Annotated in this window: 54 protein-coding genes; 26 read left to right on the top strand and 28 right to left on the bottom strand. The window is 65.0% G+C overall.

The window, feature by feature from the left end:
- The 9 genes from C1I89_RS35785 to C1I89_RS31590 all read right to left on the bottom strand — a co-directional run.
- Positions 1 to 241: DUF4158 domain-containing protein (locus C1I89_RS35785; RefSeq protein ID WP_146196963.1), on the bottom strand; the 241-nt coding region annotated here is incomplete at its 3' end.
- Positions 242 to 631: 390 nt separating this feature from the next.
- Entirely contained in the window at positions 632 to 5,368 is a 4,737-nt protein-coding gene (locus C1I89_RS31555) for a zincin-like metallopeptidase domain-containing protein (RefSeq protein WP_012478234.1), read from the bottom strand.
- A 3-nt stretch (positions 5,369 to 5,371) separates the two neighbouring features.
- Positions 5,372 to 5,764 (bottom strand): hypothetical protein, encoded by a 393-nt coding sequence (locus C1I89_RS31560; protein ID WP_012478235.1) that lies wholly within the window; start codon positions 5,762 to 5,764, stop codon positions 5,372 to 5,374.
- A gap of 24 nt (positions 5,765 to 5,788) precedes the next feature.
- The gene (locus C1I89_RS31565; protein ID WP_011255183.1) at positions 5,789 to 7,849 is read right to left on the bottom strand and encodes a DNA topoisomerase III; all 2,061 of its coding nucleotides are present in this window, start codon (positions 7,847 to 7,849) and stop codon (positions 5,789 to 5,791) included.
- A gap of 14 nt (positions 7,850 to 7,863) precedes the next feature.
- Entirely contained in the window at positions 7,864 to 8,400 is a 537-nt protein-coding gene (traF, locus tag C1I89_RS31570) for a conjugative transfer signal peptidase TraF (protein WP_012478236.1), read from the bottom strand.
- Positions 8,397 to 10,289, bottom strand: a complete 1,893-nt coding sequence (locus C1I89_RS31575) for a type IV secretory system conjugative DNA transfer family protein (RefSeq protein ID WP_014386464.1) — start codon at positions 10,287 to 10,289, stop codon at positions 8,397 to 8,399. The genes traF and C1I89_RS31575 overlap by 4 nt, the downstream gene beginning before the upstream one ends.
- Positions 10,290 to 10,297: 8 nt before the next feature.
- The gene (gene traI / locus C1I89_RS31580) at positions 10,298 to 12,556 is read right to left on the bottom strand and encodes a TraI/MobA(P) family conjugative relaxase (protein WP_012478238.1); all 2,259 of its coding nucleotides are present in this window, start codon (positions 12,554 to 12,556) and stop codon (positions 10,298 to 10,300) included.
- Between the two features lie 34 nt (positions 12,557 to 12,590).
- Positions 12,591 to 12,962 carry a conjugal transfer transcriptional regulator TraJ gene (gene traJ / locus C1I89_RS31585; RefSeq protein WP_011255188.1) on the bottom strand — a complete coding sequence of 124 codons (372 nt, stop codon included), beginning with the start codon at positions 12,960 to 12,962 and terminating at the stop codon, positions 12,591 to 12,593.
- Between the two features lie 4 nt (positions 12,963 to 12,966).
- On the bottom strand, positions 12,967 to 13,188 hold the full coding sequence (locus tag C1I89_RS31590; protein WP_011798730.1) for a hypothetical protein: 222 nt from the start codon (positions 13,186 to 13,188) through the stop codon (positions 12,967 to 12,969).
- A gap of 363 nt (positions 13,189 to 13,551) precedes the next feature.
- On the opposite strand from C1I89_RS31590, the gene C1I89_RS31595 reads away from it, so the two are divergent.
- The 3 genes from C1I89_RS31595 to C1I89_RS31605 are packed head-to-tail and all read left to right on the top strand — an operon-like array spanning position 13,552 to position 15,136.
- On the top strand, positions 13,552 to 13,971 hold the full coding sequence (locus C1I89_RS31595; protein ID WP_012478175.1) for a TraK family protein: 420 nt from the start codon (positions 13,552 to 13,554) through the stop codon (positions 13,969 to 13,971).
- Complete coding sequence (locus tag C1I89_RS31600; RefSeq protein ID WP_012478176.1) at positions 13,971 to 14,696, top strand: nucleotide-binding protein; 726 nt, start codon at positions 13,971 to 13,973, stop codon at positions 14,694 to 14,696. Before C1I89_RS31595 ends, C1I89_RS31600 begins: the two co-directional genes overlap by 1 nt.
- Positions 14,696 to 15,136, top strand: coding sequence for a conjugal transfer protein TraM (locus C1I89_RS31605; RefSeq protein WP_012478177.1), 441 nt, complete (start codon positions 14,696 to 14,698; stop codon positions 15,134 to 15,136). Before C1I89_RS31600 ends, C1I89_RS31605 begins: the two co-directional genes overlap by 1 nt.
- A 193-nt stretch (positions 15,137 to 15,329) precedes the next feature.
- Here C1I89_RS31605 and C1I89_RS31610 read toward each other — a convergent pair whose 3' ends face one another.
- The 13 genes from C1I89_RS31610 to C1I89_RS31670 all read right to left on the bottom strand — a co-directional run bounded on the left by C1I89_RS31610 (position 15,330) and on the right by C1I89_RS31670 (position 23,428).
- The gene (locus C1I89_RS31610; RefSeq protein ID WP_012478178.1) at positions 15,330 to 15,965 is read right to left on the bottom strand and encodes an IncP plasmid survival protein KfrC family protein; all 636 of its coding nucleotides are present in this window, start codon (positions 15,963 to 15,965) and stop codon (positions 15,330 to 15,332) included.
- Between the two features lie 29 nt (positions 15,966 to 15,994).
- Complete coding sequence (gene kfrB, locus C1I89_RS31615; RefSeq protein WP_011255193.1) at positions 15,995 to 16,342, bottom strand: IncP plasmid survival protein KfrB; 348 nt, start codon at positions 16,340 to 16,342, stop codon at positions 15,995 to 15,997.
- A 173-nt stretch (positions 16,343 to 16,515) separates the two neighbouring features.
- Positions 16,516 to 17,538, bottom strand: coding sequence for a DNA-binding protein (locus tag C1I89_RS31620; RefSeq protein WP_015060630.1), 1,023 nt, complete (start codon positions 17,536 to 17,538; stop codon positions 16,516 to 16,518).
- Between the two features lie 203 nt (positions 17,539 to 17,741).
- Positions 17,742 to 18,809 carry a transcriptional repressor gene korB gene (locus C1I89_RS31625; RefSeq protein WP_015060631.1) on the bottom strand — a complete coding sequence of 356 codons (1,068 nt, stop codon included), beginning with the start codon at positions 18,807 to 18,809 and terminating at the stop codon, positions 17,742 to 17,744.
- Positions 18,806 to 19,570: a ParA family protein gene (locus tag C1I89_RS31630; RefSeq protein ID WP_015060632.1), complete on the bottom strand. Its 765-nt coding sequence runs from the start codon at positions 19,568 to 19,570 to the stop codon at positions 18,806 to 18,808. The genes C1I89_RS31625 and C1I89_RS31630 overlap by 4 nt, the downstream gene beginning before the upstream one ends.
- On the bottom strand, positions 19,567 to 19,875 hold the full coding sequence (locus C1I89_RS31635; RefSeq protein WP_011304105.1) for a transcriptional regulator KorA: 309 nt from the start codon (positions 19,873 to 19,875) through the stop codon (positions 19,567 to 19,569). The genes C1I89_RS31630 and C1I89_RS31635 overlap by 4 nt, the downstream gene beginning before the upstream one ends.
- A gap of 106 nt (positions 19,876 to 19,981) precedes the next feature.
- A complete protein-coding gene (locus tag C1I89_RS31640; RefSeq protein WP_015060634.1) occupies positions 19,982 to 20,311 on the bottom strand; it encodes a DUF2761 domain-containing protein in 330 nt (109 codons plus the stop codon).
- 1 nt (position 20,312) lies between these two features.
- A complete protein-coding gene (gene kleE / locus C1I89_RS31645; RefSeq protein WP_015060635.1) occupies positions 20,313 to 20,639 on the bottom strand; it encodes a KleE stable inheritance protein in 327 nt (108 codons plus the stop codon).
- Positions 20,640 to 20,847: 208 nt separating this feature from the next.
- Positions 20,848 to 21,084, bottom strand: coding sequence for a stable inheritance protein KleA (gene kleA / locus C1I89_RS31650; protein WP_015060636.1), 237 nt, complete (start codon positions 21,082 to 21,084; stop codon positions 20,848 to 20,850).
- Between the two features lie 157 nt (positions 21,085 to 21,241).
- Positions 21,242 to 21,499, bottom strand: coding sequence for a transcriptional repressor KorC (gene korC, locus C1I89_RS31655; protein ID WP_015060637.1), 258 nt, complete (start codon positions 21,497 to 21,499; stop codon positions 21,242 to 21,244).
- A 16-nt stretch (positions 21,500 to 21,515) separates the two neighbouring features.
- Positions 21,516 to 22,379 (bottom strand): klcB, encoded by an 864-nt coding sequence (locus tag C1I89_RS31660; RefSeq protein WP_258231568.1) that lies wholly within the window; start codon positions 22,377 to 22,379, stop codon positions 21,516 to 21,518.
- Between the two features lie 357 nt (positions 22,380 to 22,736).
- On the bottom strand, positions 22,737 to 22,955 hold the full coding sequence (locus C1I89_RS31665; RefSeq protein WP_012478187.1) for a hypothetical protein: 219 nt from the start codon (positions 22,953 to 22,955) through the stop codon (positions 22,737 to 22,739).
- Between the two features lie 44 nt (positions 22,956 to 22,999).
- Positions 23,000 to 23,428, bottom strand: a complete 429-nt coding sequence (locus C1I89_RS31670; protein ID WP_011114069.1) for an antirestriction protein — start codon at positions 23,426 to 23,428, stop codon at positions 23,000 to 23,002.
- Between the two features lie 172 nt (positions 23,429 to 23,600).
- Here C1I89_RS31670 and C1I89_RS31675 point away from each other — a divergent pair, with 172 nt between their 5' ends.
- On the top strand, positions 23,601 to 23,864 hold the full coding sequence (locus C1I89_RS31675) for a type II toxin-antitoxin system RelB/DinJ family antitoxin (protein WP_011114070.1): 264 nt from the start codon (positions 23,601 to 23,603) through the stop codon (positions 23,862 to 23,864).
- The gene (locus C1I89_RS31680) at positions 23,851 to 24,132 is read left to right on the top strand and encodes a type II toxin-antitoxin system YafQ family toxin (protein WP_011114071.1); all 282 of its coding nucleotides are present in this window, start codon (positions 23,851 to 23,853) and stop codon (positions 24,130 to 24,132) included. Before C1I89_RS31675 ends, C1I89_RS31680 begins: the two co-directional genes overlap by 14 nt.
- A 1,385-nt stretch (positions 24,133 to 25,517) precedes the next feature.
- On the opposite strand, the gene trfA is transcribed toward C1I89_RS31680, so the two are convergent.
- Entirely contained in the window at positions 25,518 to 26,741 is a 1,224-nt protein-coding gene (gene trfA / locus C1I89_RS31700) for a plasmid replication initiator TrfA (RefSeq protein ID WP_011013257.1), read from the bottom strand.
- Between the two features lie 48 nt (positions 26,742 to 26,789).
- The gene (locus C1I89_RS31705; protein WP_011013259.1) at positions 26,790 to 27,128 is read right to left on the bottom strand and encodes a single-stranded DNA-binding protein; all 339 of its coding nucleotides are present in this window, start codon (positions 27,126 to 27,128) and stop codon (positions 26,790 to 26,792) included.
- 109 nt (positions 27,129 to 27,237) lie between these two features.
- Here C1I89_RS31705 and C1I89_RS31710 point away from each other — a divergent pair, with 109 nt between their 5' ends.
- The 19 genes from C1I89_RS31710 (at position 27,238) to C1I89_RS31800 (ending at position 44,872) form a co-directional block, all read left to right on the top strand.
- Positions 27,238 to 27,597 carry a transcriptional regulator gene (locus C1I89_RS31710; protein WP_011013260.1) on the top strand — a complete coding sequence of 120 codons (360 nt, stop codon included), beginning with the start codon at positions 27,238 to 27,240 and terminating at the stop codon, positions 27,595 to 27,597.
- Positions 27,598 to 27,911: 314 nt separating this feature from the next.
- Positions 27,912 to 28,877, top strand: a complete 966-nt coding sequence (gene trbB / locus C1I89_RS31715) for a P-type conjugative transfer ATPase TrbB (RefSeq protein ID WP_011013261.1) — start codon at positions 27,912 to 27,914, stop codon at positions 28,875 to 28,877.
- A gap of 29 nt (positions 28,878 to 28,906) precedes the next feature.
- The gene (gene trbC / locus C1I89_RS31720) at positions 28,907 to 29,371 is read left to right on the top strand and encodes a conjugal transfer system pilin TrbC (protein WP_011013262.1); all 465 of its coding nucleotides are present in this window, start codon (positions 28,907 to 28,909) and stop codon (positions 29,369 to 29,371) included.
- A 3-nt stretch (positions 29,372 to 29,374) separates the two neighbouring features.
- Positions 29,375 to 29,686, top strand: coding sequence for a conjugal transfer protein TrbD (locus C1I89_RS31725; RefSeq protein ID WP_011013263.1), 312 nt, complete (start codon positions 29,375 to 29,377; stop codon positions 29,684 to 29,686).
- Positions 29,683 to 32,241: a VirB4 family type IV secretion/conjugal transfer ATPase gene (locus C1I89_RS31730; RefSeq protein WP_011013264.1), complete on the top strand. Its 2,559-nt coding sequence runs from the start codon at positions 29,683 to 29,685 to the stop codon at positions 32,239 to 32,241. Before C1I89_RS31725 ends, C1I89_RS31730 begins: the two co-directional genes overlap by 4 nt.
- Positions 32,238 to 33,026: a conjugal transfer protein TrbF gene (locus C1I89_RS31735; protein WP_011013265.1), complete on the top strand. Its 789-nt coding sequence runs from the start codon at positions 32,238 to 32,240 to the stop codon at positions 33,024 to 33,026. The genes C1I89_RS31730 and C1I89_RS31735 overlap by 4 nt, the downstream gene beginning before the upstream one ends.
- A 17-nt stretch (positions 33,027 to 33,043) precedes the next feature.
- The gene (gene trbG, locus C1I89_RS31740) at positions 33,044 to 33,937 is read left to right on the top strand and encodes a P-type conjugative transfer protein TrbG (RefSeq protein WP_014386236.1); all 894 of its coding nucleotides are present in this window, start codon (positions 33,044 to 33,046) and stop codon (positions 33,935 to 33,937) included.
- A 2-nt stretch (positions 33,938 to 33,939) separates the two neighbouring features.
- The gene (locus C1I89_RS31745; RefSeq protein ID WP_011013267.1) at positions 33,940 to 34,401 is read left to right on the top strand and encodes a lipoprotein; all 462 of its coding nucleotides are present in this window, start codon (positions 33,940 to 33,942) and stop codon (positions 34,399 to 34,401) included.
- Between the two features lie 3 nt (positions 34,402 to 34,404).
- Positions 34,405 to 35,784 (top strand): TrbI/VirB10 family protein, encoded by a 1,380-nt coding sequence (locus tag C1I89_RS31750; protein ID WP_012478192.1) that lies wholly within the window; start codon positions 34,405 to 34,407, stop codon positions 35,782 to 35,784.
- A gap of 16 nt (positions 35,785 to 35,800) precedes the next feature.
- Positions 35,801 to 36,574: a P-type conjugative transfer protein TrbJ gene (gene trbJ, locus C1I89_RS31755; protein WP_011255135.1), complete on the top strand. Its 774-nt coding sequence runs from the start codon at positions 35,801 to 35,803 to the stop codon at positions 36,572 to 36,574.
- A gap of 9 nt (positions 36,575 to 36,583) precedes the next feature.
- Entirely contained in the window at positions 36,584 to 36,805 is a 222-nt protein-coding gene (gene trbK, locus C1I89_RS31760; protein ID WP_011255136.1) for an entry exclusion lipoprotein TrbK, read from the top strand.
- Positions 36,806 to 36,822: 17 nt separating this feature from the next.
- Positions 36,823 to 38,535, top strand: coding sequence for a P-type conjugative transfer protein TrbL (gene trbL / locus C1I89_RS31765; RefSeq protein WP_015060606.1), 1,713 nt, complete (start codon positions 36,823 to 36,825; stop codon positions 38,533 to 38,535).
- 18 nt (positions 38,536 to 38,553) lie between these two features.
- Positions 38,554 to 39,132: a TrbM/KikA/MpfK family conjugal transfer protein gene (locus tag C1I89_RS31770; protein ID WP_011255138.1), complete on the top strand. Its 579-nt coding sequence runs from the start codon at positions 38,554 to 38,556 to the stop codon at positions 39,130 to 39,132.
- A gap of 1 nt (position 39,133) precedes the next feature.
- Entirely contained in the window at positions 39,134 to 39,769 is a 636-nt protein-coding gene (locus C1I89_RS31775) for a transglycosylase SLT domain-containing protein (RefSeq protein WP_011255139.1), read from the top strand.
- 29 nt (positions 39,770 to 39,798) lie between these two features.
- Entirely contained in the window at positions 39,799 to 40,068 is a 270-nt protein-coding gene (locus C1I89_RS31780) for a hypothetical protein (protein WP_011255140.1), read from the top strand.
- Complete coding sequence (locus tag C1I89_RS31785) at positions 40,065 to 40,763, top strand: TraX family protein (protein ID WP_012478194.1); 699 nt, start codon at positions 40,065 to 40,067, stop codon at positions 40,761 to 40,763. The genes C1I89_RS31780 and C1I89_RS31785 overlap by 4 nt, the downstream gene beginning before the upstream one ends.
- A gap of 15 nt (positions 40,764 to 40,778) precedes the next feature.
- Positions 40,779 to 41,222 carry an OmpA family protein gene (locus C1I89_RS31790; RefSeq protein ID WP_011255142.1) on the top strand — a complete coding sequence of 148 codons (444 nt, stop codon included), beginning with the start codon at positions 40,779 to 40,781 and terminating at the stop codon, positions 41,220 to 41,222.
- Between the two features lie 102 nt (positions 41,223 to 41,324).
- Entirely contained in the window at positions 41,325 to 41,741 is a 417-nt protein-coding gene (locus C1I89_RS31795; protein ID WP_012478195.1) for a hypothetical protein, read from the top strand.
- Positions 41,742 to 41,959: 218 nt separating this feature from the next.
- Entirely contained in the window at positions 41,960 to 44,872 is a 2,913-nt protein-coding gene (locus C1I89_RS31800; protein ID WP_012478196.1) for a Tn3 family transposase, read from the top strand.
- Positions 44,873 to 45,175: 303 nt separating this feature from the next.
- On the opposite strand, the gene tnpC is transcribed toward C1I89_RS31800, so the two are convergent.
- The 4 genes from tnpC to C1I89_RS34730 form a co-directional block, all read right to left on the bottom strand.
- A complete protein-coding gene (tnpC, locus tag C1I89_RS31805) occupies positions 45,176 to 46,693 on the bottom strand; it encodes an IS66 family transposase (protein WP_059153614.1) in 1,518 nt (505 codons plus the stop codon).
- 145 nt (positions 46,694 to 46,838) lie between these two features.
- Complete coding sequence (gene tnpB, locus C1I89_RS31810; RefSeq protein WP_014386445.1) at positions 46,839 to 47,180, bottom strand: IS66 family insertion sequence element accessory protein TnpB; 342 nt, start codon at positions 47,178 to 47,180, stop codon at positions 46,839 to 46,841.
- Positions 47,177 to 47,518, bottom strand: a complete 342-nt coding sequence (gene tnpA / locus C1I89_RS34245) for an IS66 family insertion sequence element accessory protein TnpA (RefSeq protein ID WP_014386446.1) — start codon at positions 47,516 to 47,518, stop codon at positions 47,177 to 47,179. Before tnpA ends, tnpB begins: the two co-directional genes overlap by 4 nt.
- 83 nt (positions 47,519 to 47,601) lie before the next feature.
- Entirely contained in the window at positions 47,602 to 47,745 is a 144-nt protein-coding gene (locus tag C1I89_RS34730; protein ID WP_014386447.1) for a hypothetical protein, read from the bottom strand.
- Positions 47,746 to 48,114: 369 nt separating this feature from the next.
- On the opposite strand from C1I89_RS34730, the gene C1I89_RS31815 reads away from it, so the two are divergent.
- The gene (locus C1I89_RS31815; RefSeq protein ID WP_015060608.1) at positions 48,115 to 49,596 is read left to right on the top strand and encodes a glutamine synthetase family protein; all 1,482 of its coding nucleotides are present in this window, start codon (positions 48,115 to 48,117) and stop codon (positions 49,594 to 49,596) included.
- A 19-nt stretch (positions 49,597 to 49,615) separates the two neighbouring features.
- On the top strand, positions 49,616 to 50,193 hold a 578-nt coding region (locus C1I89_RS31820; protein ID WP_146196962.1), incomplete at its 3' end, for a type 1 glutamine amidotransferase.

Genomic DNA, 50,193 nt, shown 5'->3' on the forward strand with positions numbered 1-50,193 from the left:
GCTCGTTGCCAAGGTGGCGCCACAAGGCTACTGGAATTACCCGAAAGGCACCGAGCAAACGCCCACTCATGCGCAGGAAACCAATATGGAGCGCCAGACCAAGCTTGTGGGAATCACCTCGGCGTGCATTGATTGCGTCGCGCTCGGCACCATCGAAGGTGAAAAATGCCTTCATCTCGAAGTCGCTGATATCGCGGGGGAGCCCACGCATCCCCAAAAACGTTGTGTGCCAACCCTGCATCGTGAACCTCAAAAGTGGGAGGCCACCATACCCGTTTACAAAGCGAACAGGAAAGTCAATGAAATCAACGGTCTACCCAGACCACCCCCGCGCCAGTGCTAGCTTTGCGTACCGTCACTTATTGCACTGAAAACGAGGAGACCCCGAAATGGCGATGCGAGATCCAGGCGGGCAGGGCGGCCGCCATCGTCGGAACTGGCGATGGTCGACCGCGCCGGCGTGCATCGCCGGAAATGGCGATGCTGCAGCTCGACGTGCGCGGGCCTGGTGGCATCGTCGGATGCGGCGATGCTCGAGCAAAAAAAAGCCGCCTCGGGGTGCGAGGCGGCGATGACTGCCGGCGGCCAGGGAGGGAGGAAACCGCGCGTGTGGTTGCAGCCCTCCGGGACTTTAGCCGATGCGTGCCGCGCGGCGCGGGCGTTCCGGCTGCTGCTGTTGCTTCTCCGCACGCTCCTGGCGCTGCTCCTGCTGCTGTCGGCGGCCTTCCTCGATCAGCACCTGGCCCACGGCTGCGCCGACCTGGCGCTTGAGGCCGTCGCGGCCCAGCTCGCTCTTGTTCGCCAGGTCGTTGAAGTCGGTGAAGCCCTTGGGGTTCGCCTGCTGCTCGCCCGGCGCGAAGATCGGGAAGATGGCCTTGCCGCCTACGGCCTTCGCGGCTTCCTCGGCCTTGGCGCGGCCGGGGTTGTGGCCGCGCTCGATCTCCTGGGCCTTGTCGTCGTCGCCGGCGATCACGATGGGCTTGTCGGGGAACTTCTCGCGCAGGGCGCGGGCCACGTGCGGCAGGTTGCCCGAGTCGAACGCGGCCACGGTGGCATGCCCCAGCCCTTCGGCCAGGCTCGCGGCCGTGGCATAGCCCTCGGCGATCACCAGCGCCGGCGCTGCGGCCAGCGCATCCATGCCGCCGACCGGGTGGAAGCATCCTTCCTTCTTGCTGTCCTTGGCGAACCGCTTGGTGCCGTCCTCCTGGATGTACTGCATCGTCCACTGCTTGCCGTCCACGTCGAAGGCGGGGATGTAGGTTTTCTGGCCCTCGCGGTCGGTGAACACGCCGGCGTGGGCCTCGATGCCCTTGGCTTGCAGGTAGGGCGTCGGCTGCTCGACCGGCACCAGGTCGGGCATCTGGCGGCCGACGCGCTGCGCGGTGGCTTCCTGGAGCTTGTCTTGCTCGGCGGCACGCTGGGCCAGCTTCTCGGCCGCCTCGGCCTGGAGCTTGGCCTTCTCCTGGTCGCTCAAGGCGTAGCCCTTGCTCTTCCAGGTAATGTCCGTGCCGGTCTTGTTGTTGATGATCCGGCCGGCCGGGTGGCCGTCCAGGTGGCCGACATAGAAGCCATCGAGCGTGCCCTTCTTGCCGCCCTCGACCGGCACGCGATGCCGCTTGCCGTCCATGATCGGGTGATCGCCCTGGGCGTTGCTGCCGGTGAACAGGCCGGCGCTGCGCATGGCCTCGGCGAACTCTTCCCTTGGCGTCATCGCTGGCCCCTGCTGGGCCTGCACGTTCTCGGGCTTCCACTGTTCCAGCTTCGCCATGTCGGCGCGAGGGCCGGCATACCAGGACTTCGCGGCCTTGTCCCAAAGCGCGCCGGCGGCCTTGGCGGCGTTGCGCTGCTCGTAGGGCACGGCAAGGTACTGCCGGGCCTGCTGGACGGCCTGTGCGGCCTTCTGGCCGCCGTCCTGGGCCTCGGGTGCCTGCTGGGTCGGCTTGGCCTCTACGGCCGGCGTAGCGGCTCCCTGCGACCATTTGGCGAAGGGGGCCGCATCCACTCCCGCCGGCACGTACCAGGACTGTTCCTTGCGATCCCAGCGCGCTCCGAGCTGCTTGGCCTCGTCCTTCTCTTTGAACGGCACGCTGATGTACTGCCGTTCGGTTGCCTGGCTGGCCTGGGCCGGCTGCTGGTCGGCCGCAGCCACGCGCTGTTCCTGCGGTGCCTGGTGCTCCACGGAGTCGCCGCGCTCGTCATCGACCCGCTGGGAGTTCTTGGCTTCCTCGGCCGCGACGAACGCTTTGGCCTCCAGCGCCTTCCGGGCTTCTTTAGCCGCTGAAATGTCCTCGTCGGTGCTGTTCGGGTCGCGGCGGACGCGATCCTCTTGCACGCGGGCAAGCCGGGTCGCCTTCTCGTACTCGTCCGTCTGCGAATTGGCGTCGATCAGCGCCAGGCGGTCGGCCAGCTCGTCGGCCTCGCCCAGCGTGCGGGTGGCGGTGAGGTAGGCAAAGGCATCCTCGCCGAACTGCGCTTCGCCCTTCCGGGCGTACAGGTGGTACGCCTCCGGCGTCTCCGTGGCCAGGTCGGCGGCCCGCGTCTCGCCGTCACGCTCGACCACGCCGACAACCCGCACTTCACCCGTCCAGTCGTGGGGCAGGGGGAAGCCCAGCGCATCGTCGGCCGCCAGGTGGAAGGCTTGGCGGTCGCGCTCGCGTGAATTGGTGTTGCCGGTTGCCAGGTCAAGCCGCGTTGCAGCGACTACGGCATCCGGCCGGCGCTCTTCGACCAGGTGATCTATTGCGTCGTTGATCTTCGCTTCCAGCGGCTCCAGGTCGTAGGGCAGCTCGTGCCGCGTCCAGAACTCGTTTTGCGTGTTCATCGGCTGCATGCGATCCAGCACGTCCAGGGCGCGGTCGATCTGCTCCAGGGTCGCGCCTTCGAGCGCACGGCCCACCGTGCCCAGCTCGACGTGCTTCAACATCCAGGCTTCGGCCTGGTCGGTCTGCTGGGGTACTTGCATCGTGGCCTCCTGACTCGCAACGGTTTGACGGGCATCGCGCACGGCCTCACGCCAGGCGTTCGACGCGGCCACGAAGGCATCGCCGGCCTTCTGCACGGCCTCATCGTCGTGCTGGGTCTTGTAGCGGGCATCGCCGGCGTTGTTCTCGCCATAGGCGCGCACCAGCTCGCGCTGGAAAGCATCGTCGGCAGCCTTCATGGCCTCGTGCTGCTCGGCCGTGCGTTCGGCCACGGACAAGGGCTTTGCCTCTTGCTCCTGGGCCAGCGCCGGCAGGGCCAGCAGTTGATCGGGCGCGTAGCTCTCCAGCTCGGCCAGGCTTCTGACCTGGTGCGGTTGTTCGTCTTGTTCGTGGAAGGCAAAGATGCGCTCGCCATCCGCCCACCGCGATTGCGCGTCCAGGTGAGAAACGATCTCCTGGCCGTGCTCGCGCAGCTCATCATTGAGCTGCTGGGCCTCGGCCTGCTGCGAGGCGATGCTGTAGATCGGCTCCAGGCCGTTCTTGACGCGCCGCTCGTCGGCGTACTGCTCGGCCTTGGCGTTGATCTGGCGGGCGATCTCTTCCGGCTTCTGGTCGCGGCCATCGGCATCGCCGATCACCTGGTCGCCCAGCTTCAACGTGACGTAGCGCCGGCGCTCGGCGTCGTCGTGGTAGCCGGCCGACAAGCGCCGCTCGCCGTTCGGGGTGGTCATGGTGCCCAGCGGCCCGACACCTTCAAAGGTGCGATGGACGGAATCCACACGGCCAGGCTCTTGCAAGCCGCTGTAGGCAACCTCCCAGCCGTGTTTTTCGACCAGGGCCTGGAGCGTCAAATCGGAGTAGTGCTGCTCGGGCTGCTGCACCTGGGCCTGCTCTTGTTCCTGAACCTGCTTCTGCTCGAAGGCCAGCACGTAGTCGTGAATCTTCTCGGCGTCGGCAGCGGCGCGGAACACTTCCAGCGGCTCGTCTTGCAGGGCCTTGATCCAGGAACCGACATAGGCGGCGTGCTGGCCCGGATCGTGGCCGATGCCCAGCTCGTCGCCGACGATCATGGAAGCGATCTCGGCGCGCAGCTCTTCCTTGGCGTACCCCTCGGAACCGAAGGGATGGGCCAGGTCGCGGTCAAGGCGGGACGGGTGGCCCGTCCAGTGGCCCAGCTCATGCAGGGCGGTCGCGTAGTAGTTGTCGGCGGTGGGGAACTGGCCCCGGTCGGGAAGGTGGATGCTGTCGGTCGCGGGCCGGTAGAACGCGCGATCACCAGGCGCGTGCGTGATCGACGCACCGGACGCTTTCAGGATGTGCTCGGCGCGCTCGACGGCGCTCCAGGTCTGTTCCTTCTTCTGGATCGGCGGCAGGCCGTCGATCTGCTCGGCGTTGAACACCGTGGCGAAGAACACGCGCGGGCGTTCGAGCTGCACGGTTTCCTTGACCGGCTCGCCCTTCGCGTTGAGAACGGGCCGGCCGCTCTCATCGACCTTGTTCTGTTCCTCGCTGAACTTCCAGTATTGGACAGGCGTTCCCTTCTCGCCCTTGCGAACCTGCGCGCCCACGGCGGCGGCCTGCTTGTAGGTCATCCAACGGCCATCGCTGCGGCCCTGGGCCATCAAGTGAATGGCGTTGATGCCCTTGTACCGCTTGCCGGTGGTCGGGTTCATCGGCAGGTAGGCGTTCGGCTCGCCAGGCTCCCACGGCCGTTGCCACGGCGCGGTGCCTGCCTTGAGCTGCTCGATCAGTTTTTCGGCAACGACTTCATGAAATGGCTTCTTGGGTTCCATTGCTTCATCCCTTCGGAATAGTTCGTTGATCTGCGGAAAGGTCTGCTGCGTCCTGGAACGGTCGTGAAGGCCATCCGCGACCATGCACACGATGTTGTGCAGGTCGGCGACTTGCATGGGCCGCACGCGGGCGATGCAGGTTTCCATGAATGACTGCTGGCCGCGCTCCAGCACCTGGGCCTGGCCCGCGTGCTGGCCGGGCGCGATGCTTTCGCAATGCAGCGCCCAAACCTCTTCCGCGCGCACGTCCATCGAAGCGCCGGCATAGCGGCGGTTGATGTCCTCCCAGCGTGGTTTCAGGCTCGGTTCCTCGCGGGCGGCGATCAGGCCGTCCAGCAGGGCGCGTTTCTCGGCCGGCTTGAAGGTGTTGGCCCCGTAGTGGCCCAGCACTTCATGCCGCAGCGTCAGCACCAGGTCGGCGGCGTCGTCCATGTTCGCCAGGGGCACGTCCACGCGGCCACGGTAGGCCCGGCCGTTGTGGATCGTCTCCTTCGGGACATAGCCGCCCTTGAGGTCTGCCGGGACTTCTGCTGCCCGGTGGCCGTACAGCTCGCCGGTGTTGTCGCGGAACCGATAGGCCAGCTCCAGCGCGCCGGGATAGTCTCGGACGAACGCCAGGGTGACGGCTTGCGCCTCGGCCTGGTTGATCGGCATGGGTTAGCCCTCCTGCGCCTTCTTGCGCGCGATGGCCTCGTCCAGCGATTCGCCCGGCTTCCAGTCGTACAGCTCGCGGATGTTGGTCGTATTGACGAAGGGCGGAAGGTCGTCGCTCGGGCCGCCTTCGGTGATGAAGGCCGGGGCCTGGTCGTCGCCCTGCGAGGCCAGGGCCGCCAGGTCGTCGCCGCTCTCTGCGGCGTCCTGCTCGCTCAATGCGTCCTCCACGAACGCGCCGGCGCGCTCGGCTTCCTCGGGGTCGAACTCGGCCTGGTAGCCGGGCGTCGCCGCGTCGGCCAGCTTCTCGCGCAGCGCGCCGGCGGCGGCCGCGTTGTCGTCAATGGCGGGCAGCTCGGGCAGCACGTCATCGGCCTGGGTGGTGTTTTGCTGGTTCATGGTCATGCTCCTTCGTCTTGGTGGTTACTCGGCTGGGCCATTGCGGCCCTTGCTGTAGTCGGGCCGGCCTTTCAGGTCGGGATAGGTCTGCTTGCACGTGGGGAAGTTGCTGCATCCCCACCAGAATTGCCCCTTGCGCTTGGCCGGCCTGCGCGACAAGCCATTGCCGCAAGCCATGCACTTGTGCAGGGACGAAACCGGCGTGGCTTCCTTGCCGCCGGCGATGCTCACGGCTCCGCTGTTGGCCTTCGCCACCTGGTCGCGGATGAACGCCTCTTGCTTCGTAATGAAGGCGTCCAGGGCCGCCGTGCCCAGCTCGACGCCCTTCAACATGCGTTCGTAAAGGGCGGTCAGCACCGGGCTTCGCACCACCTCGGGCAGCGCGTCGATGACGCTGCGGCCCAGCGTCGTGCTGACGATCTGCTTGCCCTTGGTTTCCAGGAACTCGCGGCGTTTCAGCTCGGAAATGATGGATGCGCGCGTGGCGGACGTGCCGATGCCATCGCCTTCGCGCAGCATCTTCTTGTGCTCCGGGTCGCTCACGAACTTGTGGATGTTCTCCATCGCGCGAATCAGCGTGCCCTCGGTGAAGCGCGCCGGCGGCTTGGTTTTCGCATCGCGTCGGGTGGCCTCGGTGCAGGTCACACCGTCGCCTTGCTTCATCGGTGGCAGGGTCTGCGCGCCGTTCTCGTCGTCGCCTTCCTTGGCGTCCTCTTCGTCGGCCTGCTCGAACACGTCACGCCAGCCGTTGCGCGTGACCACCTTGCCGGACGCGGCGAAGTTCTCGCCGGCGATCTCCACGCCGACCGTGGTTTGCATGTACTCGTGCAGCGGGTAGAACTGCGCCAGGTAGGCGCGGACGATCAGCTCGTAGATGTTGCGCTCGCGCTCGCTCAAGCCGGCCTTGCTGCCTTTCTGCATGGTCGGCACGATGCCGTGGTGGGCGGTGATCTTCGAGTCGTCCCACGTCTTGGACTTGATGCGCGGGTCGGCAGCATCGACCAGGCCGGCCAGCTCGGGGTTCACGTGCTTGACGGCCTCCAGGACGCGCGGCGCGTCGGCGTGCTGCGACTCCGGCAGGTAGGCGCAGTCGGTGCGCGGGTAGCTGGTCAGCTTGTGCGTCTCGTAGAGCGCCTGGCAGGTGTTCAGCACGTCCTCGGCGCTGTACCCGTAGCGCGCGGACGCCAGCGCGGTAATGTCGGACAGCGCGAAGGCCAGCGGCTGGTTCTTCTTCTTGGCTTCCTGCTTGTAGGTGGCGATGGTGCCCGGCTGGCCCTTGACGGCGGCCACCAGGGCATCCGCGACGGCGGTATCAACAAGGCGGCCTTCGCTGTCCAGGCCGGCTTGATCTTCCTTCGCTTTCCAGGCGGCGGCGAAGCTGCCGCCGGCGTGCTCGACCACGGCCTTGATGGTGTGGTACGGCACCGGCTTGAACGCCTCGATCTCGCGGTCGCGGCCGACAACAAGCGCGAGCGTCGGGGTCTGCACGCGGCCCACGGTCAGCAGGGCGCGCGAACCGCCGCGCTGCGCCCGCAGGGTGTAGGCGCGACTTAGGTTCATGCCGATCAGCCAGTCGGCCCGCTGCCGCCCGCGTGCGGCATCGGCCCAGCCCTTGTACGTGGTGTTTTCCTTCAAGGCGGCCAGGCCGCGCTTGACGGAAACCGAATCCTGGGCAGACACCCAAAAGCGGCGCGCCGGCTTGCTGCTCTTGAAGTGCTCCAGCACTTCATCGACCAGCAACTGGCCTTCACGGTCGGGGTCGCCGGCGTTGACGATCTCCTTGGCTTCTTTCAGCAGCTTGCCGATCACGGCGAGCTGCTTCTTGGCATCGTCCTTCGGGTGAAGAACCCACGTCTGCGGGATGATGGGCAGCTCATCGACGCGCCATAGCTTCTTGCCTGATTTGCCGGTCGGCACGTCATCGGGCGTGTACTCGTCCGGGTCGGCCTGCTCCAGCATGTGCCCAAAGCACCAGGTCACTTTGTCGCCGCCGCACTCGATGAAGCCGTCGCCCTTGCCGGTGATGCCCAGCTCGCCGGCGATGGCTTTTGCGACGGATGGTTTTTCCGCGATGAACAGTCGCATGGTGGTTTCCTCCCCTACCAGGTGATGACCGGACGGATCACGGTCTGAACTTGAGAACGATTGATCGGGCCGAAGTAGCGGCCGTCGAAAGACGTGTCGCTCACGTCCGACATAAGCAGCAGCTCGGCATTGCCCAGCGTGTAGGTGCTGGCCTGGAAGCGCGGCAAGGGCCGACCGGACTTGTCGGCCTGGATGGGCTTGCTATGTGGCAGCAGCTCGCCATTGACGCGCACGCCGTCATCGGCCACCGATACGGCATCGTCTTTAGCGGCTAAAACGCGCTTCATCATGTAGCCGTAGTCGCCTGGGCAGAACCCGGCCCCGATGTAGCCCCTTTCCTTGGCGTCATCGAACACGCCGACCTTCGGCGGGCACCAAAGCACGTAAGCGCCCCGCTCCACCGGCGCGCTGCTCGTCCAGTACAGGCCGACCGGAATGCTCTTGGTGGTGTTGATGCGGGCACCGGCGGCATAGCTGCCGGCGGCCAGCACCAGGGCGGCCAGGCCGGCGACGGCTACGCCTTTCGTGATGCGTTTCAGGATGCGGCTCATATCGTGATGCCCTCCCCTGCCTCGACAACCTGGCGCAGCCGGTCGGTGGCCTTCGGCGCGGGGATCGAGGCCCGCGCCTGAAACACCGGGTCTTTGAAGTACAGCGGCTGCTTGCCGTAGATGGCGGGGTAGCCCGCGACGTAGATCACCATGTCGCCGGCTTCCTCGATCTCGCCCTTGTCGTTCTTCTTCGGCCCCGGCATCCGCAGGCATTCATCGGGCGTCAGCAAGGGGCGCTGCACTTCCTGGTAGGTGCGCGACACCTGGCCCAGCATCGCCGCCGTGCGGCGGCCGCTGGTCGTGATCTGCTCCTTCACCACGGTGGTCTGCCCGGTCAGTCGGGACAGGTGTTCGGCTGTCTCGACGCGGTTGGGCGGGTAGGCGTTCTGCACGTGGCAGTTCGACGTGATGCTTTCGTCGTGGCCGTAGCCCGTCTCGCGGCTTCGGAGCTGGTTAATGTCCTGGCAAATCAGGTAGCACTTGATGCCGTAGCCGGCGACGAAGGCCAGCGACTCTTGCATGATTTCGAGCTTCCCGAGGCTCGGGAACTCGTCCAGCATCATCAGCAGCCGGTGCTTGTAGTGGGCCACCGGCCGGCCGTTCTCGAAGTCCATCTTGTCGGCCAGCAGGCGCACGATCATGTTCACCATGACGCGCACCAGCGGCCGCAGGCGGGCCTTGTCGTTGGGCTGCGTGACGATGTACAGGCTCACCGGGTCGTCGGAGTGCATCAGGTCTTTGATGCGGAAGTCCGACCGGCTCACGCTGCGCGCCACCACTGGATCGCGGTACAGGGCCAAATAGGATTTGGCCGTGGACAGCACCGATCCGGCTTCTTCCTCTGGCCGATCCATCATGTCGCGGGCGGCCGATCCGATGGCGTGGTGGTTCTGACCGTCCACGTGCCCGTAGGTGGTCATTTCCATCCATAGCTCGCCAATGTCCCGGTTCGGGTCGGCCAGCATGGCATCGACCGATGGCAGCGTGGCCGTGCCGCCGTCGTTCCTGGCCTTGTAGAGCGCGTGCAGGATGACGCCGACCAGGAGCGCGAAGGCGGTCTTTTGCCAGTGGGAATCCAGGCCCTTGCCGTCCGGGTCAACTATCAAAGTTGCTAGGTTCTGCACGTCGCCGACTTCGGCCTCGGTGCCGACGCGGATTTCGTCCAGCGGGTTCCAGCACACGCCGCCCGAGCTGCTGGCCGGCTCGAAGCGCAGCACCTTGTTCTTCGCGTGCTTCTGCCGCCAGCCGGCGGTCAGCGCCCACAACTCGCCCTTCAAGTCGGTGATGACGCTGCTTGCGCCCCACGAAAGCAGCGTCGGCACCACCAGGCCGACGCCCTTGCCGCTTCGCGTCGGCGCGTAGGTCAGCACGTGCTCGGGGCCGCTGTGCCGCAGGTAGTAGAAATTGCCGTCCTTGTCCTGCCAGCCGCCGACATAGACGCCGGTGGCGGTGGGTGCGTCCTTGCCGGTCACGATCTCCAGGACGTTCCGCTCGCGCGGCAGCAGGCCGGCCGCCTGAATGTCCTTCTTTTCGGCCCAGCGGGCCGAACCGTGCAGGTATTCGTTCGCCTTCGAGCTGTTGGACGTGACGACTTTCGCCACGGCCACACCCAGCAGGCCCACGGTGGCAGTCACCATGCCGATGCTGCCGGCCCGCATGATCTCGTCGGGGTACTGGCTGTACCACTTCGCCGACCAGTTCAGGATCGACCAGGGCGCGTACACGTGCCCGAGGTTGGCCCCGAGGCTCGCGTGATACTGGAACGTGTAGGCGAAGAACTGTGTCGCGGCCTGGAGGCCGCCGACCAGGGACACCCCGCCGAGGATCGGCAGCAACTTGCTGGGCTTCGGCTTCGCGCTGCGAACCTGCGGCCCCACGGCGTTGTTCATCTTTATTTTCATCTACTCCTACCTTTCGACGTTTTGATGGAGCCTTTTGGCGTGATCGTCACGGCATCGCCGACCGCGATGCGCGACATGCGCCGGGCCGTGGCCTGGTCAATGGGCATCACCATGACCTCATCGCCTCGTTTCAACAGGGCCAGCGCCTGGCCCTCGATGTTGCGGACACCCTCGAAAGCAAGGCCACCTTCACCGGCAGTATATCGCGCGTGCTTCGGTATATCGAAACCTTTCGAGCGTTTCGACTCGCGTTCGGCGATGTATTTATCCGCCGCCGCGAGGCCCGGCGGGGCCGCTGCTACTCCTGATCCTGGCCGAGAAATATCCCGTCGCAGTTGGTGATCTGGTTGGGTTCCTTGCTGCTCCAGGTGACGAGGAACATCACGCGGCAATAGCACTTCACTTCCGCCGGCGATGCGAACCACACCGAGTTGGGACAGTGTTCGCAAACGGTGCTGGCTTTGGGGCGGCGGGACTCGTCCAATGCGTCCAATGTCGGGCTTCCGGTGGACGGCTCCGGCGTGAACGCCGGCGGTGCCGGCTCGCCCGCCACCTGGTCGCCCGAAGCCTGCTCGGGCGACGGCGATGGGTCGGGCAGCGTCGTCGTGGGTAGCGGCGCGCTGTCCAGGGCCGCCAGGGCCGCGTCCAGCTCGTCCTCGATGCTCTGCGGGTCGCTGGTCGGCTCGCTCGGTTCGGTCGGGTCGCTCATGGGTGTTCTCCTTCTTCAATAGCGCAAGCCGCCGGCTCTCCAGGGCCGGATCGGCGAACGTGATGGGTAGCTGGGAATCAACGGCCGCGCGAATGATCTGCGCCTGAAACTGCGTGGTGCCGTTGACGGTGATGCGGCTGCCGTAGCGTTCCATCGCCAGCCGTAGAGCTTCTTGCAAGCCCTCGCGCGTGGCCTCGCGCGAGACTTGCAGCTTGTCGCCATCGTCCCGAACGGCCGTCAGGCCGGCGCGGAAGATGATGGTGCCCTTCTTGGTGATGTTGTCCGTCACCGGGGCATGGCCGGGGCGCGGATCGCCCCGGCCCTGGATGGTGTTGCCTTTCAAGCCCTGCGCCGCCTCGCGGGCGCGCAGGGCGGTCAACGCCTCCGCGTTGCCGTGGGTCGCTTCCTTCTTGAGCCAGTCGGCCCACGTGCGGCGGCTGTGGCTGTCGTAGAGGGCCTGGCGGTCTTGCTGGTACTGCTTGTTGATCGCCTGGATTTCGTCGCGCAGGGCCTTGCTGGCCTGGGCATACAGCAGCTTCTTGTTCGGGCCGCTCTCGCCGATCACCTTGATCGTCGCGCGGCGCAGGCGGCCGGAACGCTTCGCGGCCTCGACCAGCCGATCCTTGCGCCGGCGGGCCTGCTCCAGCGCCTGCCCACGTGTCGCGGTCAAGGTCTGCTGCTCGGCCTTGTACCGGGCGTACAGCTCGACCGTGTTCACGCGCAAGCGGATCGGGTCTTTCTGGTACTGCCGCTTCGCTTTGGTTCGTGTCTGCCGTTCGGGCGAAGCCTCGAACGGGCCAAGCCGCGCCTCCAGCTTCGGCTTGGAAAGGTCGCGGGCTAGGGTGCTCGCCTTGACCATCGTTCCGTCGCCGGCCTCGATCACCAGGCCGTTCGCACGCTCGCGCAGTTCCAGGCCGTTGTCGCGCATGACCTGGTGCAGCTCCTGCCAGGACTGCGCGCCCTTGATCTCGTCCAGGCATTCCCGCTTGATCCAGCCGACCAGGCTTTCCACGCCCGCGTGCTGCTCCATGTCGGCCGCCCTGCCCTCGGCACCGCGCTGGCGTGGTTCGTGGTTGTCCCGCTCCAGCCCGTAGTCGCGCTCCAGGGCCGTGCAAAGCTCGGCCAGCGCCCGATGCGAGTAGTACGGCTCGTGCATCGTGTTCCGGGTCGGGTGAATCTTGTTGATGGCGATGTGGATGTGCAGGTTGTCGGTGTCGTTGTGAACGGCACTGACGCGCTGGTGTTCGCCGTAACCCAGCCCGGCGCAGATACGTTCCTCAATCGCCCGCAGGGTGTCGGCGCTGGGCTGCTCGCCGGCCCGGAAGCTGACGATCAGGTGATAGGTCTTGTCGCCCTTGGCCCGCGTGTTCGTGTGCTGGGTCGCCAGAACCTCGGTGATGGCGTCCTGCACGGACACGGCATCGCAGTTCGTGATCTGCACCTGGCCCAGCCGGTGATCCTTGCTCTGCGCGTCGGTGACGTAGTTCACCAGGCCGGCGAAGTCGGACTTGCCCAGCGAGCGCATGGGTACGTGCTTGGCGATCATCGGCCAGCCCCTGGCTTTTTAGCCGCTAAAAAGCTCAAGGCTCGGCCCTCGGCTGCACCACGGACTTCATGAGTCGGCTCATTTCGTCCTGGGTGGCTTCGATCCGGCCCAGCAGGGCAAGGATCGTGGCGTCTCCGAAGCGGGCCGTGCGCGGGTCGTCGGTGAGCCATAGCTTGAGCAAACCGCCCAGCCGGCCGAGGTCGCCATTCACCCGCACCAGCTCGCGCACGTACTCGTAATCCATGACGCCCCTGATCTGGTAGCCCTGGCCCACGTCGCGCAGGTAGCGCGCCACGCTGACCCCGGCCCTCTTGGCGTTCGCCTCGATCTGTTCCTTCTCGTCGGGGAACACCGGCACCCGTAGGTGCTGCCGCCGCTTCGCGGTCGGCTGTTCGTCGGCTTCCATGTCGCTACCCCTTGAGCGCGTGCGCCGTGTGTCGCGCGTAGGTCGCCACGGCTCGCCAGTAGGCGGCCATCGGCCCCTTGCGGCGTGCCCATGCCTTTTCCGCCTCGTCGTTGGCCTGCGTGCGCAGCTCGCGCAGCACGCGGGCAAGGCGCTGCCGGTCGGCAACCGGAAGCGCCTGGAGTTCGCGGCCTGCTGGAAGCTCCAGCAGCGGATTGATGTAGCCCATGTCGTTCGTCTCTCGCTTCTTGGCCGGCGGTAGCCGGCAGCCTCGCAGAGCAGGATGCCCGTTGAGTGCCGCAGGCGCGAATAAGGGACAGCGAAGATAGATAACCGGCCCGCCGGTTAGCTAACTTCGCACATCCTGCCCGCCTTACGGCGTTGATAACACCAAGGAAAGTCTATACCGAAACCTTCGCATCTGTCTGCATTTAGCGCGAAAAGATGGCGGATATATCGAATGAAGGCGTACAATGCCCGGAAAGCGCGCTAGATGCAGCGGTGTCAAGCTGCTATCCACGCGCTTTACATAGACTTTCCACGGGTCGATACATGAAAATGACGGCTATTTACAAACCACGGAAGCGAGGCGATGGCAGAAAGCAGCTACCCCCAAGAGCTGGCCGCGCGGATCGAGAAACGGGCCGCCAAGAAGCGCCGACAGGACGCGACGGCCGTTGCATTCCTGGCCGTGCGCGTGGACGTGAAAGCCGCGATGGATGCTGGCTATGCAGTGACGACGATCTACGAGGACATGCGCGAGATCGGCCGGGTCAAGTGCAGCTACGAGACGTTCCGCAAGCACGTCCAGCGGTACATCAAGGCCGCACCAGCAGCACCCGCGCCGGTGCCTCCCCCGGCGGCCAACCAGGCCAAAGGGGAGAAGCCGGCGCAACAGGAAGGGGGGTCGAAGGCGAGGAAGCCGAAGGCACCCGAGCCGAAGAAACCCGAGTCGGCAGGGATCGCCGGCTTCAACTACAACCCGAAACCGAATAAAGAGGATTTACTGTAATGGCGAAAATTCACATGGTCTTGCAGGGCAAGGGCGGCGTCGGCAAGTCGATGATCGCGGCCACCATTGCGCAGTACAAAGCGAGCAAGGGGCAGACGCCGCTTTGCATCGACACCGATCCGGTCAACAGCACGTTTGAGGGTTACAAGGCCCTGAACGTGCAGCGCCTGAACATCATGGACGGCGACGAGATCAACACCCGGAACTTCGATGCCCTGGTGGAGCAAATCGCCTCGACCAAGGGCGACGTCATCATCGACAACGGGGCCAGCTCGTTCGTGCCGCTGTCCAGCTACTTGATCGGCAACCAGGTTCCGGCGCTGCTCCAGGACATGGGGCACGAACTGGTGGTGCATACGGTCGTCACCGGCGGGCAAGCCTTCCTGGACACCCTGAACGGCTTTAGCACGCTGGCCCGGCAATTCCCGGCCGAATGCGTGTTCGTGGTGTGGCTGAACCCGTATTGGGGGCCAATCGAGCACGAAGGCAAGGGCTTCGAGAAGATGAAGGCGTACACCGACAACAAGGCGCGGGTGTCGGCCATCATCCAGATTCCGGCGCTCAAGGAAGAAACCTACGGCCGCGACTTCTCGGAAATGCTCCAGGAGCGCCGGACGTTCGATGAGGCCCTGGCCGACTCGGCGCTCACGATCATGACGCGGCAGCGGCTCAAGATCGTGAAGTCGCAACTCTTCCAGCAGCTCGACAACGCGGCGGTGCTCTGATGGCGAGCGATGACAAGATCGAAGAGCTGATACGGGAAATCGCGGTCAAGCACGGCATCGCCGTTGGCCGCGACGATCCGATCTTGATCCTCCAGACGATCAACACCCGACTGATGCAGGACAGCCAGGCCGCGCAGCAAGAAATCCTGGATCGCTTCAAGGAAGAGCTGGAAGCCATCGCACACCGTTGGGGGGATGACGCCAAGGGGAAGGCCGAAAGGACGCTCAACGCGGCCCTGGCGGCCTCCAAAGAGGCGATGGCGAAGGGGATGCAGGACGGCGGCAAGGCCGCCGCCGAGGCGGTGCGGCGCGAGCTGGAAGCGGCCGCCGCGCAGCTCGCCGCGCCGATCCGCGAAGCGCGGCGCGTGTCGTACATGAACATCGTGGCGGCCGGCATGGCGGTTTTCGCGGCCGCCCTCGCGTTGTGGGCATCGCTGTAGATGGCGATGCGGGATCTCATCGTCAGAAATGGCGATGGTCGACCGCGCCGGCGGCATCGCCGGAACTGGCGAGGCTGGCCAGCCCCTTGCATCGTCGGGAATGACGGTGCTGCAGGATGCCGCCAGCGGCGGGCCTGCATCGCCGGAAACGGCGAGGCTCGAGGAAAAAGCCCGGCAGTGCCGGGCTTTCGTTTTAGACGGGCCGCGTGAGGCCCAAGCTCTGCGACCGGCCTGGTCGCTCCAGGGCCTGCGCCTGCTTTCGCTCCTGCTCTTCGCGGCGTTGCAGCGCCTGGTGCCGGCGTGCCGCCTCGCGCATGGCATCCCAATCGGCCGCCAGCTCGGGTTTCTCGGCGCGCATCTTGCGGGTCGCCAGCTCTTCGACCTTCGGTGAGTGCAGGCCCATGCCTTCCTTGATCTCGCGGACGGCTTCCAGGCGCACGTGCAGGGACTGCAAGCGCGCCTGCTGCTGCATCTGCTGGTTCTGCCAAGCGCGTTTCGCGCCAGGCCGGGACAGTAGGCCCGGCTGGTTGGCCTGGGTCTGCTGCAAGCGCGCCTGCTGACGGTCGATCAGGTTTTCAAGCCGATCCTCGATGCGCTCCACCTGGTCGTGCTTGGCCTGAACGTACAGGGCAAGGGCTTCCTGGTAGGTCTGGTCGAGCGGGGCGGCCTCCAGGGCCGCTTGCTGCTCGGCCTCTGTGGCTTCGGCAGCGGCCAGCAGGCCGTCGCCGGCGGCGTCGGTTCTGCTGGTCGTGCTTGTTGCGAAGCCGGCGGATGCCGGCTGGATGCGGCGGGCGTCTGCCCGGCCGGCGGTGGGTGTGAGTCGTCTCAAGGCGTGGCCCTCCTTTTAGCCGCTAAAAGCTATCGGGACCGGCCTCGCGTGAGTTTCGGGGCCTCGGCGGCAACGGTTGCTTTGCCTTGCGCGCTGTAGCTGATGCTCTTTGCGCTCCCGATTTCAGGTACTTTATCGAAATCTGACCGGGCGTGCATGACAAAGTTCTTGCCTACCTGCTGGTACACCTGGTTGTTGTCGGCGTGAACGATCACGCCGTCATGGGTCTGCTTCTTGTCGGCCTGCTGGGCCATGTACAGGTTGTAGATGCCGGGCTTCAATGCGCCAGCCTTGTCAACCTTCTGGTTGGCCCATGCCCCTTCTTGCTCGGTCTGAACGATGCGTTGGCCGTTCATGACCAAGAGGCGCTGTTTCATCGGGCGCTCCTTATCGTCGGTGTGGTCATTTCAAAATGTGGAATAGATGGGCCTCCTTGCCAGTCCAGCAAGAAAAAAGCCGACCTCGGCATGCGCGAGGCCGGCTTTCCTCTCGTGGCCGGATGTGTAGTTCCAGGTTACACCCTCGATTTTATTGAAAACCGACCGAAATATCAGGTCTTTTTCGCGCCGCCCGTCTTGCCCTTCTCCTGGGCCATGACGGTTTCCAGGGCTTCGAGCCGGCCGCGCAGGGTCGCGGCGTCCTCGCGGGCCTGGCTGGCCTCCTTGCGCGCGGCATCGCGCTCGGCCTGGGTGGCCGTCAAGCGTTCGGCCTGGCGGTGCGCTTCGGCCGCTGCTGCCTTGCGCTGCTCCTGGTGCGCCTCGCGCTCGGCTTCGGCCTTGGCCTGCACCTTTGCCAGCTCGCCCCGCACCTGGTCAAGCTGCCCGGCCGCCGCCTCGGTGGCCTTCTGCTGCTCGGCCAGCGCCGCCCGCGCCTGGTCGGTGGCCTGGTTGGCTCGCTCCAGGTCGGCGCGCAGCTCGCCGGCCCGGCGCTCGATCTCCGTTGCCCGGCTGTTCGCGGCCGCCAGGTCGGCCCGCAGGGCCTCCGCCTGGTCGGCGCTGGCCGCCGCCTTCTCCTGGGCCTTGTCGCGCTCGCTGCGCACCTGGCGCGCTTCCTGGTGGGCGTGATCCAGCTCCGTGCGCAGCTCGCCGGCGCGGGCCTCGGCCGTGGCCGCCTTCTCGCCGGCCGCTGCCAGCTTCTCGCGTAGCGCCTCGGCCTCGCCCTTGGCGGTGGCTTCTGCGGCCTCCAGCGCCGCGATACGGCCCTTGGCCTCGTCCAGCTCGACGGTGAGCTGGTCGGCCAGCTCTGCGGCCTCCTGGCGCGCTGCCTCGGTTTCCTGGCGGACAGCTTCCAGCGCCTCGCGCTCGGCGGCCAGCCGGTTGTTCGCCATGTCTAGGGCCACGGCCCACAAGTCGCCGCCCAGCTCGGCCAGCTTCTCGGTGATCGAAGCCGGGGCCGGCTCGCGGATCGGGGCCGCCTGGCTGGCCTTGCGCGCCCGCCATTCGTTCATCGCCTCGGAAATGGTCGTGAAGCTTCCGCCGCCGAGCTGCTTGCGCACGTTCGCCAGGGTGGGGTTCTGGCCGGCGGCGTCCAGGTCGTCGGCGACCGCAAATATCTGCTCTTTCGTGATTGCCATGATTGGGCCTCCTTTTGGCCGGTGTTGTATGTTGTAGCGTGTAGCATACTACAACATACAACAGGGCGCAAGGGTTTAGCTGAACTTTTTTAGCGGCTAAAACGCGGCCAGCCCGGCGCGGCGCGCGCAGGCAAAAAAAAAGCCCCGCTCGATGGCGGGGCGCAGGGGTGCGGGGGGGTCGGCGGGGTCTGGTGCAGGGGCGTCTAGCCCTCCAGCAGCGCGACAAGCTGCACGGTGCCAAGGTCGGCCTCGAACTCCTGGCCGTCATCCTCGTACTTGAGCCAGGCCCAGCCCTCGGCCGGCGGCCGGCGGTTGAGGATCAGGCGGGCCGGGCGGTCATCGTGCTTGACCTGGATGATCGCCTTCTTGAGCTTGTCCGGGTCGGGTTCCTTCGGCTCCTTCTTCTTGGCGTCATCATCCGGGCCTTGCCCGTCGCCGTCGCCCTCGGCCTCGCCGTCCGTCTTGCCGGTGAAGGCATCGACGGTGTTGGGGTCGCGCTCGCCGTCCTGGCTGCGCTTGTCCTCCAGGTACTCGCGCAGCATCTTGACCGATCCGCGCGTCAGCTCCTGGCTGTCGTCCTCCAGCCATACGCGCACTTCCTCGGGGTTCTTCTTGTACGCCGTGGCAAGCTCGTTGATAACGGTCACGTCCTTGCTGCGACCAGCGTTGAACGCCTTGGCAATCGGCTCCGGCAAGTCCAGCAGCGTGACGTGCTGCGTGACGAATGCCGGCGACTTGCCGATCTCCTTGGCGATCTCCGACTTCTTCTTGCCCTTCGCCAGCTCGCGGCCGATGAAGTCCGCGATCTCGCGGGCCGTCAGCTCGTTGCGTTGCAGGTTCTCGATTACCTGGTCGGCCTCGTTGTAGTCGTTGTCGATGAAGGCCGGGATGGTGCTCTTTTCGGCCCACTTCGAGCCACGGTAGCGCCGTGCGCCGTGGTTGATGAGGTAGCGGCCCGGTGCGTCCGGGTTCTCGCGCACGCTGATGGGCGACTTCACGCCGCGCGCCTTGATCGTCTCGCCGATCTCGGCGATGGACTCCGGCGAGAAGCCGGGATTATCGGCCGTGCGTGGCTGGTGTGGATCTTCGTCGATCAGGTCAAGCGGCAACTCCTGGGGGCCGCCGCCAGGGGCCGCATTCGCGGCCTGTGGCTCGTCCAGCAGGCTCGACAGGTCGCCGAGGCCATCCAGGCCCAGCCCGCCGCCCTTGGGCTTCTCTGCGGCCGCTTGCGGGGTCTTCTTCTTGGCGTTGGTCTTTACGGCGCTGGTCATTGCGCGATCTCCATCTTCGTGTACACGTAATCCGCCAGGGCGCGCACTTCCTGCGTGGCCTTGCGCGCGGCGGTTTTCTTGATCTTCCACACCGGCATCTGCTCGCCCAGCGCCTCCGCGATGCTGTCTCGCGCGCCGACACTGAACGGCAAGATCAGTTGCGGGTATGCCTGCTGCAAGGTCGCCAGGTTGCTGACATGGCGCGGCTTCCGCGCGTCCACCTTGTTGGGCACCATCCCGAGGAAGCGCAGCTTCGGGTTCTGCTTGCGCAGGTTGCCGATGACGGCAACCATCTTCTTCATGCCCTGCAAGCTGTACGCCTCCATTTCGACCGGCGAAAGCATGTAGTCGGCGGCCAGCACGGCCGCCGTCATGGCGACGCCAAGGGAAGGGGCGGTGTCGATCAGGCACACGTCGAAGAACTCGCCCAGCGCCTCGATGCTGGCCCGCAGCGCACCGGCGGCCTGGGCCAAGTCCATCTTGTCCAGATTCGCCAGGCTGGCGTCGGCCGCGATCAGCGCCAGGCCGTCATCTTCCCGGTCAGCGAACCAGGCGCGCAGCTCGTCGCCGCCGGCGGTGAACATGCGACTGGCGGGATAGCCCGAGTCGTGGCCGGCCAGCGTCCAGCTCGCATTGCCCTGGGTGTCCAGGTCGATCACTGCAACCCGAAGGCCGCGCTCCTGGAAGTCGAACGCCAGGTGGCAGGTTGCGAACGTCTTGCCTTGACCGCCTTTCTGAATTGCCGTGACCAGTGTTTTCATGAGTTGGGTTCCTGTTTCCTCTTTCCCTTGGCGTCGGCTTCCCAACGCTTGACGATGAACGCTTGATGCTCCGGCAGTACCGCCGTCACCCGCTCGAAGCCCTCGGGGAGCACTTCCCCCGCTGCTGCCCACACGCGACTGACCGCTTGCGATACCGCCCCCTTGGACAGCCCCAGCGAGGCCACAAACTCGGCCTGGGGCCTCCCCTCGACCAGCACGCCGCGCGCTATGTCGATGGTCTGTTGCCCGATCTCCAGGCCCTTGATCGCCGCCTGGAATTGGGCTTCGGTTAGCCGTTTCTTCATGGAGAACACCCATATAAACTCCACACCCGGTTGTTGAACAAAAGGCGGTGCCAGCCGCCGACCATGTGCAGAAGTTTAGCTAAACTTGCCGCCCGCGTCAAGCCTTTTAGCGGCTAAAAATGGGCGCGTGATCTCCTTCCTTGGCGTTCAACCTGGCCGCGTCAGCGGCACTCAAGAAGAACGTCATCAGCGGGCCGACCGTGCGACTCGATCCGCTGGCAAAGCACACGTCGAACTGCCCGCCGGACGTGTGCGGATCGACGCCTTCCACCAGCCGCCACGGGTCAAGGCCCCATTCTTCGGATTGCGCGCTGTACCAGTAGGCCGGCGCATCGCCGTTCAAGTCGCTGGCCGCGTAGTCGCGCACCAGGACGGCCACCCGGCCGGTGTTCGGCTCCACGAACCCCGGCGGGTAGGGCATGGTCTGCTTCTTCATGTCAAAGCCCCTTCGGCTTGTAAATCGAAACGAAGTAGGTGATCGCGGACAGTGCCGCGAAGTACGCCAGGAAAGACCAGCCGGCATACACGCCGGGCGTGTTCCAGTGGTAGAGCATCCGCACGAACTGGAAGAAGGTGATGATCGACAGCACCCACTTGAGCACCGGCCAGACCAGCACGGTCGCCACCCATACGAACTTGACCAGGCCGGCCAGCAGGCCAGCACCTGGGGCCTTCGCAGGGGCAGCAGGCGCAGCGGCAGGCTCCACCGGCGCGGGCGCGGCGGGCTGCTCGATCTCCTTGGGAAACTTGATGATGTTGGACATAGCTTGACCCTCCACGCGCTTACGTGTTGAATGCTGGGTGCTCCCACTCGGAAGCACGGTTACGGTGTGCCAGCACCAGGCCAAGCGCCCCGGATCACTCCGGGGCGTTCCTCCACCTGGGGCCGCCCTCGATCTTGCCTCGGCTCACGCAATACTCCTTCTTGGCGTCCTCGATCAGCCCGGCCGTCGCCGACCGGGCCATGTGCTCTTACCAGCCGACCCGGCGCTTGGCCTGCTCGACCGCTTCCATCGACCAATGGCCCTTGGCCTGGCCTTCCAGGGAGCACCCGGCGAAGTACGCCTTGCCGCGCAGTTCCTCGGCCTTGCGCACCAGCTCGGCCGCCTCGGCCATCATGGCCGCGATCTCGTCACGGCGGGCCGGGAAGTCGGTCGCTGCCGCGCCCCCCAGCTCGTCAATCCAGGGCATGATCTTGTTGTCGCTCATCGGACTTTCTCCGGTAGTTGACCTGGGCGATATGCCCGGCCTTCAAGTGCTATATTAGGGCAAAATGCCCTAGCCTGTCAAGCACTTTAGCTAAACTTTTTTCGTTTTACCGGAATCCGAAGGCTAAACTTTAGCCGCTAAAACCTTTCCCTTGGCGTCAATCCTCTTTCCAGATCACGCCCAGCCCGGCCAGGTCGCACAAGATCGCCCATGCCGCATAGGGAATCGGGGTGTCCTCGCCGATCCAGCGGCGGATCGTGCGGTCGCCCGCCGCGCCCAGCCCCAGCGCCTTCGCGGCCTTGCTGCCGCTGAACCCGGCCAGGCGCAGCACCTCGCGGACTTCCTCCCCGGTCGGCTGCGCCCAGCGTTCGGCCGGCTTCAAGCACTCCAGCCGGATATTGGCGTCGTTCGTCATTCGTTCGTTCTCCTGGTCAAGTGATAAGCCGCAACTGGTCGAAGCCATAGATCGACTGGATGCAGCTCGGGTCTGAATCGACCACGCGCCGGCCTGCGCGATTGGTCTTGTACGTTACCGGCCTGTCGTCGTGCGCCCACACCTGGCGGGTGTCGGGATGCACCTTCACGATGATGATGCGCTTGCCGATGTAGCGGTCGAAAACCGGGTGATGGACGCTCACGATCTCGCACCGCTGGCCGGGCTTGAACTCCACCCGGTCGGCCGGGCCTCCATCGCCATTCCTGGCGATGCTGCAGGTTGCCGCGCTCGCTCCCGGCATCGTCGTTTCCGGCGATACAGGCCCGCCCTCGACCGGCTCGGCATCGTCGGCTTTGACGATGCTGCAGGTCATCGTCGTTTCTGGCGATGCGGGATCTCGCTCCGGGCCTGCGCCGGTGATTTTTCCCTTGGCGTCCAACCCGGCGGCCCTGGCCGCCTTGATCCTGGTCGCGGCCTCGGCCGCCCAGCGCCTGGCGATGAAGGCCCGATGCGAGGGCAGCACCACATCGACCAGGACGAACCCCGGCGGCACCAGGACGGTCGCCGGTGCGCGCCGCGCCGGCGGCTCCAAGCCGGCCAGCCAAGCGGGCAGGGGAGCATCGGCCAGGCGGTCGCGGTAGCTGGCCTCGACCATCACCGGGCGCTTCTTCTCGGCTCGCTGCGCAGCCAGGATGCCGCGCGCAACCTCGTCCACCGTCATGCAGCCCTGCGCCGTGTCGAAGTGCGAGCGGTAGCCCGTTTCGGAGATAAACGGCCTGTCCAGGTCGATGACGTGGAACTGGAAGTGGGCACCCAGCGGCCCGCCGTAGCCGGCCTCGTACTCCACCAGGGCGCGCATGTCGCCATCCGCGACCAGGAACTGGCCGCGCTGGCCCCACAAGGGCACGTCGCCAGGCACCGGCCGCGCAATGGCGCTCGATGACCTGGCCGGGCGCGTCGTGGTCGGCCATGCTGCCCACGTGCGTTCCGCCGTTCATCTTCCAGATGACGGCCTCGTATCGGTCGCTGGCCGCCTCGGCGGCCGCACCGTCACCGCGCATGATCGCCGCGTCGATCTCCACCACGGCCGCCACGGCGGCGGCCAGCAGCTCGTCGCGGTCGGTGGGCAGCTCGGCCAGCAGCTCGGCCGCCGGCGCGTTCCAGTCCTGGCCCGGCTGGGCCGGCGTCTTGCGTTTCTTCGCCATCGGCCGGCCCCTCAAGTGTCAGCACGCCGCCACGCGATCACGTCGCGGGCTTCGTAGCCGTGGCGCTTGCAGTCGTCGCAGAATCCCGAGCTGAACCCCTTGTGGTTCGTGCCGATCCATGCGGCCGGCTTGCCGCATTCGTGGCCGTAGGTGCCCGGCTCGGCGTTGTGGCACTTGCCGTCCGTCGCGTAGCTGTTCGTCGGTGCCTGGGGAGCGTTGTTCCTGGTCATGGTCGCCTCCTGGAAGCCCCGGCCGAAGCCGGGGCCGCCCCTCATCAGTCAATAGCCCGGTAGATCGCGGCCGCCTCGGCGTGGCTGGCTGCGAAGCCGCGCAGGAAGTGATAGCGGTCGATCAGGGCATCGCCGGCGTCCGTGTCGGCGGCCTCGGCCGCGAGCTGACCCAGCGCGAACAGGGTTGCGACAATGCCGGCGGCGTCGGCCGACAACTCGCCTCGGAAGCCGTTGCCGTCCACCTCGATCTCCAGGCGGTCGGCCAGGTCGGGGGCCATGTAAAAACCGCCGTCCGACAAGGTGTAGTAGTGCCAATACGCGCCGCTGTAGCGTTCGCAGAGCCGGCGAAGCCAGGCATACACCAGGGCCTCGCCGCGCATCATCAGACGCGGGCCGAAGTAGGCGGGCAGGAAGTCGAGGCGCTGGGCCTCGGCGACCAGGGAAGCGGTAACGGGTTGCTCTTGGGTGTTCATCGGACTTTCTCCGGTAGTTGACCTGGGCGAAATGCCCGGCCTTCAAGTGCTATATTAGGGCAAAATGTCCTAATCGTCAAGCACTTTAGCTAAACGTTTTAGCCGCTAAACCTTGCCCTTTCCCTTGGCGTGCATTACAATGTAATTCACGAACCCAACCGGAGAACCAATCATGGCTGCAAACCAGCTCGTACAAACGCGCATCGACGGCGCGATCAAGGAAGAAGCGGCGGCCGTCCTGGCCGCGATGGGCCTTACCGTGTCCGACGCGGTGCGGCTGCTGCTCACGAAGGTGGCCCAGGACAAGGCGCTGCCCTTCGAGCCGCTGATTCCGAACGCCACCACCATCGAGGCGATGAAGGAAGCCCGCAAGGGCAAGCTGCCGCGCTTCGCCACCGTCAACGATCTGATGGCCGATCTGCATGCGGCAGATTGAGCGCACCGGCCAGTTCAAGCGCGACTACAAGCGCGAGGCGAAAGGGCAGCACCGGGCCACGCTCGACGCCGACCTGGTGCCCGTCCTGGTCGCGCTCGCCGACGACCAGCCGCTGGAACCTCGGCACCGCGACCACGCGCTGACCGGGGACTGGAAGGATCACCGGGATTGCCACGTCAAGCCCGACCTGGTGCTGATCTACCAGAAGCCCGACGCCGACACGCTGCGCCTGGTGCGCCTCGGCTCTCACTCCGAACTCGGCTTGTGATCGGCGCGGGCCTGGCCCCGCGTCTCACGTTTCATTGACACTTGAGGGGCGCTTTCCGCGCCACCGGCCGAGCTGGCCGACCCCCTTCCTTGGCGTAAAACCTGCGGCGGTGGAGCTGCTGCGATGCTTGAGGATCGCGCGGCCGGTCGAACCGCGGCGACCTGGTTGGGGAGTGTGAGGGGGCTTTGCCCCCTCGCAAGCTCTCGAACTTACTGCCTTCCGCCAGGCGCTTGCGCCTGGCTCTCCTAAGCCGTAGCGCCGAAGGCGCTCCATTGTGGGGTGAGGCCGCAAGGCGGCCGAGGGGCGTAGCCCCTGGGGGGATGGGAGGCCGCTTGCGGCCGGGTGGGATCGAGAAGGGGGGTTTCCCCCCTTCGGCGGCCGGTCATGCTGCGCGGTAGCTTGGGCCGTGTTGCCGTTTTTTTCGCCAGCCTCTGGTTAAAACTACCTGGTTATATAAAAAGGTTATAAAGACGGTTAAAAACCTGGTTAGCATGACCGAAAAACGCGCGTAAACCGTTGTCACGCCAAGGAAAAGCGCGAAGAGGCCGCCCCTCAAGTGTCAATGGATAAGCCCCCCATGTGTCAATACGCTGCCCCTCAAGTGTCAAGAACCGCGCCCCTCAAGTGTCAGTAGGGCCGCCCCTCAAGTGTCAATACCGGGGCAGGGTTCCTAACAGGGTTATCCACAACTTCGGTGGATAACTCCATGCCGATCAGGCACTTAGGCCGCCTCGGCGGCCGCCTGGACGGCTCGACCAGGCCGAAATCGGCCGCTGCCCCCCAAGTGTCAACATCGCGCCGGCCCCGCTGCCCCTCAAGTGTCAACGTCAGGGCTGCGCCGGCCGGCCTCGGCCGACTTGTCCCGAAACTGTCCACAACGGCCGCGCCGGTGGGGCAGGGCAGGGAAGGCCCCGGAAACGGGCCAGGAAGGCCCGTCAGGGCCGCAAAGCCCAGCGGCGAGGGCCACCGGCCCGGTGAGCGTCGGGAAGGCGCTGGAAGCCCGCCAGGGGCGAGACGGGCGGCTCTGCCGCCTGGCTCGATGCGCAGCACGACATAGCCGGTTCTCGCGGCCGCCGGCCGGGAGAATCCCCCGCAGCTCGGCCCCTCAAGTGTCAAAGGGTGGATCTCATCGTCAGAAGCGGCGATGCGAGATCCAGCGCCGGCGTCGGCCGTCATCGTCGGAACTGGCGATGGGGCCCTCGGTTCATCGTCAAAGGTGGCGATGGTCGACCGTGGCCTGGACGTGGCCAGCCTCGCCGGAAATGACGATGCTGCAGCTCGACGTGCGCGCGACCAGGTGGCCGGAACTCCCTCGTCAGAAGCGGCGATGCTCGAGAAAAAAAGCCGCCTCGATCTCGGGCGGCTCTCCAGGGGCAGGGCGGCGGTCATCGCTTGCAATGCACCAGGTCGTCATTGATCCAGGCGCTGTCCACCAGGCCGTTTTCGCGCAGCTCGTCGCATGCCTCGCTGACCTGCTCGCGCCACTTCTTCACGCGGGTGGAATCCGAACCGCACATGAGCCGGAACGTCTCCAGCTTGAGCGGGTACGGCTCCTTGTGCGTGGCAAAGTAGTCGAACATCCGCCGCGCGGTGGGCGACAGCTTGCGGTACTTCTCCCACACGAATTTCGTGTAGTGGTCGCCGGCGAACAGCACCACCATTTCGGTGTCGATCTCGACCTGGCAGCGCGACGTGCGCTTGCCGCGATCCAGGATGCGGAAGCGCCGGATCAGCGACACGGATTCCAGGCGGCCCAGCCGCTGGGAAGAGAACTGCATCGCGGACGCTTGCAGCCGCGAAAGGCAGTCCTCGGCCTGCTTGTAGTAGCGGCCATTGATCGACCAGCCCAAGTCCTGGCAAATCTCGTAGAACGTGAACGTGACCGGCTCGCCCAGCGGCGTGCGCTTCGCGTATTCGAGCACCTGGGCAAACACCAGCTCGTCGCTGTCGGCGCGTAGCTCGATGCCGGTAAAGGTGATCTCCACGTCCTTGCTGATGTGGTAGATCGCCTCGCGCTGCAAGGCGGCGCGGGGCACCTTCTTGTTCCTGGTCGTGAAGATCGCCGACCGGCCGAAGTCGTTGGGCATGGCCCGCATGTGGTCGGGCCACGGCGCGAGGTCGAACAAGGAAAGCTGCATGTCCTTGATCTGCTGCTTCGTGTGCTTGAGCAAGGCGGCCTGCTTGGCCTGGCTGACCTGCTCGGCCAGCTCGCCGGTGGCACTGGCCGGCTTCTCGGTCGTTTTCTTGGTCGCCATCTGTTGCGTTCTCCGTTCGGCGGTCACGCCGCTGACTTTCTCGGCCAAGGTGTTGACCACGGTTCGCGGCTCGGGCGGAAGGCCCATAGTCCGCGCCAGCTCGGCCGACTCGGCCGCCATCCGCTCGGAGCGCGCCACGGCCGCGCTGGGCGGCGGTGGCGGTGGCTCCGGCGCTGCCGGCCCGTCCGGCAGCTCGAAGAGGGAACCGGCGGGGCGGAAAGCCCCGCCGGCGGTGCCGGCCTGCGCGTTGCGCTCGGCCGCGTAGCGGCGGGCAAGCGCCGTCGCGTCGGCCTCACTCAACCCGCCGTCGATGAGCTTGCGGCGGTAGCCCTGCTCGTCGAAACTGTCCGGCATATCTTCGTCCTCCTAGCATAACGCCCGGCCTGTGGCCGGGCGCGTTTCTCATTTGCCGCCTGGTTCCTTGGTATCCAGGTACTCGATCACGTCGGCGATGAAGTCAAAGCCGTACTCGGTCTGGCCGTCCTTCTCGAACTTCGTCGGCTCGATGCGGCCCTGGACGAACACCTTGGAGCCTTTGCCAAGGTACTTGCCCGCGTTCTCTGCCAGGCCGGCAAACGACTTGATGCGGAAGAAGTCGGTTTGCTCTTTCTTCTCGCCGGCGCGGTCGCGCCACACGCGGTTCACGGCCAGGTCGAATACGGCGCGGGCGCTGTTTTCGCTATGGCGAACATCAGTATCACGGGTAAGATTGCCGATAAACTGGAATTGGTTATGGCTCATGCGTAGCTCTCCAGGCTGTGATGAAGCCTAGAGTTTAGCTAAACCTAATTCCGAGGTCAAGAACTTTAGCGGCTAAAATTTCGAGCCGCCCATGCGCAAGGCGACGCCTTTGTATAACTACATCTTCTTCACGAACGTGCTGCGGCTGCTTGATGAGCGCCACATGACGAAAAAGGAGCTATCGGACAGGTCGGGGGTTTCGATCTCCTTCCTGTCCGATCTCACTACGGGCAAGGCCAATCCGTCCCTCAAGGTCATGCAGGACATTGCCAAGGCCCTTGATGCGCCGTTGCCCCTTCTGCTTGAATCAACCGACTTGGACAAGGACACGCTCGATGCCCTGGCCGGCGGCAAGGCTCCGCAGAGCCTTCCTGCCGGTTTCGAGCGAGTGGCGGCGGTGCTACCGTCGCATCAGGCATTCATCGTCAAGAAGTGGGGCGAGGCCGCCCGCAAGAAGCTCCGGGGGTAGGACGCCAAGAAAGAAAGCAGGGAAGGGACGCGGCAAGGAACTGAGCCAGCAGAAGCCAGCACTTTTTAGCCGCTAAAGCCCGCCGGGGTGGCTCAACCCCCGGAACACCCACAACGCAAGCCATAGGTTCGGTGCGAGGCGCACGGAGCATGCGCCGCGTTGTTTCTATTGCGATCAGCTCGGGACACGATTGAAAACACTCAATCCGTCATTCCGTTTGCTTGCTCGTCAAAAGACTTCGGTATATCGTATGAACCTGTGTAGAATGCGTGCGGTCAGGGCAGCACGCAAATCACATACATGGGATACACGGAATGACCGAACAGAAGCTGGAACACAACACGATCAAGGAACGGGCGAAGAAGAAGCTCGAACGCGACATGGGGCCGGAGCTGTTGGCAGCTCTGAACGATCCCAAGACCGTTGAAATCATGCTCAACGCGGACGGCAAAGTCTGGCAGGAGAAGCTGGGCGAGCCGATGAAGTGCATCGGCACCCTTCGCTTCGCGCAGGCCCAAGCCATGATCGAAACCATTGCCGGCTACCACGGCAAGGAAGTCACGCGGCAGCGGCCGATCCTGGAAGGCGAGTTCCCGCTAGACGGTAGCCGCTTTGCCGGCCAGCTCCCCCCGGTCGTGCCCGCACCGACCTTTGCGATCCGCAAGAAGGCGGTCGCCATCTTCACCCTGGCGCAGTACGTCGAGCGCGGAATCATGACCGCGCAGCAGCGCGATTCCTTGATTGCCGCCGTGCGTGCCCACCGGAACATCCTGGTGATCGGCGGCACCGGCTCGGGCAAGACCACGCTGGTGAACGCGATCATCAACGAGATGGTGCTTCAAGACCCGACCGAACGGGTTTTCATCATCGAGGACACCGGCGAAATCCAGTGCGCCGCCGAGAACTACGTCCAGTACCACACCAGCATCGACGTGACCATGACGGCGCTGCTCAAGACCACGCTGCGCATGCGGCCCGACCGCATCCTGGTCGGCGAAGTGCGCGGCCCCGAAGCACTTGATCTGTTGATGGCCTGGAACACCGGGCACGAAGGAGGAGCCGCAACCCTGCACGCAAACAACGCCAAAGCGGGCCTTGATCGGCTCGCCATGCTCATCAGCATGCACCCCGATTCACCCAAACCCATTGAACCGCTGATAGGCGAGGCGGTTCACGTGGTCGTTCATATCGCCCGCACCCCTGACGGCTCGCGGCGCATCCAGGAAATCCTTGAGGTTTCCGGCTACGCCAACGGCCAGTACGCAACCAAAACCCTGTAACCCTGTAACCCTGTAAGGAGCTTAGACCCATGCAATCGACCCTTCCCGCGTTCCGCTTCGACAGCCGCGCCGTGTTCTACCTGGGCATGTTCGCCCTCTTGGCGTTCTTCCTGCTGGCCCCCCAGCACGCTTTCGCCTCCGAAGGCACCGGCGGTTCCCTGCCGTATGAAGGCTGGTTGACCAACCTGCGCAACAGCGTCACCGGCCCGGTGGCCTTCGCGCTGTCGATCATCGGCATCGTTGTCGCCGGCGGCATCTTGATCTTCGGCGGCGAACTCAACGGCTTCTTCCGCACGTTGATCTTCATCGTCCTGGTCATGGCCCTGCTGGTCGGCGCGCAGAACATGATGAGCACCTTCTTCGGCCGTGGCGCGGAAATCGCCGCCCTGACCGATGGCGTGCTGCACCAGGCCAAGGTCGCGGCGCTGGACATGGCCGGCTTCCCTGGTGAAGCCATCGCACGCTGGGCCGAACGCGGCCACATCGCGGGGTAAGTCATGGCACTGCGCGCGATCCCCATCCGTAGGGCCGGCAACCGAGAAAACCTGTTCATGGGTGGCGACCGCGAGCTGGTGATGTTCTCGGGCCTGCTGGCCGGGGCGCTGATTTTCAGCGCCCAAGAAGTGAGGGCAACGGTGTTCGGCATCGCCTTGTGGTTCGGCGCGTTATTCGTGCTGCGCCTCATGGCGAAGTCCGACCCGAAGCTGCGACACGTGTACCTGCGGCACCGCCGGTACAAGCCGTACTACCCGGCTCGCAGCACGCCCTTCCGTGAAAACACGCCGAGTCAAGGGAAGCAATACAAATGATCGAAGCAATCGCAATTGGCATTGCTGTACTCGGTGCGGTTCTGTTGCTCATCCTCTTTGCCCGTATCCGTCAGGTCGATGCCGAGCTGAAGCTCAAGAAGCATCGGTCGAAGGACGCGGGCCTGGCCGACTTGCTCAACTATGCCGCCGTGGTCGATGACGGCGTGATCGTGGGCAAGAACGGCTCCTTTATGGCCGCCTGGCTGTACCAAGGGGATGACAACGCCAGCAGCACCGAAGAGCAGCGGGAAATGGTGTCCTTCCGCATCAACCAGGCCCTGGCGGGCCTGGGCAGCGGCTGGATGGTTCATGTCGATGCCGTGCGCCGGCCGGCACCCAACTACTCCGAGCGCGGCGTCTCCACCTTCACCGATCCGGTGTCGGCCGCCATTGATGAAGAGCGCCGGCGGCTCTTCGAGGGCCTGGGCACGATGTACGAAGGGCACTTCGTATTCGCCGTGACCTGGTTTCCGCCAGTGCTGGCCCAGCGCAAGTTCGTTGAGCTGATGTTTGACGATGACGCGGTGACGCCCGACCACACGGCCCGCACCGTGGGCCTCATCGAGCAGTTCAAGCGCGAAATCCGCAGCCTGGAATCGCGCATGTCCTCGGCCGTCAAGCTCACGCGCTTGAAGGGCCACAAGATCGCCACGGAAGAGGGCAGGGAAGTCACGCATGACGACTTCCTGAGCTGGTTGCAGTTCTGCGTGACCGGCAACTATCACCCGGTGCAGCTCCCCAGCAACCCGATGTACTTGGACGCCGTGATCGGCGGGCAAGAGCTGTGGGGCGGCGTCGTTCCGAAGATCGGCCGCAAGTTCATCCAGGTGGTGTCCCTCGAAGGCTTCCCCTTGGAGTCAACGCCTGGCCTGCTGTCGGCCCTGGCCGAGCTGCCGAGTGAATACCGCTGGTCGAGCCGCTTCATCTTCATGGATCAGCACGAGTCCTTGAAGCACCTGGACAAGTTCCGCAAGAAGTGGAAGCAGAAGATTCGCGGCTTCTTCGACCAGGTTTTCAACACCAACACCGGCAGCGTCAACCAGGACGCGGCAACGATGGTGGCCGATGCCGAGGCGGCCATCGCCGAGGTCAATAGCGGCCTGGTGGCCGCCGGCTACTTCACGTCCGTGGTCGTGTTGATGGATGAGGATCGGGAGCGCCTGGCGGCCGCCGCGCTGTCGGTCGAGAAGGCCATCAACCGGCTGGCCTTCGCGGCGCGCATCGAGACGATCAACACGATGGACGCCTACCTGGGCAGCTTGCCCGGCCACGGCGTCGAGAACGTGCGCCGGCCGCTCATCAACACGATGAACCTGGCCGACCTGCTGCCGACAAGCTCCATCTGGACGGGCAGCGCCACCGCGCCGTGCCCGATGTACCCGCCGCTGGCCCCGGCGCTCATGCACTGCGTCACGGTCGGCGCTACGCCCTTCCGGCTGAACCTGCACGTGCGCGACCTGGGCCACACCTTCATGTTCGGCCCGACCGGCGCGGGCAAATCGACGCACCTGGGCATCATCGCCGCGCAGCTCCGGCGCTATGCCGGCATGTCGATCTACGCCTTCGACAAGGGCATGTCGATGTACCCGCTCGCGGCCGCAATCAATGCCGGCTCGAAGGGCAAGACTGGCCTGCACTTCACGGTGGCCGCCGACGATGACCGCCTGGCCTTCTGCCCGCTCCAGTTCCTCGAAACGAAGGCGGATCGGGCTTGGGCGATGGAGTGGATCGACACGATCCTTGCGCTCAACGGCGTGGACACCACGCCAGGGCAGCGCAACGAGATCGGCCACGCGATCATGAGCATGCACGCCAGCGGCGCGCGCACGCTCTCCGAGTTCTCGGTGACGATCCAGGACGAAGCGATCCGCGAGGCCATCAAGCAATACACGGTGGACGGCTCGATGGGCCACCTGCTCGATGCCGAAGAGGATGGCCTGTCGCTCTCCGACTTCACGGTGTTCGAGATCGAAGAGCTGATGAACCTCGGCGAGAAGTTCGCGCTGCCGGTGCTGCTGTACCTGTTCCGCCGCATCGAGCGCGGCCTTAAAGGCCAGCCGGCCGTCATCATCCTGGACGAAGCCTGGTTGATGCTGGGCCACCCGGCGTTCCGCGCCAAGATTCGGGAATGGCTCAAGGTCTTGCGCAAGGCGAACTGCCTGGTGCTCATGGCTACGCAAAGCCTTTCCGACGCGGCCAACTCGGGCATCTTGGATGTGATCGTGGAATCGACCGCGACCAAGATTTTCCTGCCGAACGTCTATGCCCGCGACGAGGACACGGCGGCGCTCTATCGCCGCATGGGCCTCAACAAGCGGCAAATCGAAATCCTCGCCACGGCGGTTCCGAAGCGGCAGTACTACTACGTCTCCGAGAACGGCCGCCGCCTCTATGACCTCGCCCTGGGGCCGCTGGCCCTGGCCTTCGTCGGCGCGTCCGACAAGGAATCGGTCGCCGCCATCAAGAGCCTGCAAGCGAAGTTCGGCCATGAGTGGGTCGATCACTGGCTGGCCGGCCGCAATCTGAATCTCAATGACTACCTGGAGGCCGCATGAGCTTTGCCGACACCCTCAAGGGCTTGATCTTCAAGAAGCCCGCCACGGCCGCAGGACGCGACAAGCGCGACCCTCGGCAGACCGATGAACCGCTGGAAGGCGGCCGACGCCAGGGCGAGGCCGAGAACCCCTATCTGGCCGCTCGTCGCACCTGGAACGATCACGTGGGCGGCGTCGTGTCGTCTCGCCAGACCTGGCAAGTGATCGGCATCTTGTCGCTGTTGATCGCGCTCGCCGGCGTCGGCGGCGTGATCCACATCGGCAGCCAGTCGAAGTTCATCCCCTACGTGGTGGAAGTGGACAAGCTCGGCCAGACAGTGGCCGCCGGCCCGGTGCAAGCGGCCTCGAAGGCCGATGCCCGCGTCATCCATGCGACGGTCGCCGAGTTCATCACCGACGCCCGCACGGTCACGCCGGACGTGGCCTTGCAGCGCCGCTCTGTGTTCCGCGTGTACGCCAAGTTGTCGCCCAACGATCCGGCAACGCCAAAGATGAATGAGTGGTTGAACGGCACCCCGGATGCCAGCCCGTTCCGTCGCGCTGAAAAGGAAATGGTGAACGTCGAGATCAAGACGGCCATCCCGCAGACGCCGGACACCTGGCAAGTCGAGTGGGAAGAAACCGCCCGCGACCGTCAAGGCACACCGAAGGGCAAGCCCGCGATCTGGCGTGCGCTGGTCACTGTGTACGTCGCGGAAGTCACGCCGCAAACCACGGATGAGCAACTTCGGAACAACCCCCTAAGCGTGTACGTGCGGGACTACTCCTGGTCGCGCGTTCAATGAACCCAAGGACATTCACCATGAAGAAAATCTTTTCCGTTGTCGCCTTGGGCGCTGCGCTGCTGTCGCCCACCCTGGCCCTGGCCGCCGATGACCTGGCCGACAAGTATTTCACCGGCAAGAACCCGACGCTGACGCCTCAAGAGCGCGCGGCCATCGACATTGCGAAGCGATGGAACGCGGGCGCTGCCACCGGCATGAAGCCCGTCGCCGGCTCCAATGGCGCGATCAAGTTCCTGTTCGGCGCGCAGCAGCCCAGCATCGTGTGCGCGGTGCTCCAGGTGTGCGACGTGGCCTTGCAGCCAGGCGAGCAAGTCAACTCGATCAACCTGGGCGACACGGCCCGGTGGACGGTCGAGCCGGCCATCACCGGCAGCGGCCCCAACGAAGTGCAGCACCTCATCATCAAGCCGATGGATGTTGGCCTGGAAACCAGCCTCATCGTGACGACGAACCGCCGCGCCTATCACCTGCGCCTGCGCTCGCATCGCACCGAGTACATGCCGCAAGTCTCGTTCACCTACCCCGAGGACGCGCTTGCGAAGTGGGACGCGATCCAGCGCCGCGAAACGCAAGAACGCACCGACCGCACCATCCCGCAGACCGGCGAGTACCTGGGCGATCTCAAGTTCGACTATGACCTGTCCGGCTCGGCGAGCTGGAAGCCGGTGCGTGTGTTCAACGATGGCCGCAAGACCATCATCGAAATGCCCGGAACGATGGAGCAAACCGAAGCGCCGACGCTCCTGGTCGTGCGCCGCGAGGGCGGCATCTTCCGCGACGAGGAAACCGTGATGGTGAACTATCGCGTGCAGGGCAATCGCTACATCGTGGACACGGTGTTTGACCGCGCGATCCTGATTGCCGGTGTTGGTGGAAGCCAAGACCGCGTGACTATCTCCCGGAGGAAGTGACCATGCGCAAGATCATCTTTGCTGCGCTGTTCGTCCTCGCCCTGGGCGGCTGCGCGACCACCGGCCAATACGGCAACTTCGTCCCGCCGACCGCAACGGTCGATCAGCAGCAGCTCGCCCGCGAAGCGGTGCAGCAGCTCGCTGTGCTGTACCCGCCGGCCAAGACGCGCCTGGAGCTGCAACAGGCCACGCCTGATGCCTTCGGCCAGGCCCTGGTGCTGACGTTGCGCGAGCGCGGCTATGCCCTACTGGAGTTCAACCCGGCCAGCGCGAAGGCGCAGGCCACGGCGGCCAGTGAGCCGGCATCGCCGGCGGCCCTGCCGCTGCGGTACGTGCTCGACCAGGCCGGCGACTCGAACCTGTACCGCCTGACTCTGTTGGTCGGCCATCAATCCATCACCCGCCCGTACCTGGTGCAAGACGGCAGCTTTGCGCCGGCTGGGTATTGGGTGCGCAAGGAGTGACCTATGAGTGACCAAGCCGATCAAATGGCACCGGACGCCTCGCCGGGCGCGGTATCGAAGAAGTCCGGCGTGCGGCGTGTCAACAACATGCCGATGTACATCCTTGCGGCCGCGCTGGGTGCCTTCCTGCTGGTGATGATGCTGGTCGCGGCGGATCGCGCTGCGAAGCAGAACGCACCGGCGCAAGGCGCGGCCGAGAAGGCGGGTAACACGTCGATGTTCGCCAAGGAGATCGTCGGCGACAGGGATGGCGGCACGGTAGAAGCGGCCTCGCCGCTCAAGCCGCCGGAGCTGGCGACCGGGCCAGAGGCTGCGCCGGTGCTTGTCGCGCGCCCCGACCTGGACGCGCCGCCGCCACCGCCCAGCGGCAACCTGGGCCAGCCGGTGCATGACGATGAAGCCGACCGCATCCGCATGGCGAAGCTGCAAATGTTCCAGGAAGCGGTCAAGGCCAAGACGGGCGTTCGTGTCGATGCGCCGCGCAGCAGCGGGTCATCGGGCGCGCAGCCGGGCACGCCGCAGACGCGCGACGAAATGCTGTCCCGCCTGGCGGCTGTGCGGCAGCAAATCGGTGCGCAAGCATCGGGCGATCCGACCGCCGCCTATCAGGCCCGGCTCGCGCAGCTTCGCGCCTCGGGCGTCGGCGGCCAGCAGGCCGGCGGCGGCGTGGGTGGTGGTGCGCCGCAGCTCTTGCAAACCGCCGGTGGCGGCCAGGGCAAGAACTACGCGCAGTTCGCGGGAAGCGGCCAGGGCGACCGTTGGCGGCTGGACTCCCAGCCCGAAGCGCCGCGCTCGCCCTTCGAGCTGCGCGCCGGCTTCGTGGTGCCGGCCACGCTCATTTCGGGCATCAACTCCGACTTGCCGGGCCAGATCATGGCCCAGGTCGCGCAGAACGTGTACGACACGCCGACCGGCAAGCATCTGCTGATTCCGCAAGGCTCGCGCCTGGTCGGGTCGTATTCGAGCGATGTTGCCTACGGTCAGTCGCGCGTGCTTGTGGCTTGGCAGCGCATCGTGTTCCCCGATGGCAAGGCGATGGACATTGGCACGATGCCGGGCGCGGATAGCGCCGGGTACGCGGGCTTCAATGACCAGGTGAATAACCACTACCTGCGCGTGTTCGGCTCGGCCTTCCTCATGTCGGGCGTCATCGCCGCCGTGAGCATGAGCCAGGACAACAGCGGTTCCACCGGCAATCAGCAGCGCGCCAGCGATGCTTTGAGCGAAGCACTTGGGCAAGTGCTGGGCAACACCATCGCCCAACTCGTTTCCAAGAATCTGAACATTGCCCCGACCTTGGAAATCCGCCCCGGCTATCGGTTCAACGTCATCGTGACCAAGGACATGACGTTCTCGAAGCCGTACCAATCGTTTGACTACTAACGCCAGGAGAAAGCAAATGAAGCAGAAGTTTTTAGCCGCTAAAGTCGCTCTCGCCGTCACTCTGATGGCCGGGTCGATCACCACCATGTCGCCCGCGCAGGCCGGCATTCCCGTCATCGACGGCGGGAACCTGGTGCAGAACGTCATGACGGCCATCGAGTCGGTGGCGCAGACGCTCAAGCAAATTGAGCAGTACCAAACCCAGCTCCAGCAGTACGAAAACATGATCCAGAACACGGTCGCGCCGGCGGCCTATATCTGGGATCAGGCGCAGTCCACGATCAACGGGCTGATGAATGCGGTCGATACGCTGAACTACTACAAGACCCAGCTCGGCAGCATCGACTCGTACCTGGGCAAGTTCCAGGACGTGGCCTACTACCGCAGCTCGCCGTGCTTCAACGGCACCGGCGGCTGCACGCCCGCCGAACAGGCCGCAATGGCCGAGAACCGCCGCCTGGCGAGCGAGAGCCAGAAGAAGGCCAACGATGCCTTGTTCAAGGGCCTGGATCGCCAGCAGGACGCCTTGAAGTCCGACGCGCGCCAGCTCGAACGGCTCCAGTCGGCCGCGCAGGGCGCGAACGGGCAAATGCAGGCCATCGGCTTCGCCAACCAGCTCGCGGCCCAGCAGGCAAACCAGCTTCTGCAAATCCGGGGCCTCATGGTCGCGCAGCAGAACGCCATCGCCACGCGGATGCAGGTCGAAGCCGACCGTGAAGCGCAGCAGCAAGCCGCCGGCGAGGCGCTGCGCAAGGGCGAGTACAGGGCCAGTCCGGCCCGTAATTGGTAAGGGGGATACATGCGCCTATCCAAACCCTCGATCCTGGCAGCGGCCGCCCTTGTGGCGGCCCTGCTGGCCGGCTGCGAGAAAAAGCCCGAGCCGGTGACGCTGCCCGAAGTGAATGCCGAGAACTGCAAACCCGAGAACATCGCCAAGCTCGATAAGAGCGTGCAAGAGGCGTTTTCATCGCAGTGCCTGCGGGCCGGCTCGTTCAAACCTAGCGAACCTAAGTCCTGGTGAGGTACTGACGAATGAGAATGCCAGCCAGCTTGAAACTCGCCCTGCCGCTGCTCGTTTGGCTGGCGTTCTTTTCTACGGACGCTTCCGCCCAAATGAACAGCTCGGGCCTCTTCGATGACGTTCTGAACCGCTACAACGCCGCCGCCAGCGGCTGGGCCGGTGTCATCACCAACGCCGCATCCTGGTTGTTCTGGCTGCTGGTGACGATCTCGATGGTCTGGACGTTCGGCATGATGGCCTTGCGCAAGGCCGACATTGGGGAGTTCTTCGCGGAGCTTGTCCGCTTCACCATCTTCACCGGCTTCTTCTGGTGGTTGCTGACGAACGGCCCTAACTTCGCCTCGACCATCTATGCGTCGCTACGCCAAATTGCCGGCAACGCGACGGGCTTGGGTCAAGCCTTGTCGCCTTCCGGCATTGTCGATATTGGCTTTGCCATCTTCTACAAGGTGATGGATCAGTCCTCGGTGTGGTCGCCGGTGGACAGCATGGCCGGCATCCTCATGGCCGTTGCCATCTTGATCGTGCTCGCGCTCATCGGCGTGAACATGCTTCTTCTCCTGGCGTCTGGTTGGGTGCTCGCCTATGGCGGCGTGTTCTTCCTCGGCTTCGGTGGGTCGCGGTGGACTTCCGACATGGCGATCAACTACTACAAGACCGTGCTGGGTGTGGCCGCGCAGCTCATGGCAATGGTGCTGCTGGTCGGCATCGGCAAGACCTTTCTGGATGACTACTACGCGCGCATGAGCGAGGGGATCAACCTCAAGGAAATGGGCGTGATGCTCATCGTCTGCGTGATCCTGCTGGCACTCGTCAACAAGATTCCGGCGCTCATCGCCGGCGTCATCACCGGCGCGAGCGTGGGCGGTGCCGGCATCGGCAACTTCGGCGCAGGCGCGGCCCTCGGTGCCGCTGGCATGGCGGCCGCAGCAGCGGCAACCGGCGGCGCTGCTCTGGCGGCCGGCGCGGCCTCGGCCGCCGGCGGTGCTTCTGCGGTCATGGCCGCGTTCTCGAAGGCCAATGAAAACGTCTCGTCCGGGTCGGATGTCATGTCCATGCTGGGCGGTGGTGGTGGCGGCGACTCTGGCGGTGGTGGTGGCGGTGAAGCCGGCACCAGCACGCCCCTGGGCCAAGCCGCCGGCTTCGGTGGCGGCGGTGGCGACTCTGGCGGCGGCGGCAGCAGCGGCGGCGAGTCGAAGGGCGGCGACAAAGGCGGCGACAAGGCCGGCGGCGATAAGGCCGGCTCCAGCTCGAAGGGTGGCGAAGGCGGCGGCCAGAAGGCCAGCGGCGGCGGTGACGCCGGCGGCGCGAAGGCCGGCCAGGGTGGCGGCCAGGGCCAGGGAGCGGGGCAGGGCGGCCAGCAGGACGCACCTGGTAGTACCGGCCCCGGCATGCTGGCCTCGGCCGCTTCCGCGCTTGGCAAGGCCGGCCGCGTCACGGCCGACGCCGGCGCGAACTTGGCGAAGGGTGTAGGTGCGGTGGCGGCCGCGAAGGCCGCCAGCATGCGCGACTCGGCGATGGAACGCATCGCCGACACCACCGGCGGAAAGATCGCGGCCGCGATCAAGGCGCAGGGCGGCAGCTCGGCCGACACGAGCATCGACGTGCCCGATCAACAACCCTCGCCGACCTTCGGCGACAACAGCCTGGCCGGAGCTGACAGCTCTGCCGATCCCGAGTCCGAAGTAGCCGCGTTCCGTGACGGCGGCCGCAACGACAAATCTGCGTAACCCAAAGGAGTGTTCATCATGAAGAAGAAGTTGCTTTCCATCGTGGCCGCTGTGGCGGCCCTCTGCTCGGTCGGCACGGCCAGCGCGCAAGACGTGCTGACCGGCGACACCCGCCTGGCTTGCGAGGCGATCCTGTGCCTCGCAAGCGGCACCCGCCCGAGCGAATGCGCGCCGTCGCTTCGCAAGTATTTCAGCATCACGGCGCGGAAAATGTCCGACACGATCAAGAAGCGCAAGAACTTCCTCGATCTGTGCCCGGTGTCGAACCAGACGCCGGAAATGTCCGCGCTGGTGTCGGCCATGTCGCGCGGCGCTGGCCGTTGCGATGCGCAGGCCCTGAATCAAACGCTGGTGTTCTGGCAGGGCTACGAGGACGGGACGACGTACATCAGCAACCAGATGCCCGACTACTGCGCGGCCTACACCAACCACGCTTACACCGATTTCAGCAGCACCAAGCCGCGCTATGTCGGCACGCCAGAAAGGGGCGGGTATTGGGTCGAAGCGGCCGACTATGACCGGGCGCTGGCCGAGTACAACGAACGCATCCGGCGCGAGGACGAAGAGCGCCGCCGCGCTTCCTGGGGGGGTTACTGACATGCCCTTTGCTGCCGACCTTCCGCCGCAGCTCCAGGAGCGCGTCGTGTGCGCCGTTTCGGCGGCCGTGAAGTACGAAGTGCCGGCCAACATCGTGTTGGCCGTCGCGGAGAAGGAAGGCGGCAAGCCGGGCCAGTGGGTGCGCAACTCGAACGGCACTCATGACGTGGGGCCGATGCAGTTCAACACGGCTTACCTGCGCGACCTGGCCCGCTACGGCATCACGGCGGACGATGTAGCGGCCGCTGGCTGCTACTCGTTCGACCTCGCCGCCTGGCGCTTGCGGATGCACATTCGCAACGACAAGGGCGATCTCTGGACGAAGGCCGCGAATTACCACTCACGCACGCCGCAGTACAACGCGGTGTATCGCGCCGACCTGATGCGCAAGGCCGCCAAGTGGGCGGATTGGCTCGAAGCTCGGTTCGTCACGCTGGACGTGACGAAGGCGGGGGCCACGCCCTCGATGCCGACCGGGCCAGCGCCGGCGGTGCAAGCCGCCCAGCAGGCCACGGCAGCGGCCCCAGCGGCCGCGCCGGCGGCCAGGCCGGCAGCAGCTCCATCCATCAACGTCGCGGGCGGCTACGTGCCGCGCTCGATCTCCTTCAACAACAGAAGCGAAGGCTCGCCGGAGTAGGGCGGGCCTTCCGATTTAGCGGCTAAAACATGGACAAATTCCACGCCTTCATGATGCGCTACACGCTCGGTTTCGGCCGGGTGCTGACCGCCTATTGCAACTGGGCCGAATCGCAGGCCAAGGGGCAATTCGATCTGCTCTTGCTGGGCCTCGGCCCGATCTTCGCGCTGGGTCTGCTGCTGTGGGCGCTGCCGGCATGGATCGGCAAGCCCATTGCCTTCGTGCTGTCGCTTCCTGCGCTGTACATCATCTTCCTGGTGCTGCGCGCCTATGCCTCACGCGGGGGCAAGCGCGGATGAAGCCCTTGCACGTGCCGGATGGGACGGTCGAAGCGTTGAAGTGGCTCGCGCTGGCCCTGATGACCGGCGATCACGTCAACAAGTACCTGTTCAATGGCACGCTGCCGTTTCTCTTCGAGGCCGGCCGCCTGGCGCTGCCGATCTTCGTTTTCGTGCTGGCCTACAACCTGGCTCGACCTGGTGCATTCGAGCGCGGCGCGTACACGCGCACGATGAAGCGCCTCGCGGTGTTCGGCGCTGTGGCCTCGGTGCCCTTCGTCGCCCTGGGTGGCCTGTCCGCCGGGTGGTGGCCCCTCAATGTCTTGTTCACGCTCCTGGTCGTGACGGCGTGCGCCTACCTGGTGGAAAAGGGCGGCCCGCTGCACCTGGTCGGCGCCGGCCTGGTGTTCCTGGTCGGTGGCGGCCTGGTCGAATACTGGTGGCCGGCCGTGGCCTTCGGCCTGGCGGTGTGGTCGTACCGCAAGCGGCCCACCTGGGCCGCCGCGGCCGTCGCGCTGCTCGCCTGCGCGGCGCTGTGGTTCATCAATCGCAACCTGTGGGCGCTGGCCTCGCTGCCGCTGCTCCTGGTCGCTTCCCGCGTCGATCTGCCCATGCCGCGCCTGCGCTGGGCGTTCTACGCCTATTACCCGCTGCACCTGGCCGCTCTGTGGTTGATCCGCATCCCCATGAGCAAGGCCGGCTACCTGTTCTTCTGATTTGGAGTCCGCACCATGCGCAAAGCCCTTTTTCTGACCCTCTCCTTGGCGTCCCTTGCCTTCGCGCCTGGCGCGATGGCCGCCGGCGCTGCCGGCATGGCGGCCGTGAGCTATGGCGAGCCGGTCTTGACCGCTGTTTCGGTGTCCTTCTCCGACAGCAGCACCACGTTCCGGCCGGACGCTTCCACGGCCGAGCTGCTGGCCGAGGCGAAGGGGGCCACGATCATCTACGTCAGCGGTCGCACCAGCACGCTACGCCCCAGCGCGGCCGATGAGGCCCTGGCCTTGCGCCGGGCCTTGTCGGCCCGCCAGTACCTGATTGCGCGCGGCGTGTCGCCGCTCAAGATCATGGTGAACTTCGCTTCGGCATCCGACTTCGTGGCCGACAACTCGACGCCAGAAGGGCGGCACCAGAACCAGCGCGTGGACATTGAAGTCATCTACGTGCCTACGTACTAAAAGCCGCTCGCTTCGGTCTAGCGGCTGCGTCACCTGCCTAGTGGTGAGCAGTCGGGGGCATCCCGACACCCAATTTCCTAACCAACCCTCAAGGTCGTGTCTATGCAATCAACCAAGAAGTGTCTAGCCCTCGTTATTCCATTGCTCGCCCTCGCGGGCTGCGCTGCGTTGGATCAAGTCGCCAAGGATGTGCAGAAGGCCACCGCCCCGGTGATGCTCACGGAATCCCTGCCGCAAATCTGCCAGGCCGCGAAAGACAACCAGGTGCGAGCAAACGGCCTCTATGCCAACAAGGGCCTTGCGGTCAGCGGTGAAGTGCGCTCCGTCACCGAAGGCTTCCAGCCTCGCTATCGGGTGTTCCTGCGCTCCGGCCAGGTTTCGGTGCATGCCGGTACAGACAACAAGCTCAACGTCACCCAGCTTTCAACCGGGAAAACCGCTCGGGTGTCGGGTGTCGTGTCGGACGTGAGCTACGACTACAACGGGTGTTCGATCTCGCTGAAAGACGCGACGTTTTAACTGCGCTGCTGGCGTCCCCTAGCGGGCCTCCATCGCCGTTCCTGGCGATGCTGCAGGCCCGTTTTCCTTGACAGGGGTCGATTTGTTTTCGTTGTCAAAAGTGACGGTAGGAGATCGAGCACTGGCGTAGGGGTGGTCTGATAAGCCCTTGATTTCATTGGTTTTCCTGTTCACTTTTTCAGGCGTATTGTGTCTGCCCCAATCACCGGAGACACAAGATGCAAAGCTGGCACACAACCTACCTTGGCCTGCGAGAGCTGCCAAGGGAAATCAGCACCTTCGAGCTTCAGTCGTTTTTCACGTACAGCCGTACTGAGCGCGAGCTCATCAACGCCCGCCGAAGCAACGCCCACAAGCTGGGTCTGGCACTGCACATAGGTTTCTTGCGCTTGAGCGGGCGCCTGCTGAATTCGGTGCGCATCGTTCCGACAACCCTGTGGCGCCATCTGGGTGACGAAATCGGCATCACTGCTGTTGAACTGGCATCCCTGCGAGCCCTGTATGTTCGCGGTCGAACCCTCTTTGACCATCAACAACTGGCCTGTGATGTCCTGGGGTTTCATTGGATGACGGAGCACCAACGTCGCGCCCTGGTACGCACCCTGCGCGATGAGGTGGCCCGCTGCGCCGATCGGGATCAATTGCTCGTATTCGCTCGGCGCTGGTTGTATCAAAGCAAGATCCTGATCCTGCGCGACCGTGACATCCGTGTCCTGGTCACAGCGGCGCTGGGACAACTCGAAGAAGAAACAGCCAAAACGATTGCGGCATCTGTGCTGCCCGAACAACTGGTGCGCTGGCGGGATGCCATGGCCGCATTGCGCCCGGATGGGCAAACCCAGCAGAGCTGGTTGTGGTCGGCACCGGCCAAACACTCAACCAAACAAATTGGCGAGGTGTTCGAGCGAATCGAACTGCTGTACGCCCTGAATGTCCACAAACACCTGGACGACCTGTCCGGTCTCATTGTGCGGCGCTATGCACGCCGCCTGGCTTCAAGGCCTCCCTCGGTGGGGGCCAGGATCAAAGAACCCGCTCGCACAGTGGAGGTTGGCTGCTTTTTACGGCACTGCCTGTTTACCAGCACAGACCAAGCTATCTTGATGGTTCAGCGGCGCGTTGCCGATCTTTGGCGCACGGTCGCAGCAGGTGTCACGGAGACGGTCAATTGGGCTGACCTGTACAAGACATTGCTGGCAGAGCTGGCTGGTTTGGTCGCCCAGGGTGAACTTCAAGACGCGGAGTTGCGGGCTCGAATTGTTGCCCTGCTCAGTGCCAGCCAGCAAGGCAAACCACCCAGCCGGGCCTCGGTGGTGCGTGAGCGTTTGTTTGACGCCATACGTCCCGTGCGCTCTTTGCTGGCCGAAATCACCAAGCTGCCCTGGCAGGCCAATAGCGAGCACCCGGTGACCACAGCCTTGGCCCAATTGACGAAACTGTACGCGGGCAAACTTCGCGAACTACCTGCTGATGTCAGCGCCCCTCGCTTGGGTTCGGTCTGGAGCGGCGCGATTGCGGGTGCCGACCGGGAGCGCGCGTTTCGGGCCTTGGAGGTGGCCACCCTGTTTTCATTGCGACGTGCCGTGCGCAACGGTTCGGTGTGGATTGAGCACAGCCTGAGCTTTCGTGGCCGCGCACGCCTGTTCTTCACTGATGCGCGCTGGCAGGAAGAAGCCAAACGGCACTATGCCCGACTGTCACTGCCAGCCAATGCATCCACACTTTTGAAGCCGTTGCTGGCCAAGGTACGCGCCGGCGTGGAGGCAGTGGCCGTCGCCGCGCGCAGCGGTGTGCTGCGCGTGGACGAAGAACTCCACCTTTCAGTATTGCCGGCAGAGGATGAAGATCCAGAGGTGATTAAGTTGAGGGCCAAACTTGACCTGAGGATCGGTGAGGTGCAACTCCCAGAAGTGATCCTGGCCGTTGACGCTCAGGTACGTTTCAGCTGGATCATGCTTGGCCGCGAGCCACGTTCGACAGAAGAGCTGCTGATGGTCTACGCCGGCATCATGGCCCACGGCACCAGTCTGACGGCGGCCGAATGCGCCCGTATGATTCCGCAGTTGTCTGCCACCAGCATCCGTCAGGCCATGCGTTGGGCCGGGGACGAGCGTCGCTTGAGTCAAGCCTGCCACGCGGTGCTGGAGTTCATGCAACGGCACCCCATTGCAGCGACATGGGGTCGCACGGACCTGGCGTCGTCCGACATGATGAGCATGGAAACCACCCAACGGGTGTGGCAGGCCCGACAGGATCCAAGACGCAACACGTCCTCGATTGGCATCTACTCCCATGTGCGTGACCGATGGGGGATCTTCTACGCGCAGCCTTTTGTGCTCAATGAGCGCCAGGCAGGGGTCGCCATTGAGGGTGTCGTGCGCCAAGAATCCATCGAGACCAGCCAGTTGGCGGTGGACACCCACGGCTACACCGACTTTGCCATGGCGTTGGCCCGGCTACTGGGGTTCGATCTATGCCCACGACTGAAGGAATTGAAGCAGCGTCATCTGTACGTGCCGCGTGGCACGATCATTCCACCGGAGATCGCAGCAGTTTGCGAGGCTACCGTCGATACCGCTTTGATTGAGAAGCACTGGGACACCTTGGTCCATTTGGCAGCCTCGGTGATGAGCGGCAACGCCAGCGCAGTTGCAGCGCTGGCCAGATTTGGATCGGCGGCGCGGGGAGACCCCATCTACGAAGCGGGTGTTCAGTTGGGGCGCTTGCTGCGAACTGCGTTCCTGGCCGACTACTTTGTCAAAGACGCCTTCAGGAATGAGCTGCGTCGGGTACTCAACCGGGGTGAGGCGGTCAATGCCTTGAAGCGGGCGATTTATACCGGCAGAGTGAGCCCGGCTCAGGCCAAGCGGGCCGAGGAAATGCAGGCGGTGGCTGACGCCTTGAGTCTGTTGGCCAACATCATCATGGCCTGGAACACAACCCAGATGCAGGCCGTTCTGGACCGCTGGGCCAACCGGCGTCAGGTCATCCCGGCGGAGCTCACGGGGAAAATTGCGCCGACGCGGCTGCAAGGTATCAATTTGAGGGGCGTATTCCGCTTTCCAGTGGAGCGTTATGCCAGTGAAATCCTGCCGTCACAGACCACGCCGAAAACCGGGACCGGCGGTTGAAACCGAGCACGCTTTTGCGCCCTCAAACGGCGATCAAAAAAATCAACAGGAAACCCAATGAAATCAATGGCTTGGCAGGCCACCCCTACGCCAGTGCTCGATCTCCTACCGTCACTTTTGACAACGAAAACAAATCGACCCCGTGGATCTGCACTTCAATCAGGCCGCCTTCGCGCTGCGGCACGGTCGCCAGGTTCGGCTCGATTCGCACCGGCAGCAACTGCGCCGGCGCCGCCGGCACACCGTAAGCGTTCCGCGAACGACACCCTTGCGCCGTCGATGACGGCGTGTTGAAGGATGGTTCTACGCGGCGGCGGCGAGCGCCGCGTTTGGCACGGCGATGTCGGTGGCAGGCCGCCAGTTGTGCGGCAGCAGCTGCGCGAGGTCGCGCTGCTTGAGCGTGGGCAGACGCTCGAAGACGTCCTTGAGGTAGGCCCAGGGATCGTGCCCGTTTAGTTTGGCCGACTCGATCAGGCTCATGACCACGCCAGCGCGCTCGCCGGCCTGCTGCGAGCCTACAAAAAGCCAATTCTTGCGGCCAACGCACAGCGGGCGCACCGCGTTCTCCGCCGCGTTGTTGTCGATTGGGACGTCGCCGTCGTCCAGGTAGCGCGTGAGCGCGCGCCAATTGCTCAGCGAATAATCGATCGCCTTGGCCGTCACGTCGGCATTGGCCAGCTTCTGGCGCTGCCCGGTCAGCCAGAGGTGCAGGGCCTGGACGATGGGCCTGGAGCGTTGCTGGCGCAGCAGCCACCGTGCCTGGGGTTCGAGTTCGCGCGCCTCGCGCTCGACCTCGTACAGCTTTGCGATCAGCGCCACCGCCTGGCCGGCGATCTGGCTGGCGTTGAACTCGTGCGCCTCGAACAGCTTGCGCCGCGCGTGGGCCCAGCATAGTGCGGCGCTGACGCCTTGCGCCTGAAGCCCAAAATAGCCGCTGTAATCGTCGCTGACCAGCGTGCCGCCGAAGCCTCGCAGCACGCGCCGCGGATGTTCGCCGGCGCGGCTGGCGGTGAAGTCGAACAGCACCGCGCGCTGGGCCACGAAGTTGGTCGTGCGGTAGACCCAGACGTAGGCCCGTTTGGTCTTGCCGCGCCCCGGCGCCAGCAGCGACACCGGCGTCTCGTCGGCGTGGATCACACCGTGGCTGAGGATGAAGCCCTTCAGTGCATCGGCCAGCGGTGCCAGACGCACCCCGCAGATGCCGATCCACTGGGCCATGCTCGAGCGCGGGATGTGCACGCCAGAGCGCGCGTAGATCTCTTCCTGCCGGTACAGCGGCAAGTGATCGTCGTGCTTGGCCACCACCACCTGCGCGAGCAGGCCCGGCGCGGGGATGCCTTTGTCGATGATCTGCGCGGGCATCGGCGCGGCCTGGATCGTCTGGCAGCACGTGCAGGCGTACTTGCCGCGGATATGGCGCAGCACGAAGAATTGGGCCGGCACGCAATCGAGCTGCTCGCTGACTTCTTGGCCGATGCGCTTGAAGGGCTGGCCGCACTCGCAGTGGGTCTGCTCGATCTCGTGATGGTGATCGATGCGCGGCAGGCTCGCCGGCAGCGCCTGGCGCACCGCCTGGCCTTTGGCCCGGGGTGGCGCTACCGGTGGCTTCTGGTCTTGCTGGGCGGCGCGGTCTTCCAGCGCCGTGTCGGCCAGGATCTGATCGAACAGCACCGCCTGCGTGCTCGTCTCCAGGCTCTCGCTGGAGGAGCCGAAGCGCCAGCGCTTCAGCCGCGCGATCTCGAAGTTCAGCGCCTCGATCCTGGTTTGCTTGAACTTCAGCTCGCCTTGCATGCGCCCGATCACATCGCGCAGCTCCTGCATCGAATCCAGTGCGCCCGGCGCATCGATCGTGTGGGTGTCCGGGCCTTCGAGCATGGCCGCCATCATGCCTCGCGCGCGCGTGCGCGCGAGGCATGACTTTCTCCAATAGACAAACGCGCAAATCCCGACCTCGAATCGAGCGCATTCAGACCACCGTGATCGACTGCGGCTGCGCGCTGCCCAGGCGCTGCCACGGCAGGCCCGCGACGAGCCAGTCGAACTGCTCGCGCGTGAGTTGAAGTGACCCCGTGTCCTGGCGCGGCCAGGCGAAGCTGCCCGCTTGCAGCCGCCGGGTGCACAGCCACATGCCCGCGCCGTCGTAGACCAGCACCTTGAGCCGGTCGGCGCGGCGGTTGGCAAACACGTAGGCGTGGTGGGCTTGCGCGCCCAGCGCGAAGCCGCGCACCACTTGGGCCAACAGCGTGTCGATGCCCCCGCGCAGGTCGGCCGCGCCAAGCGCCAGCCAGATGACGTCGATGCGAATCATCGGCCGAACTCCCGCAGCAGCGAAGCGAGTTCACGCGTGTGCGCCAGCGGCCAATGCAGATCGAGCCGGGTGCCTCCCACGTTCAATTCGACGCGCACCGATGTCGATGCGGCACCAGGCGCCACGCGGGCGGCCACGAAGCCGCTCGGCCTGGCGGCTGGCGAGGGCTCAGGGCTGACGCCGTCGAGCCGCGCCTGCCAGCGCCGCGCATGTGCGCACCAGCTTTGCAGCGTTCCCGCTGGCACCCCGTTGGCCTCGGCCCATACCTGCGCCTTCTGGCCAGAGGCACGATACGCCGCCACTTGCTCCAGGCACCGTTCCATCTGCTGTCGATCCATGTCCACCTCGTCTCGTTCGTTGATTGCGAAGACCCGAGGTTCGCAGCTTCAACGGTGAGATGAAAGATGGGTTCGCGGAACGCTTACAGCGCATCGACCGTGTCGCTGATGAAGTAGGCCAGGTGCCCCGCAGGCAGCCAGTCCTGCAGCGATGCGGACAGCAGCATCTCTTGTTGCGGTTCGTAGGGGCGGTAACTTATGGCCATGCAGCTTGAACGCTCACTCATGTGCGCAGGTCATCAGGGGATTCCCTGCTTCTGCCGCCCACGCTCCTAGCCTGCCGCGTGGCTCCTAGCGTTGCCGTAGGGCTCGAAGTGGCGGGGGGTGGTTGAAAAAACCATTGCATCACTCGCATTTTTGCGAATAGGTTTCGCATGTTTTTCCTTTCAGGTTCTCAGGAAATCAACATAATTTTGATTGGCAAATTTAATGCGTGCTGAACTGATCTGGTGGCAGATGGTTGGGTAATTCGTTAATTCTAAACAACCGGCATCTATGCCGGAAAACCCGGAGACAAAAATGAGCCAGAAATTCATTGATCGGCACGGCTTGTGGTCCGANAACCGGCATCTATGCCGGAAAACCCGGAGACAAAAATGAGCCAGAAATTCATTGATCGGCACGGCTTGTGGTCCGACGCCCAGAAGGCGGCGGCCGTTGAAGTGCTGAAGAAAATCGAGCAGGACGGCATTCAGATGATTCGCCTCTCATGGCCGGATCAATATGGTCTGCTGCGCGGGAAAATGCTGTCGGTGGCAGCCTTGCGCTCCGCATTCGGCAGCGGCTCGGAAATCACCATGGCGCCCTTTTTCTTCGACACGGCCAGCACCTTCGTGTTCAATCCCTTTTCCTCGGATGGCGGGTTTGGCACCCCGGAGTTGGCGGGCAGCCCTAACGTGGTGATGGTGCCCGACCCCACCACCTTCCGCGTGCTGCCCTGGGCTGATCGCACGGGCTGGATGCTGGCCGATCTGTACATGCGTAGCGGTCGGCCCTTCCCGCTGAGCCCGCGTGCCCTGTTGAAGAAAGCGCTGGGGCAGTTGGCGGATCTGGGCTATGACTTCCATGGTGGCCTGGAGGTGGAGTGGTACTTGACGCGCATCGTCGACCCCTGCCTGGAGCCCGAGACGCTGGGTGGCCCCGGCACACCGGCGGCACCGCCCAAGGTGATGCCGGTCGCCAAGGGCTACTCCTATCTGCTCGAAAATCACTTGGACGAGGTCGAACCCATCATGGCCGAGGTGCGCCAGCACCTGCTGACGCTGGGCATGCCGTTGCGCAGCATCGAGGATGAATTTGGGCCCAGCCAGATGGAGACCACCTTCGACGTCATGTCCGGCCTGGACATGGCCGACACCATGGTGTTGTTCCGCAACGCAGTCAAGCAAATCTGTCGGCGGCGCGGTTACCTTGCCAGTTTCATGTGCAAACCCAAGATTGAGGGTTTCGTTGCCTCGGGCTGGCATCTGCACCAGTCGCTGGCGGCGCGCGACTCCGGCGTCAATGCCTTCGTTCCGCAGACGGGCGAGCCGCTGTCGGCGCTGGGCCGGGCCTATGTCGGTGGCCTGCTCAAACATGCCTGTGCGGCCTCCAGCTTCACCACCCCCACGGTTAACGGCTACCGACGCCGACGCCCGTTCTCTCTGGCCCCGGATCGGGTGACCTGGGCCGAGGACAACCGCGCCGCCATGGCGCGCGTGATCGCCGCCCCAGAAGACTCAGCCAGCCGTGTGGAAAACCGGGTCGGCGAGCCGGCGGCCAACCCCTACCTGTATCTGGCCTCGCAGCTCTTCTCGGGGATCGATGGCATTCGTCGCCAACTCGATCCCGGCCCTCTGCAGGAAACGCCCTATGCCGCCGACGTTCCGATCCTGCCGCGCAACCTGGCCGAGGCGCTGGACGTGCTGGAGGGCTCCAGCTTCTTCCGCGAAGCCTTCGGCGAAGAGTTCATCCACTACTGGCTGCACCTGCGGCGCAGCGAATGGGCGCGCTTCGTGGCCGCCGAAGGCGCCGACGTGGACATGGCGGGCGACCCCGTCACCGACTGGGAGCATCGCGAGTACTTCGAACTGTTCTGAACTGAACCAGGTAACGCTCATGGACACCGTGAAGAAGAAATATGCCGTGCTCTGGTGCACTGAAGTACCCGAAGACGAGATCTTGAAGGAAAAAATGATCGCCACTTTCGGTCGCGCGGGCGAGCAGTGGGACGTGCTGGAACCCGCGCGCGACGGCTTCCTGGAGCGGGCGATGGGCTACGACGGCTACGTCATCAGCGGCAGCCCAATGTCGGTAGTGGACGATGCCGATTCGCTCCTGGTGAGCAACCTGCTGGCGCTGATTCGCCGCGTTAGCGACGAGGCAGGCTCACCCCTGATCGGGCTGTGCTTTGGCTCGCAGGCCATCGCGGCGGCCCTAGGTGGACGGGTTGCCAGGAACCCGTCAGGGCGCTTCAAGCTGGGGGTCGATGCCCTGCGCTGGGACCCCGTCGCCGTTGAGCTGCTGGGCGCGGCGCTGGCGCAAGCGCCCAGCGTGCTGGTGCAAAGCCACGGCGAATGCGTGGCGGCACTGCCGCCGGGCAGCGTCCTGCTGGCGTCGTCGCAGACCATCCCCCACGAGGTGTTCTTGGTGCAGGGCCGCATCTTGGGCATCCAGGGGCACCCCGAGGTGGACCG

This window comes from Achromobacter pulmonis, assembly GCF_002885955.2.
Taxonomy (GTDB): Bacteria; Pseudomonadota; Gammaproteobacteria; order Burkholderiales; family Burkholderiaceae_B; genus Achromobacter; species Achromobacter pulmonis_A.

Bases quoted from the DNA above. Each gene is read 5' to 3' on its own strand.
- trbJ (WP_011255135.1), top strand. From the start codon at position 35,801: ATGAAGCAGAAGTTTTTAGCCGCTAAAGTCGCTCTCGCCGTCACTCTG.
- C1I89_RS31670 (WP_011114069.1), bottom strand. From the start codon at position 23,428: ATGAACACCCAAGAGCAACCCGTTACCGCTTCCCTGGTCGCCGAGGCC.
- trbK (WP_011255136.1), top strand. From the start codon at position 36,584: ATGCGCCTATCCAAACCCTCGATCCTGGCAGCGGCCGCCCTTGTGGCG.
- C1I89_RS31735 (WP_011013265.1), top strand. From the start codon at position 32,238: ATGAGCTTTGCCGACACCCTCAAGGGCTTGATCTTCAAGAAGCCCGCC.
- C1I89_RS31640 (WP_015060634.1), bottom strand. From the start codon at position 20,311: ATGAAGAAGCAGACCATGCCCTACCCGCCGGGGTTCGTGGAGCCGAAC.
- C1I89_RS31575 (WP_014386464.1), bottom strand. From the start codon at position 10,289: ATGAACAACGCCGTGGGGCCGCAGGTTCGCAGCGCGAAGCCGAAGCCC.
- tnpC (WP_059153614.1), bottom strand. From the start codon at position 46,693: ATGCAGGAGCTGCGCGATGTGATCGGGCGCATGCAAGGCGAGCTGAAG.
- tnpA (WP_014386446.1), bottom strand. From the start codon at position 47,518: ATGGATCGACAGCAGATGGAACGGTGCCTGGAGCAAGTGGCGGCGTAT.
- trbC (WP_011013262.1), top strand. From the start codon at position 28,907: ATGCAATCGACCCTTCCCGCGTTCCGCTTCGACAGCCGCGCCGTGTTC.
- C1I89_RS31770 (WP_011255138.1), top strand. From the start codon at position 38,554: ATGAAGAAGAAGTTGCTTTCCATCGTGGCCGCTGTGGCGGCCCTCTGC.
- C1I89_RS31725 (WP_011013263.1), top strand. From the start codon at position 29,375: ATGGCACTGCGCGCGATCCCCATCCGTAGGGCCGGCAACCGAGAAAAC.
- C1I89_RS31800 (WP_012478196.1), top strand. From the start codon at position 41,960: ATGCAAAGCTGGCACACAACCTACCTTGGCCTGCGAGAGCTGCCAAGG.
- C1I89_RS31745 (WP_011013267.1), top strand. From the start codon at position 33,940: ATGCGCAAGATCATCTTTGCTGCGCTGTTCGTCCTCGCCCTGGGCGGC.
- korC (WP_015060637.1), bottom strand. From the start codon at position 21,499: ATGACGAACGACGCCAATATCCGGCTGGAGTGCTTGAAGCCGGCCGAA.
- C1I89_RS31635 (WP_011304105.1), bottom strand. From the start codon at position 19,875: ATGAAGAAACGGCTAACCGAAGCCCAATTCCAGGCGGCGATCAAGGGC.
- C1I89_RS34730 (WP_014386447.1), bottom strand. From the start codon at position 47,745: ATGAGTGAGCGTTCAAGCTGCATGGCCATAAGTTACCGCCCCTACGAA.
- C1I89_RS31675 (WP_011114070.1), top strand. From the start codon at position 23,601: ATGGCTGCAAACCAGCTCGTACAAACGCGCATCGACGGCGCGATCAAG.
- C1I89_RS31625 (WP_015060631.1), bottom strand. From the start codon at position 18,809: ATGACCAGCGCCGTAAAGACCAACGCCAAGAAGAAGACCCCGCAAGCG.
- kleE (WP_015060635.1), bottom strand. From the start codon at position 20,639: ATGTCCAACATCATCAAGTTTCCCAAGGAGATCGAGCAGCCCGCCGCG.
- tnpB (WP_014386445.1), bottom strand. From the start codon at position 47,180: ATGATTCGCATCGACGTCATCTGGCTGGCGCTTGGCGCGGCCGACCTG.
- C1I89_RS31565 (WP_011255183.1), bottom strand. From the start codon at position 7,849: ATGCGACTGTTCATCGCGGAAAAACCATCCGTCGCAAAAGCCATCGCC.
- C1I89_RS31790 (WP_011255142.1), top strand. From the start codon at position 40,779: ATGCGCAAAGCCCTTTTTCTGACCCTCTCCTTGGCGTCCCTTGCCTTC.
- traI (WP_012478238.1), bottom strand. From the start codon at position 12,556: ATGATCGCCAAGCACGTACCCATGCGCTCGCTGGGCAAGTCCGACTTC.
- trbL (WP_015060606.1), top strand. From the start codon at position 36,823: ATGCCAGCCAGCTTGAAACTCGCCCTGCCGCTGCTCGTTTGGCTGGCG.
- traJ (WP_011255188.1), bottom strand. From the start codon at position 12,962: ATGGAAGCCGACGAACAGCCGACCGCGAAGCGGCGGCAGCACCTACGG.
- C1I89_RS31630 (WP_015060632.1), bottom strand. From the start codon at position 19,570: ATGAAAACACTGGTCACGGCAATTCAGAAAGGCGGTCAAGGCAAGACG.
- trbG (WP_014386236.1), top strand. From the start codon at position 33,044: ATGAAGAAAATCTTTTCCGTTGTCGCCTTGGGCGCTGCGCTGCTGTCG.
- C1I89_RS31560 (WP_012478235.1), bottom strand. From the start codon at position 5,764: ATGAACCAGCAAAACACCACCCAGGCCGATGACGTGCTGCCCGAGCTG.
- C1I89_RS31780 (WP_011255140.1), top strand. From the start codon at position 39,799: ATGGACAAATTCCACGCCTTCATGATGCGCTACACGCTCGGTTTCGGC.
- C1I89_RS31605 (WP_012478177.1), top strand. From the start codon at position 14,696: ATGGCGAGCGATGACAAGATCGAAGAGCTGATACGGGAAATCGCGGTC.
- C1I89_RS31795 (WP_012478195.1), top strand. From the start codon at position 41,325: ATGCAATCAACCAAGAAGTGTCTAGCCCTCGTTATTCCATTGCTCGCC.
- C1I89_RS31620 (WP_015060630.1), bottom strand. From the start codon at position 17,538: ATGGCAATCACGAAAGAGCAGATATTTGCGGTCGCCGACGACCTGGAC.
- C1I89_RS31660 (WP_258231568.1), bottom strand. From the start codon at position 22,379: ATGCGCGCCCTGGTGGAGTACGAGGCCGGCTACGGCGGGCCGCTGGGT.
- C1I89_RS31775 (WP_011255139.1), top strand. From the start codon at position 39,134: ATGCCCTTTGCTGCCGACCTTCCGCCGCAGCTCCAGGAGCGCGTCGTG.
- C1I89_RS31665 (WP_012478187.1), bottom strand. From the start codon at position 22,955: ATGACCAGGAACAACGCTCCCCAGGCACCGACGAACAGCTACGCGACG.
- C1I89_RS31555 (WP_012478234.1), bottom strand. From the start codon at position 5,368: ATGCCGATCAACCAGGCCGAGGCGCAAGCCGTCACCCTGGCGTTCGTC.
- kfrB (WP_011255193.1), bottom strand. From the start codon at position 16,342: ATGAAACAGCGCCTCTTGGTCATGAACGGCCAACGCATCGTTCAGACC.
- C1I89_RS31600 (WP_012478176.1), top strand. From the start codon at position 13,971: ATGGCGAAAATTCACATGGTCTTGCAGGGCAAGGGCGGCGTCGGCAAG.
- C1I89_RS31730 (WP_011013264.1), top strand. From the start codon at position 29,683: ATGATCGAAGCAATCGCAATTGGCATTGCTGTACTCGGTGCGGTTCTG.
- C1I89_RS31705 (WP_011013259.1), bottom strand. From the start codon at position 27,128: ATGAGCCATAACCAATTCCAGTTTATCGGCAATCTTACCCGTGATACT.
- C1I89_RS31595 (WP_012478175.1), top strand. From the start codon at position 13,552: ATGGCAGAAAGCAGCTACCCCCAAGAGCTGGCCGCGCGGATCGAGAAA.
- C1I89_RS31590 (WP_011798730.1), bottom strand. From the start codon at position 13,188: ATGGGCTACATCAATCCGCTGCTGGAGCTTCCAGCAGGCCGCGAACTC.
- C1I89_RS31750 (WP_012478192.1), top strand. From the start codon at position 34,405: ATGAGTGACCAAGCCGATCAAATGGCACCGGACGCCTCGCCGGGCGCG.
- kleA (WP_015060636.1), bottom strand. From the start codon at position 21,084: ATGAGCGACAACAAGATCATGCCCTGGATTGACGAGCTGGGGGGCGCG.
- traF (WP_012478236.1), bottom strand. From the start codon at position 8,400: ATGAGCCGCATCCTGAAACGCATCACGAAAGGCGTAGCCGTCGCCGGC.
- C1I89_RS31680 (WP_011114071.1), top strand. From the start codon at position 23,851: ATGCGGCAGATTGAGCGCACCGGCCAGTTCAAGCGCGACTACAAGCGC.
- C1I89_RS31815 (WP_015060608.1), top strand. From the start codon at position 48,115: ATGAGCCAGAAATTCATTGATCGGCACGGCTTGTGGTCCGACGCCCAG.
- C1I89_RS31785 (WP_012478194.1), top strand. From the start codon at position 40,065: ATGAAGCCCTTGCACGTGCCGGATGGGACGGTCGAAGCGTTGAAGTGG.
- trfA (WP_011013257.1), bottom strand. From the start codon at position 26,741: ATGCCGGACAGTTTCGACGAGCAGGGCTACCGCCGCAAGCTCATCGAC.
- trbB (WP_011013261.1), top strand. From the start codon at position 27,912: ATGACCGAACAGAAGCTGGAACACAACACGATCAAGGAACGGGCGAAG.